Annotated in this window: 48 protein-coding genes and 1 pseudogene (2 of these 49 cut by a window edge); 37 read left to right on the top strand and 12 right to left on the bottom strand. The window is 46.9% G+C overall.

What is annotated here, in order from left to right; all coding sequences use genetic code 11:
* The 6 genes from BLV50_RS26330 to BLV50_RS26305 form a co-directional block, all read left to right on the top strand.
* Positions 1–318 carry the end of a hypothetical protein gene (locus BLV50_RS26330; RefSeq protein WP_090810735.1) on the top strand. It extends 1,908 nt beyond the left edge of the window, so only the last 318 of its 2,226 coding nucleotides appear in the window; its start codon lies off the left edge, out of view; its stop codon occupies positions 316–318.
* Positions 319–344: 26 nt separating this feature from the next.
* Positions 345–1,556: a HEAT repeat domain-containing protein gene (locus tag BLV50_RS26325; RefSeq protein WP_063565620.1), complete on the top strand. Its 1,212-nt coding sequence runs from the start codon at positions 345–347 to the stop codon at positions 1,554–1,556.
* 22 nt (positions 1,557–1,578) lie between these two features.
* A complete protein-coding gene (locus BLV50_RS26320; protein ID WP_170867934.1) occupies positions 1,579–2,976 on the top strand; it encodes a glycosyltransferase family 2 protein in 1,398 nt (465 codons plus the stop codon).
* 63 nt (positions 2,977–3,039) lie between these two features.
* Positions 3,040–3,843, top strand: a complete 804-nt coding sequence (locus tag BLV50_RS26315) for a response regulator (protein ID WP_090810733.1) — start codon at positions 3,040–3,042, stop codon at positions 3,841–3,843.
* A gap of 137 nt (positions 3,844–3,980) precedes the next feature.
* The gene (locus BLV50_RS26310) at positions 3,981–5,348 is read left to right on the top strand and encodes a nucleotide sugar dehydrogenase (protein WP_063565622.1); all 1,368 of its coding nucleotides are present in this window, start codon (positions 3,981–3,983) and stop codon (positions 5,346–5,348) included.
* Between the two features lie 32 nt (positions 5,349–5,380).
* The gene (locus tag BLV50_RS26305; protein ID WP_240321456.1) at positions 5,381–6,280 is read left to right on the top strand and encodes a hypothetical protein; all 900 of its coding nucleotides are present in this window, start codon (positions 5,381–5,383) and stop codon (positions 6,278–6,280) included.
* Positions 6,281–6,407: 127 nt separating this feature from the next.
* Here the strand turns inward: BLV50_RS26305 and BLV50_RS26300 are convergent, their stop codons facing one another.
* The gene (locus BLV50_RS26300; RefSeq protein WP_063565624.1) at positions 6,408–7,280 is read right to left on the bottom strand and encodes a helix-turn-helix transcriptional regulator; all 873 of its coding nucleotides are present in this window, start codon (positions 7,278–7,280) and stop codon (positions 6,408–6,410) included.
* A gap of 515 nt (positions 7,281–7,795) precedes the next feature.
* On the opposite strand from BLV50_RS26300, the gene BLV50_RS26295 reads away from it, so the two are divergent.
* From BLV50_RS26295 to BLV50_RS26245, 10 genes are all read left to right on the top strand, one after another.
* Positions 7,796–8,977, top strand: coding sequence for an LLM class flavin-dependent oxidoreductase (locus tag BLV50_RS26295; protein ID WP_090810815.1), 1,182 nt, complete (start codon positions 7,796–7,798; stop codon positions 8,975–8,977).
* A 212-nt stretch (positions 8,978–9,189) separates the two neighbouring features.
* On the top strand, positions 9,190–10,464 hold the full coding sequence (locus BLV50_RS26290; protein ID WP_090810729.1) for an ABC transporter substrate-binding protein: 1,275 nt from the start codon (positions 9,190–9,192) through the stop codon (positions 10,462–10,464).
* Between the two features lie 3 nt (positions 10,465–10,467).
* Complete coding sequence (locus BLV50_RS26285) at positions 10,468–11,340, top strand: carbohydrate ABC transporter permease (protein ID WP_170867933.1); 873 nt, start codon at positions 10,468–10,470, stop codon at positions 11,338–11,340.
* Between the two features lie 49 nt (positions 11,341–11,389).
* Positions 11,390–12,205 carry a carbohydrate ABC transporter permease gene (locus BLV50_RS26280; protein WP_024631084.1) on the top strand — a complete coding sequence of 272 codons (816 nt, stop codon included), beginning with the start codon at positions 11,390–11,392 and terminating at the stop codon, positions 12,203–12,205.
* Between the two features lie 114 nt (positions 12,206–12,319).
* Positions 12,320–13,537 carry an MFS transporter gene (locus tag BLV50_RS26275; protein ID WP_063565627.1) on the top strand — a complete coding sequence of 406 codons (1,218 nt, stop codon included), beginning with the start codon at positions 12,320–12,322 and terminating at the stop codon, positions 13,535–13,537.
* Positions 13,538–13,815: 278 nt separating this feature from the next.
* Entirely contained in the window at positions 13,816–14,877 is a 1,062-nt protein-coding gene (locus BLV50_RS26270; RefSeq protein WP_256338052.1) for a cell wall hydrolase, read from the top strand.
* A 439-nt stretch (positions 14,878–15,316) separates the two neighbouring features.
* Complete coding sequence (locus tag BLV50_RS26260) at positions 15,317–16,195, top strand: prohibitin family protein (RefSeq protein ID WP_083584859.1); 879 nt, start codon at positions 15,317–15,319, stop codon at positions 16,193–16,195.
* 216 nt (positions 16,196–16,411) lie between these two features.
* Positions 16,412–17,164, top strand: a complete 753-nt coding sequence (yaaA, locus tag BLV50_RS26255; protein WP_090810727.1) for a peroxide stress protein YaaA — start codon at positions 16,412–16,414, stop codon at positions 17,162–17,164.
* 634 nt (positions 17,165–17,798) lie between these two features.
* Positions 17,799–18,884 carry a DUF1648 domain-containing protein gene (locus tag BLV50_RS26250; protein ID WP_090810725.1) on the top strand — a complete coding sequence of 362 codons (1,086 nt, stop codon included), beginning with the start codon at positions 17,799–17,801 and terminating at the stop codon, positions 18,882–18,884.
* A 390-nt stretch (positions 18,885–19,274) separates the two neighbouring features.
* Entirely contained in the window at positions 19,275–19,556 is a 282-nt protein-coding gene (locus BLV50_RS26245; RefSeq protein ID WP_090810723.1) for a DUF6809 family protein, read from the top strand.
* Positions 19,557–19,776: 220 nt separating this feature from the next.
* Here BLV50_RS26245 and BLV50_RS26240 read toward each other — a convergent pair whose 3' ends face one another.
* Positions 19,777–21,132: a right-handed parallel beta-helix repeat-containing protein gene (locus tag BLV50_RS26240; RefSeq protein ID WP_090810721.1), complete on the bottom strand. Its 1,356-nt coding sequence runs from the start codon at positions 21,130–21,132 to the stop codon at positions 19,777–19,779.
* 564 nt (positions 21,133–21,696) lie between these two features.
* A pseudogene (locus BLV50_RS26235) lies at positions 21,697–23,196 on the bottom strand (catalase); the annotation flags it as partial.
* A 184-nt stretch (positions 23,197–23,380) separates the two neighbouring features.
* Between BLV50_RS26235 and BLV50_RS26230 the strand changes: the two are divergent.
* The gene (locus BLV50_RS26230; RefSeq protein WP_256338051.1) at positions 23,381–25,345 is read left to right on the top strand and encodes an ATP-dependent DNA helicase; all 1,965 of its coding nucleotides are present in this window, start codon (positions 23,381–23,383) and stop codon (positions 25,343–25,345) included.
* A gap of 140 nt (positions 25,346–25,485) precedes the next feature.
* On the opposite strand, the gene cysK is transcribed toward BLV50_RS26230, so the two are convergent.
* The 4 genes from cysK to BLV50_RS26210 all read right to left on the bottom strand — a co-directional run bounded on the left by cysK (position 25,486) and on the right by BLV50_RS26210 (position 28,778).
* A complete protein-coding gene (cysK, locus tag BLV50_RS26225; protein ID WP_217504811.1) occupies positions 25,486–26,445 on the bottom strand; it encodes a cysteine synthase A in 960 nt (319 codons plus the stop codon).
* A gap of 284 nt (positions 26,446–26,729) precedes the next feature.
* On the bottom strand, positions 26,730–27,116 hold the full coding sequence (locus BLV50_RS26220; protein ID WP_063565649.1) for a YhjD family protein: 387 nt from the start codon (positions 27,114–27,116) through the stop codon (positions 26,730–26,732).
* Between the two features lie 394 nt (positions 27,117–27,510).
* Positions 27,511–27,744 carry a hypothetical protein gene (locus tag BLV50_RS26215; protein ID WP_063565650.1) on the bottom strand — a complete coding sequence of 78 codons (234 nt, stop codon included), beginning with the start codon at positions 27,742–27,744 and terminating at the stop codon, positions 27,511–27,513.
* Positions 27,741–28,778, bottom strand: coding sequence for a nucleotide-binding protein (locus BLV50_RS26210; RefSeq protein WP_090810717.1), 1,038 nt, complete (start codon positions 28,776–28,778; stop codon positions 27,741–27,743). The genes BLV50_RS26215 and BLV50_RS26210 overlap by 4 nt, the downstream gene beginning before the upstream one ends.
* 915 nt (positions 28,779–29,693) lie before the next feature.
* Here BLV50_RS26210 and BLV50_RS26205 point away from each other — a divergent pair.
* Positions 29,694–30,416: a YitT family protein gene (locus BLV50_RS26205; RefSeq protein ID WP_063565653.1), complete on the top strand. Its 723-nt coding sequence runs from the start codon at positions 29,694–29,696 to the stop codon at positions 30,414–30,416.
* Between the two features lie 191 nt (positions 30,417–30,607).
* On the opposite strand, the gene BLV50_RS26200 is transcribed toward BLV50_RS26205, so the two are convergent.
* Positions 30,608–31,081: a DUF2188 domain-containing protein gene (locus tag BLV50_RS26200; protein ID WP_090810715.1), complete on the bottom strand. Its 474-nt coding sequence runs from the start codon at positions 31,079–31,081 to the stop codon at positions 30,608–30,610.
* A 223-nt stretch (positions 31,082–31,304) separates the two neighbouring features.
* On the opposite strand from BLV50_RS26200, the gene BLV50_RS26195 reads away from it, so the two are divergent.
* Positions 31,305–32,105 carry a lipid II flippase Amj family protein gene (locus BLV50_RS26195; protein ID WP_079694135.1) on the top strand — a complete coding sequence of 267 codons (801 nt, stop codon included), beginning with the start codon at positions 31,305–31,307 and terminating at the stop codon, positions 32,103–32,105.
* Positions 32,106–32,297: 192 nt separating this feature from the next.
* Here the strand turns inward: BLV50_RS26195 and msrA are convergent, their stop codons facing one another.
* Positions 32,298–33,260, bottom strand: coding sequence for a peptide-methionine (S)-S-oxide reductase MsrA (gene msrA, locus BLV50_RS26190; protein ID WP_063565656.1), 963 nt, complete (start codon positions 33,258–33,260; stop codon positions 32,298–32,300).
* A gap of 128 nt (positions 33,261–33,388) precedes the next feature.
* Positions 33,389–34,000, bottom strand: a complete 612-nt coding sequence (locus BLV50_RS26185; protein WP_063565657.1) for a TVP38/TMEM64 family protein — start codon at positions 33,998–34,000, stop codon at positions 33,389–33,391.
* A 200-nt stretch (positions 34,001–34,200) separates the two neighbouring features.
* On the opposite strand from BLV50_RS26185, the gene BLV50_RS26180 reads away from it, so the two are divergent.
* Together BLV50_RS26180 and BLV50_RS26175 are read left to right on the top strand one after the other, a co-directional pair.
* A complete protein-coding gene (locus BLV50_RS26180; protein WP_063565658.1) occupies positions 34,201–35,139 on the top strand; it encodes a Gfo/Idh/MocA family protein in 939 nt (312 codons plus the stop codon).
* An 83-nt stretch (positions 35,140–35,222) separates the two neighbouring features.
* Positions 35,223–35,537, top strand: coding sequence for a hypothetical protein (locus BLV50_RS26175; RefSeq protein ID WP_024631043.1), 315 nt, complete (start codon positions 35,223–35,225; stop codon positions 35,535–35,537).
* Positions 35,538–35,578: 41 nt separating this feature from the next.
* Here the strand turns inward: BLV50_RS26175 and BLV50_RS26170 are convergent, their stop codons facing one another.
* Entirely contained in the window at positions 35,579–36,397 is an 819-nt protein-coding gene (locus tag BLV50_RS26170; protein ID WP_063565659.1) for an AraC family transcriptional regulator, read from the bottom strand.
* Between the two features lie 189 nt (positions 36,398–36,586).
* On the opposite strand from BLV50_RS26170, the gene BLV50_RS26165 reads away from it, so the two are divergent.
* From BLV50_RS26165 to BLV50_RS26130, 8 genes are all read left to right on the top strand, one after another.
* Positions 36,587–37,699 (top strand): Gfo/Idh/MocA family protein, encoded by a 1,113-nt coding sequence (locus BLV50_RS26165; RefSeq protein WP_063565660.1) that lies wholly within the window; start codon positions 36,587–36,589, stop codon positions 37,697–37,699.
* Between the two features lie 27 nt (positions 37,700–37,726).
* Complete coding sequence (locus tag BLV50_RS26160) at positions 37,727–38,491, top strand: sugar phosphate isomerase/epimerase family protein (protein WP_063565661.1); 765 nt, start codon at positions 37,727–37,729, stop codon at positions 38,489–38,491.
* The gene (locus BLV50_RS26155; RefSeq protein WP_063565662.1) at positions 38,484–39,566 is read left to right on the top strand and encodes a Gfo/Idh/MocA family protein; all 1,083 of its coding nucleotides are present in this window, start codon (positions 38,484–38,486) and stop codon (positions 39,564–39,566) included. Before BLV50_RS26160 ends, BLV50_RS26155 begins: the two co-directional genes overlap by 8 nt.
* Positions 39,567–39,746: 180 nt before the next feature.
* The gene (locus BLV50_RS26150) at positions 39,747–40,715 is read left to right on the top strand and encodes a sugar phosphate isomerase/epimerase family protein (protein ID WP_024631039.1); all 969 of its coding nucleotides are present in this window, start codon (positions 39,747–39,749) and stop codon (positions 40,713–40,715) included.
* 24 nt (positions 40,716–40,739) lie between these two features.
* On the top strand, positions 40,740–41,468 hold the full coding sequence (locus BLV50_RS26145) for a ThuA domain-containing protein (RefSeq protein ID WP_090810713.1): 729 nt from the start codon (positions 40,740–40,742) through the stop codon (positions 41,466–41,468).
* Between the two features lie 322 nt (positions 41,469–41,790).
* On the top strand, positions 41,791–42,087 hold the full coding sequence (locus tag BLV50_RS26140; protein WP_148661829.1) for a winged helix-turn-helix transcriptional regulator: 297 nt from the start codon (positions 41,791–41,793) through the stop codon (positions 42,085–42,087).
* 167 nt (positions 42,088–42,254) lie between these two features.
* Positions 42,255–42,986, top strand: coding sequence for a hypothetical protein (locus BLV50_RS26135; protein WP_063565664.1), 732 nt, complete (start codon positions 42,255–42,257; stop codon positions 42,984–42,986).
* A gap of 197 nt (positions 42,987–43,183) precedes the next feature.
* Positions 43,184–43,897 (top strand): hypothetical protein, encoded by a 714-nt coding sequence (locus tag BLV50_RS26130; protein WP_063565665.1) that lies wholly within the window; start codon positions 43,184–43,186, stop codon positions 43,895–43,897.
* 82 nt (positions 43,898–43,979) lie between these two features.
* On the opposite strand, the gene BLV50_RS26125 is transcribed toward BLV50_RS26130, so the two are convergent.
* The gene (locus BLV50_RS26125; RefSeq protein WP_063565666.1) at positions 43,980–44,696 is read right to left on the bottom strand and encodes a Crp/Fnr family transcriptional regulator; all 717 of its coding nucleotides are present in this window, start codon (positions 44,694–44,696) and stop codon (positions 43,980–43,982) included.
* A 430-nt stretch (positions 44,697–45,126) separates the two neighbouring features.
* Between BLV50_RS26125 and adhE the strand changes: the two genes are divergently transcribed.
* From adhE to BLV50_RS26085, 8 genes are all read left to right on the top strand, one after another.
* The gene (gene adhE / locus BLV50_RS26120; protein ID WP_090810711.1) at positions 45,127–47,739 is read left to right on the top strand and encodes a bifunctional acetaldehyde-CoA/alcohol dehydrogenase; all 2,613 of its coding nucleotides are present in this window, start codon (positions 45,127–45,129) and stop codon (positions 47,737–47,739) included.
* Between the two features lie 575 nt (positions 47,740–48,314).
* Positions 48,315–50,573 (top strand): formate C-acetyltransferase, encoded by a 2,259-nt coding sequence (gene pflB / locus BLV50_RS26115; protein WP_090810709.1) that lies wholly within the window; start codon positions 48,315–48,317, stop codon positions 50,571–50,573.
* 85 nt (positions 50,574–50,658) lie between these two features.
* The gene (gene pflA / locus BLV50_RS26110) at positions 50,659–51,411 is read left to right on the top strand and encodes a pyruvate formate-lyase-activating protein (RefSeq protein WP_090810708.1); all 753 of its coding nucleotides are present in this window, start codon (positions 50,659–50,661) and stop codon (positions 51,409–51,411) included.
* Between the two features lie 217 nt (positions 51,412–51,628).
* On the top strand, positions 51,629–52,993 hold the full coding sequence (locus BLV50_RS26105) for an extracellular solute-binding protein (protein ID WP_063565670.1): 1,365 nt from the start codon (positions 51,629–51,631) through the stop codon (positions 52,991–52,993).
* 164 nt (positions 52,994–53,157) lie between these two features.
* Positions 53,158–54,042 (top strand): carbohydrate ABC transporter permease, encoded by an 885-nt coding sequence (locus BLV50_RS26100; RefSeq protein ID WP_063565671.1) that lies wholly within the window; start codon positions 53,158–53,160, stop codon positions 54,040–54,042.
* On the top strand, positions 54,042–54,872 hold the full coding sequence (locus tag BLV50_RS26095; RefSeq protein ID WP_063565672.1) for a carbohydrate ABC transporter permease: 831 nt from the start codon (positions 54,042–54,044) through the stop codon (positions 54,870–54,872). Before BLV50_RS26100 ends, BLV50_RS26095 begins: the two co-directional genes overlap by 1 nt.
* A 31-nt stretch (positions 54,873–54,903) precedes the next feature.
* Positions 54,904–56,745 (top strand): cache domain-containing sensor histidine kinase, encoded by a 1,842-nt coding sequence (locus BLV50_RS26090; RefSeq protein WP_079694127.1) that lies wholly within the window; start codon positions 54,904–54,906, stop codon positions 56,743–56,745.
* On the top strand, positions 56,742–57,671 hold the 5' portion of the coding sequence (locus BLV50_RS26085) for a response regulator (RefSeq protein ID WP_090810706.1). The gene runs 705 nt beyond the window's last position; only the first 930 of its 1,635 coding nucleotides appear in the window; it begins with the start codon at positions 56,742–56,744; the stop codon falls past the right edge of the window. Before BLV50_RS26090 ends, BLV50_RS26085 begins: the two co-directional genes overlap by 4 nt.

Raw genomic sequence — 57,671 nt, 5'->3', positions numbered from 1 at the left:
GAGATGCGTATTCCATGGATGCTGCTTGGATTCGGTGACCCAAGTTCACTGCAAGCGATCAAGTATGGAGCGCTGAAAGGTGGACGGCAATTCGAAACTGTCGCAGTCAAGGGTGTGACCCTGGTTCCGTGGCTAATGGATCGTTCTACTGGAAATATCTCTTGGCCTGGTGGTGACCAGAAGACACTGGATGTGAAAACATTGCCTAGATACAGCTGGCAGCCCTGGGAGCAGGTACAGTACAGTGAACGACTGAAACTGAGCTACGAGGAAATGAAGAAACGGTATGAACAAATTCCAAGTTTTCAGACCGAATAAATGAGTATAAAGGAGGACCTTTTCACATGTTTCCGAATTTGGCTTTGGCTTATTTATTTCTATACATCTGTACGGCGCTCGTCGCTGTGGGTGTAATCCTGCTGTTTGCCATGAAAATGTCCCACAACGGCAAACGGCGCAAGATTGAGTTTTATAAATTAAAGCAGCGTGACTACTTTACGTATCTGCAGACGGCGCTGACAGAGGACAGTCCCCTGAGATTGCCACCTGGGAAGTTGGCCCCACTCGAGCGTCGGGTCATCCAGAGCAAACTTATTGAATGGATTGATCAGTTCAAGGGCGAGTATCGCAACAAATTGATTGTACTCTGCCGTGAAGCCGGATTTGTAGAGCATGATCTGAAGGAACTGAGTCGTATTCGTTACGGACGCCAGATTGATGCAGCGTATCGATTGGGCGGCATGCGTTGTCCAGAGGCCGTTCCAGGCTTGATGGAATTGCTTAAGGAAGAAAAACCTGGTCCGATGGCAATTATGATTGGTCGTTCGATCGCAAGATGTACCATCCGTCAGGGTGAACTGAAAGATATGCTCGCGTTGCTGTTAACCAAAGGAAAATCGATTCATCATCTGGCAGCAGATATTTTGCTCGAAACCAGTCTGGATACAAGCAGAATTCTGATTGAGTTGCTGGAAGATCGCAATCCTGACTTTGTCAAAGTGGGATTGGTTGCGATGTGGGGACAAGCTGTACCCGAAGTGATGCCTGCACTCGACAGACTTGTTGGCGCAGAACATCAGGATGTACGGGCAGAAGCGGTGAAGCTATATCTTAGCGCAAGTCCGGCACTTCAGGACGAGACCATTCTGAAGCTCATGCAGGATTCGGACCCAGAGGTGCGTGCCGAAGTGGTGCAGGCGCTCGGTTCGAAACATGCGGCAGGCAGCATTCCACTGCTGCGCAAAGCGCTGCGTGATGAAGATTGGGGAGTACGCTATAACAGTGCTGAGAGCCTTGGCAAGCTGGGTGAACCGGGATTTGAAGCCTTGTGTCAGGCCGCTGTGGAGGGCACAGGTGCTGAACGGGAAATTGCAATGCAGCAGATTGAGAGTACGATGCAGCACTCAGGAACAGACCACAAAGCCGTTGACCAGATGATTGCACATAACAAAAAAAGGCTGCTGTATGATCGGTACTTCGGTCCCGTACGTGGGAACCGGATAACAAGCAAGAAACGTACAGGTGTGGCTGCGGTAGGAGGGGATTACACTGCTTAGAGATCTACTATTAATCTACGGCATGGTTGCAATCTATTATGTCGTTGCCGTAAATACGCTTTACTTTTCCATTCTGGCCTTATCATTCCGTAATATTTGGACGATCTTCAGGCGATCGCATTATTCCAAATACAATACGTTGTCAGGCTCGGAGCTGGTACCATCGGTTTCCTTGCTGGTGCCCGCATATAACGAGGAACTGACGATTATTGAAAATGTGAACTGCCTGATGACGCTGAATTATCCAACGTATGAAGTCATCGTGGTGAATGATGGTTCAAGCGATACCACCTTAAAGGTGTTGTTGGAAGAATATCGTCTGAAGCCGGTACCCAACACGATGATTAGGGGCAAGATTTCCTGTCAGAAAATTCGCGGGATCTACCACAATCCGGAATTCCCCGACCTGTATGTCATTGACAAGGAAAACGGCGGGAAGGCCGATTCCCTCAATGCCGGAATCAACCTGTCTCATTATCCATTGATTTCTTCCATTGATGCTGACTCTTTGCTGGAGAAGGATGCCCTGATTCGTATGGCTCGCATGTATATGGAGAATCCGGAAGAGACGGTGGCTATTGGCGGGGATGTACGGATAGCCAACGGCTGCAAAATCGAGAATGGGGCAGTGCAGGACGTTTCACTGCCTCGCAAGATTTGGCCAATGTTCCAGTCCATCGAGTATCTCAAAGCTTTTCTCGGCGGACGAATCGGTTGGAGTCACATGAATGGTCTGATTATCGTCTCGGGCGCCTTCGGCATGTTCCGCAAGGATGCGGTTATCGCAGTTGGGGGATACCGGGACGGTTATCCGGGTGAAGACATGAACATTATCATCAAACTTCACCGTTATATGTTGGAGAATAAATTGAAATACCGCGTAGCCTTCTGCCCTGAAGCCGTGTGCTGGACACAGGCGCCGGATTCCTACCGGATCTTGTCCAGTCAGCGCAAGCGCTGGGGACGTGGAAATCTGAAGAACATGATTGAGAATCGCGGCATGTTGTTCAACCCGAAATATAAAGTCATGGGCATGCTGACCATGCCGTACAACATCCTCTTTGAAGCGTTGAATCCGTATTTCCGAATTACTGGACTTCTCGCTCTCACGGGATATGTACTGATGGATATGACCCAGTGGCCGATACTTGTGTTGTTTGGATCGCTCAACATTGTGAGTGGTTATCTGCTCAGTGTGGGAGCTCTTGTGCTTGAGGAAATTGCATTCAAACGGTATAACAAGCTGTCCGATCTGGTCAAAATGCTGTTCTACTCCGCTCTGAAATTCGTCGGCTATCATCAGCTCGGCGTGCTGTGGAGATTGCAGGGGCATATCCAGTTCATGCAAAACAACAACTCATGGGGTACCATGACACGCCAGAGCTGGTCCGAGGAAGAGAAGACAAGCGAGGCGGCTTAAGCTAAGCACAGGCAATACAGCAGAAACAATATAGATAACCGAGGGAGAAGGGTGGAAAAGAACATGCCAAATACGGCGACATTGCAGCGTGAGGCTGCCGTTAATGTGTACCGCAGTGTAGAACAGGGATTGAAAGAAACGGGTGCCGAAACATGCGGCTTAATGTTCATCCATTGTGCAGGGCCGTCTCAGCCGGAGCAGCAGGTCAGGACACATCTGGAGCAGACCAGTGAGTCTGCCTACCAGGTCTGGCAGGATGGAGCCACACAGGCACTTGCTGTCCTGCTGCCAGGGTTGACACTGGATGAGGTTCATTATGAGGGGCTTCGCATCAAGCATGAATTGCAGGAGACGGTACCTGGTGCCGATCCGCAAATCACGCTGGCAAGTTTCCCGGCAGGTGAGCGTCCTTCAAAGGCAACCATTCAACATATGGCTGAGTCCGCCAAGCTGGTAGACCCGTCGGAGATTCATATCTACACGCTGGACAAGACGGCAGACGAGCCGGAACGAATTTTGATTGTGGATAACGATCCGACGGTACGCGAGTTTCTGCAATTGCGTCTGAAGATGCAGGGGTATGAAACCTATGAAGCGGTGGATGGACTGGCTGCACTGGAACTGATTGAGAAAATCACGCCTGATCTGGTGCTGACCGAATTGAACCTGTATGGCATTGATGGCCTGCCGTTCATTCAACATATCCAGAACCTGGATGTGGCTCAGCCGCCCAAAATCGTCGTATTAACGGAACAGCGTGTGGAACAAACGATCAGTCAATGCTTCCGCAGCGGAGTCGATGATTATATGACCAAACCGTTCTCACCTGTGGAGCTGGATGCCCGAATCAGGCGTTGCCTGCATTAAAAGCACCACAAGTAAAGCCAAGAGAAACAGATAGCCTTCATTAATTTTTATCAGACAAATAAGTACATCTACAGACAAACATCTATCAAATGGATTCGTCAATCAACCAAACAAATACACTGCCCGGAGGGAATATCATGGAGAATCAACAATTCCACACATTACTGAATGCGATCGAAAATAAAGAAGCGGTGCTCGGCGTGGTCGGGCTCGGTTACGTAGGATTACCACTTGCGGTGGAAATGGTCAATCAGGGTTTCACGGTAATCGGGATTGATCTGGATGCATCCAAAGTGGAGAGCATCTATCAGGGAGATTCCTATATTCACGATATTTCGTCCGAGGAATTGAAAAAAGTGATGCAAAGCGGCCGCTTCCAGCCTACAACGGATTACAGCATGCTGCGCGTGATCGATGCGTTGAGCATCTGCGTACCTACACCGCTCAGTGAAAATCAGGACCCGGATACGTCTTATATCGAGACGGTTGTGGATCAGATTAAACTGCATATGAAACCAGGCATGCTGATTACGCTGGAAAGCACGACTTATCCGGGTACTACCGAAGAACTGATCCAGGATGAGCTGGACAAAATCGGACATGAAGCAGGCAAAGACTACTTCCTGTGCTTCTCGCCTGAACGTGTGGACCCGTCCAACGGACGATTCACTACTTTTAATACACCGAAAGTAATCGGGGGCACAACTGAAGCTTGCCTCAAACTGGGAACAGCGTTGTATAGCAAATACGTTGAAACGGTTGTACCTGTATCTTCACCAAAAGTGGCTGAAATGTCCAAACTGTTGGAAAATACATTCCGCAGCGTAAACATTGCCTTTGTTAATGAAATGGCAATGATGTGTGACCGTATGGGCATCGATATCTGGGAAGTTATCGACGCAGCTGCGACGAAGCCGTTTGGATTCATGCCTTTCTATCCGGGCCCTGGCATCGGCGGTCACTGCATCCCGCTTGATCCGATGTACCTGTCCTGGAAGGCTAAAGGATTCCGTTTCTACAGCAAGTTCATTGAGCTGGCGCAATCCACCAATGACAATATGCCATATTATGTACTGAACAAAACATCAACCATTCTGAATGAGTACGCGAAATCGGTACGTAAATCCAACATTCTGTTGCTTGGTATGTCGTACAAACCGAATATTGCCGATTTGCGTGAATCTCCAGGACTGGAAATCTATGAACAGTTCAAGGAAGGTGGAGCCAATGTCAGCTATTATGATCCACATGCTGAATCGTTCCTGGACAAGCATGGCGAGACGGTATATAGCGAAGTGTTCAACTTGGAACAGTTCAAGAAGTACGACTGCATCGTGCTGATCACCAACCACAGCGATTTGCCTTACTTTGATATTGCCGAGATGGGCGTGCCGATTCTGGATACACGTAATGCGTTCAAAACGTATCCACATCCGCACATTTACAAGATTGGTCATTCGGTACAGCACCCTGTGCTTGAGCCAAGTGAAGCGTTGCTCGTCTGAGGAATATAACGAACAAGTGGGGCAAACTGTCGGTGAAGGCAAAATGGGCCATCTTGGCCCTGCTGTTCTGCCTGCTTCTTCTGCCCTGGCTACTCAAATGGTTTTCACATGAGGAACACAAAGCGACCTGGCTGTGGGACGCTTCCATTATTGCAGAGCAGACGCCTGAAATTATCTCCTTCTCCAAGGCGCAGGGCGTGAATACCATTTTCCTGCAAATTCAGGATGAGGTACCCGATGCGACATACCGCAAATTCATCGCGGCTGCGAGGCAGGCTGAGATCGAAGTACATGCCCTTAACGGTCATGCAGACTGGGCCTATACGGAGAAGCGGGAAGAGGGACTTGCGTTTATTGAAAAAGTACGGGCATATAATGCAGCTTCGGCCAAAAATGAACGCTTTGAGGGAATTCAGCTGGATGTTGAGCCTTATCAGCTAAAACGCTGGGAGAACGAGCAGAATAGCGTTATTGCGGAGTGGAGCGACAACATGAAGGCCTGGACCAAAGCTGGTAATGATGCCGGACTCTACATGAGTGCCGCAATCCCTTTCTGGCTGGATGCTCGCGAGTCGGCAGAAGGCGGAGGTACATTCAGCCGCTGGGTGATTGATCACTTTGATGCGGTAGCCATCATGGCCTATCGGGATCGTGGTCAGCAGATGTATGATCTGTCCAAGGAAGAGCTGGATGAAGCGGATGAGCTTGGCAAGAAGGTATGGGTTGGAGCCGAACTGGCTGATACGCATGAGGGCGATCATCTAACCTTTTTCAGCAAATCTATCACCAATATGGATGAAGAAATGAAGAAAGTGTTTGATCTCGGCGCTTCTCATTCATCTTTTGCAGGTGTTGCGGTGCATCATTATGAAGCATGGTATGCAAAGGAAAACGGAATTCCGCTGGCTCGAAAGAGCGAGGAGAAGAAGTAGCGGGTGTATATAATAGGTATATGTAGTTTAAGAAAGAGCACTGTAATATGTAATGAGGAAAAGGCAAGTCTCCGATCAAGGAGGCTTGCCTTTTTTTGCTATTCGTTAGCATGCGGATGGCGACAAATCAGCTTTTATTGTTCTCGGCCGTTCGATATCGGTTGGGTGGCAGACCCACCTGCTTTTTGAACGCTTTGGAGAAAGAAAACAGATCAGGGTAACCCACCGAATGCGCTACTTCAGTTAACGTTAACGGGGTCTGAACAAGCAACCGTTTGGCCTGATTCATTTTGAGACGTTGAATATACTGGACAGGAGACAGGCCGTAGGCTTTACGGAATTGTTTGGCAAAATGGGTCCGATCCACGCCAGCGTGAGAAGATACACCTTCCACGGTAATGCCGCCGGCAAAGTGAATATCCATGTACTCCTTGCCCTTTTGCAGCCAGGGTGTGGCAGAGTCTGGTTGAAGCACTCGGGTAGCAGGGGATTTGGCAATCCGGTCAAACAATCCGAGAAAACGGGTAAGTCGTCCCAGGTCGCTTGCGCCTCCCTGAGGTTTGCGAACCTCTTCCATAAAAGCACGCATGCCACTTGCCGTCTCCGGCGTGAGTACGCCTGAACGATGCGGCGCGTCTGGAGTAAGCCCGATTCGTGCCAAAAGTTCAGCTGCATGTTTTCCATCAAAGGCAATGAAAATTTTGTGCAAAGATTCCTTTGGGTCGGACCAGTACTCATGGGTAACCTGTGGATACAGGCAGAATGCATCGCGGGCACGCAGGGAATAACGATGTCCGTTCTGTATGAAAGTTCCCTCGCCCTCCAGAACAAAAATTAAATAATGAAAAGGCGTCGTTCGAGGGCCGATATGATAGTTGCTCTTGGCTATATTACGACCGATTCGAATCGGCCATGCTCCACCGGCTTTCTCGAATTCAGACGGAGTAAAAAAAATAATATCCAAAAACTCGTGGTGGTCCTCCTTCATGCTCTCGATCATCAGGAACACCTCTTTAATATAAGTATAGTTTGTAATCTCTGAAAGTTTCTCTTATAACCTATTATACAGGTGGGTTTTGTAAATATTCAAGATCGAGAAGACCTATTCCTGTGAATTCACCACAAAATGACAAAATGAAATGGCCGCGAAATGACATTGCTCACAGACAAATCAATTGTTATGATGTCCATACCTATTAAACCAAGTTAATTAATCGGCATTTGGAAGTGTACGTACTTATAAATTGATTAGAAATTAGGCGCACTTTAAAAATAAGGTTTAACGAGTGCGAACGTAGTGGAGGGGACGAAATCGATTCTGGAAGAAACGCAGTGTTCGCCTTTATCTCCGGATTTTCCCCTTGGAAAAGTGAATCAAAAAAATCTGGAGATAACAGCGATCGAAAGAACGATTCGTACCCGGAACGGCCATGTTGCACAACACCGATCTTATTTTTAACATGAGACTTTATTTATTCATAGAAGGGATTGACTTGCGTGAGCGAACAGGAAGAGATGAAGTTTGGTTGGTTTTTGCCTACAGCAGGAGACGGAAAATATGTAGGAGTTGCCCCGGAGCGGGAACCGAGTCTGGATTATTTGGTTCAAGTAGCGCAGACAGCGGAGACGGCAGGTTTTGAATTTGTATTGATTCCGACAGGGGGAGCCTGTCTGGATGCGTGGGTTGTGGGTTCGGCTGTCATGAGTCACACGAAAACACTGCGTCCACTTGTGGCCATTCGACCGGGTCTGGTCACCCCTGTATTGGCGGCGCGTATGGGAGCGGCACTGGATCAACTGTCTGGCGGTCGTGCCATGATCAATGTGGTGACAGGCAGTTCGGTTCGGGATTTGGAGGAACTGGGAGATCCACTGGCTCATGCCCATGATGAACGTTATGAACGGGCGAGCGAGTACATGGAAGTGATGAAGCGTTCATGGACACAATCGGCCGGGCTCAATCTGACCGAGTTTGCTGGAAGTGGTGCCATATCGAATCAGGAAGCATCCGAAGACAATTCGGAGTTTAACGGTAAGTATTATAATTTCAAAGGTCCGGTAGGCATGCCTGAAACGGTGCAAAATCCGTATCCGCCGTTCTACTTGGGTGGAAGTTCACCGATTGCAAAGCGGGTCGCTGTTGAACACGCAGATACATTCCTCATGTGGGGCGAGCCGCATGACTGGATTCAGGAGCAGATCGAAGAAATTGAAGTCATTCGCGAACAGATCAAAGAGGAAACCGGACAAGATCGTCAGCTCCGTTACGGTATGCGGGCACAGGTACTCATTCGGGATACGGAAGAAGAAGCATGGGCGGCGGCTTGGGAGATTATTAGCAAAGTACCACCAGAGGCCATCGAAAAAGCCAAAGCAGCCTTCGCAGAGACGGATGCAACCAACCAACGCAGACAGAATGAGCTGCGGGAACTGTCCGAGAAGCAGCAGTTTGTCGTAGGTCCCAACCTGTGGACAGGTTTGTCAGTTGTACGTTCCGGCGGAGCAATCCTCATTGTGGGTACAGCAGAACAGGTCGCAGAACGATTGATGGAATATGGAGATCTGGGCGTGACAACATTTATATTATCCGGGTACCCACATTTGGAAGAAGCCGAAATTTTCGGCCGGACTGTGATGCCCATTATTCGTGAGAAGTGGAAAATAAGACAGAAGAAGCATTCAGTTACTACCAACTAAATAAGTGAAACCTTTTTTACACGGTGACGAAGAGGACAGAAAAAATCTGGAGAAGCGTAGCGTTCGCCTTTATCCCCGGATTTCCACCTTTAATTAAGTGATTTTAAAAAAATCTGGGGATAACAGCGATTGGAAGATGGTTCTGACCGCGTAGTGGTTCAGTGTAAAATCATTGTTTAACTTATATAACATCCTTCAGGAGGTCTTCTTTCATGAGAAAAAAACAAAAATATATCCTGCCCCTTGTCAGTATGCTGGTAATGTCCATCCTGCTGTCTGCCTGCGGCGGCGGGGATAACGCGGTATCAGGAGGGAACGATTCCTCCGGTTCGGGCAAAGTAACAATCAGCTTCATGCACTGGCGTGGAGAGGATGTGGAAGCATTGAACAAGACGATTGATGCGTTTGAAAAGGAAAATCCGAACATCCATGTGGAAATGCAGACTCTTCCTTCAGATCAATATCAATCTACTGTACAATCCAAAATCAGTGATGGTTCAGTTGGGGATGTATTTGCTTCCTTCCCTGGTGCACAGTTCGAAGCCTTCACCAAAGCCGGATTGTTCACTGATCTGACTGGATCGTCGTTTCTGTCTGCATACAATCCTAAGCTAATTGAAGCAGGCCAGCACGATGGCAAGCAATATGCAATTCCTTATCAACTCGTATACAACGATCCAATCTATAATGTGAAGCTGTTCGAAAAATATGGACTGACACCACCGACGGATTGGGAAGGCTTCTTGGCACTCTGCCAGACGCTGAAAGACAACGGCATTATTCCGATTGCATTTGCTGGAGCGGATATTGGTCCGGGCCAATTCATGAATACGATGGTGATGAACAATGCACCAAGTGACGACATTTTTACCAAAGTGGAAGCCGGAGAGGCCAAACTGACGGATGAGTTTTGGGTGAAAACCTTAACTCAGATCAAAGAACTGAACGACAAAGGATACTTCCAGCAGGACGCACTGGGAACGAAAGACCCGGCAGCGGGAGCACTCTTTATCCAGGAGAAAGCAGCCATGCTGGCGAGCGGATCGTATCAGTTGGCACAGAACAAGCTTCAAAATCCGAATCTGGAGCAGAAGCTGCTTGCACCGATTACGGTGAGTGCCGATCAGGCGAAGTATGAAGGCGTTCATACGACGACATTTATGCTTGCGGTGAACAGCAAGTCCAAACACACCGAAGAAGCGAAGAAGTTCATCGAATTCCTGAGCAATCCGGAAGTGGCTGGCGAATATGCCAACCAGACAGGACAGAATGTAACGGTGAATGATGTGAAGTACGATACACCTGAGCTCCAGGTTGCCGGAGATTGGGCGAGCAAAAAAACCGTGTTCCAGCCACGGTTCACTATCCTGAACGGAGATAATCAGAAAGCAGTAACCAACTCCATTCAGGCTGTACTGAGCGGAACTTCTCCTGAAGAAGCAGCGCAGCAGGCACAGGCGATCATTGATCAGCATATCGGGAAATAAACGATGAAGAACCGTATTCAGCTATCCCTGTTTTTGTTACCCGGGTTGCTGCTGTACGTTGCACTGTTCGTATTTCCTACATTGACGGGGCTGTTCTACTCCTTTACGGATTGGGACGGGGTATCCCCGTCGTATGCATTTGTAGGGCTGGATAATTACAAGGACAGTCTCAGCAGCATCGTATTTCGCAAAGCCTTTGGCAACAACGTCGAGTTCATGTTAACGGTTGTCATTGCGCAAACCTTTATTTCACTTGTTCTGGCGCTGCTTTTGGTACGTAACACAAAGACACGCATCGCGCTCCGGGCGCTCTATTTTCTGCCTGCGATTCTGTCCTCTGTATCGGTGGGTTTGATCTGGGCTTTTATGTACGATCCTTCCATCGGGCTCATTAACTATGGTTTGAACGAGGCTGGTATGGGGAGCTTTGCCCACAACTGGATTGGTGATCCGAAGATCGCAATTTACTCGATTGCCGCGGTACAGGTCTGGGCACATGCCGGGCAGATGATGATCGTGTTTATCGCAGGTCTGCAAGGCATTCCAGCGGAGCTGTATGAAGCAGCACGTATGGATGGCGGCAGCAAATGGCAGGTATTCCGTACCGTGACATGGCCTCTGCTTGCACCTTCGGCAACGATTGTCGTGGCCTATACCACGATTCAATCCTTCAAGGCTTTTGATCTCATTTTCACGATGACAGACGGAGGCCCGAACTATGCTACTGAAATTTTGACAACTTATATCTATCACACCGCCTTTGGCAGCTACTCATTTGGCCTCGCTTCTGCGGGTTCGATGATCTTCCTGGTTCTGCTCGCTTTGCTGACGTTATTGCAGTTCAAGGCGCTGCGTGCCGACCGGGTAAGCTATTGATATTGTTGCTGGAGCATTTATCCTGCACAAGAGGCAGAAAGGAGTTCACATGTTTCTAAAGTGGTTCAACCGCCTGATTTTATTGGTGTACGCGCTGCTAATCATCGTGCCGTTGTACTTTGTATTTGTGTCATCGTTCAAAACGAGCAGCAACTTCTTCATCAGTCCATTTAGCTGGCCGGACCCGTTTACATGGGACAATCTCACTGGCATGTTCCGCAACCAGCCGATGTGGCAGTATTTCGGGAACAGTCTGGTCGTAACGCTGGGTACCGTTGCGATTGAGTTGTTGCTCAGCAGCATGATTGCTTATGCCATTGTTCGCTGGGGTGGCAGTGTGGGCAAAATTGTGTTTGCTTTGTTCGTTGCAGGTCTGATCGTTCCTTCCCAAGTGAGCATGCTGCCGATCTATTCCCTGACGCGTACGCTCGGATGGTCGGACAGTCTGACAGGACTAATTATAGTTTCAGCCGCGATGCTGATGCCGGTCTCCGTATTTATGCTGACGGGCTTCATGCGTATGCTGAATGCGGAAATACTGGAAGCGGGCAGTATGGATGGAGCAAGCGAGTGGAGGCTCTATACACGGATTGCCCTACCACTCGCCGCACCTTCTCTGGCAGCTACAGCCACGTTCCTGCTCGTTATGGTGTGGAATGATCTGCTCATTCCGATGCTGATGCTCAGCAGTAAGTCCAAGCTGACGTTACCACTCGCACTCATGCAGTTCCGCGGGGAATACGTGACCAACTATCCGATGATGCTCACCGGTGTACTGGTAACAGCCATTCCGATGATCGTGCTGTTCATTCTGCTCCAGCGTTATTTTGTAGCAGGTCTGACAGCGGGTTCACTCAAGGGGTAAGGTATAGGAAGAAGATCAACGGATATGCGTATTTTACATTGATTTCTGGATCATTCTGCATAATAATGGTTTAGTGTCAGAATGACTACATAGAGATCAAGGGAGCTATAAGACATGAGCAAACTGGAAGTATTGCGGAATCCCAAGCAGCGCAAGCTGCTGTTCAGTGCCGGCATGAGCTGGCTGTTTGATGCAATGGAAGTCGGCATGATTTCCTTCATCGTGGCTGCACTCGCCAAGGAATGGAGTCTCAGCCCTGGACAAGTCGGGGTGCTTACGAGTATCAACTCCATCGGTATGGCGCTCGGTGCATTGCTTGCGGGGGCACTTGCGGACCGTTTCGGCCGAAAGGCCATTTTGATGTGGACCCTACTGATCTTTACGATCGCGAGCGGTCTGTCAGCCTTGGCCACCGGATTCGCTGTATTGTGTGTACTGCGTCTGATTGCAGGTATCGGCCTCGGCGGAGAGCTGCCCGTGGCATCTACATTGGTATCGGAGTCGATGCCTACGGCAGAACGTGGACGTGCAGTTGTACTACTGGAGAGTTTCTGGGCAGGTGGCTGGATTGTATCGGCACTCATTGCCAACTTTGTTATCCCGGAATATGGCTGGAGAATTGCTTTTGCCATTGGTGCCGTTCCAGCGTTCTATGCGCTGTATCTGCGCCGTGCCATTCAGGACCCGCCTCGTTACAAGAACAATACCAAGATTAAGAAAATCACGTTCCGCGAAAAGGTAGCCACGGTTTGGTCGGCACCGCATCGCCGCACAACGTTGATGCTCTGGATCTTGTGGTTTACCGTCATTTTCTCTTATTATGGCATGTTCTTATGGTTGCCATCGGTTGTTATGGCAAAAGGCTTTACGTTGGTCAAAAGCTTCCAGTACGTGCTGATTATGACGATCGCACAGCTGCCAGGTTACTTCACGGCGGCGTACTTCATTGAGCGGTTTGGCCGCAAATTTGTACTTGTCGTTTATCTTACATTGACAGCAGTAAGTGCGATTGCTTTTGGACTGGCAACAACGGAAGCGACGATCCTGACCGCAGGTATCTGTCTTTCCTTCTTCAATCTGGGAGCTTGGGGCGGTCTGTACGCATACAGTCCGGAATTGTACCCCACTTCCGTTCGTTCAACAGGTGTGGGTCTTGCTACATCGGTAGGCCGGATTGGGGGCGTGCTTGCTCCATTGATGGTTGGTATGCTGGTTCAGCGTGAGGTCGCAATCAGCCTAATTTTCACGATTTTCTTCGTGACCATCCTCATTGGCGCTGCGGCTGTGCTGTTCCTGGGCCGAGAAACCAAGGGTCTGGAACTGGCCGAATAAATGTCAATAAATACAACGCAACTTTTGTGCGGGTCTGCCTGCCTACGACTATAACGGGGTGGATAAGCGGCAGAAGGTTGATACAAGAAGAGGCATGACTATGGCGTGACCATGGGCTCATGCCTCTTTTTGATGTGTTTGGAGTGGATTTTCGCCTGCGCCATCGGTCCGATAGACGTCACTTTTTCTATATCCTATAATGACACTCGGGATGTAGGGCCGTGAGGATTCAGGGGGAAGAAGTGGGATCTGGATTCAGAAAAGTGGAGGTTAATGGAATGATGAAGAACAAAATTGAAATGGATCAAACGTGTGAAATGATTGAAAAGAATATGATGAATGAGAAGAATAAAATGAATGAAAAGCATATGATGAGTGGACAGAATGGCGTGTGTGAAGTAGTACGTGTGACTGATAATGTCGGTATGAATGTAATGTACAGCTATAATGGCAACGATAAGATAAGTGAGATAAACGGGAGATATGATGTGATTGATCTTACTCCTGTTAAAGAGATGAAAGAAATGAAACAGATGAAGATGACGAGCTATATCTACAGCCTTGATGAAGAGTTTAGATTAGATAGCGGAGATGAGAGGCTTGATCTGCATGATTTGCACACAAGCACTGACCACATGGAACCTATTACCATCAGCCGGAAAATCACCCATCGCAGAGGGAGAAAGGCTGGCAAAAGAGCAGGACGAGTCAGTGTGCTTCTCGGTGCCTTCGCAATGGCTCTCGGTCTCACGATGGCAGCTCCGCCTGCCGGAGCACAGAAGCTGGAACAGGGCGTTCGCGGTGAACATGTGCTGCAATTGCAGGAGCAATTAAACGAACTGGGGTATTTTAAAGCTGGATTGACGGGGTATTATGGGTCTCTCACCAAAGGCGCTGTCCGTAAGTTCCAACAGGCTCAGGGGCTGAGTGCGGATGGGATTGCAGGCCCGGCAACACTGAACAGACTGAACAAGAAGGCTGCAGCCCAAGGTAACACGCTGCGCCAGCTCGCGAAGCTGATTCATGGGGAAGCACGCGGAGAGTCCTTTGAAGGACAGGTTGCTGTAGGCGCGGTCGTCTTGAACCGAGTCCATTCGAATGCATTCCCTTCATCAATTCCAAAAGTGATTTTCCAAAAAGGGCAGTTCACGGCCATAGACGATGGACAGTTTAATACAAAGCCAACCCAGACTTCCTATCAGGCAGCTCGTAAAGCTTTGAATGGCACTGATCCAACACACGGAGCACTTTATTATTATAATCCGAAAATTGCGACTTCGTTGTGGAGTAAGAGCAGACCAACATTACTGACGATTGGGCAGCATGATTTTACTAGGTGAGTTTAAGTAGAGATAAATAATGTATTATTTGAAATGATAATGATGAACCTCGGCTGTACGCTGCTGAATGCAGACGTGCTACCGGGGTTTCTTTTATATTTTGATTGTGCAGGCGAGGGGATTGGGGAAATCTTCCGTATTATTATGTCCCTCTTTTCAATTGACAGCAAAGAAGGATATTGGAATGGTGTCTGAATATCCTTGAAACCGAATACGATTTTACAAAGTATATATAAAGGAGGATATAATTAGTTGCTATTTATAAATTTGTACTCGGTTACATCCATAGAGGGGAGGACGAATATGCCATTTATTGGGGGGATAATTTTAATCTTTATCCTAGCATTTATTCTATGGTCATTAATGTTCCCGCTATTCAATAAAATAGGTAGTAGAGTGTTGAAGAAATACAATAAATTCAAACAAGAGGAGAATGGTGATGGAAAATTCAAAGACGTTTAAAGTAGGGGCTATTGCGGTTGCAGTAGTTATTATTGTGGGAGTGTTACTGGTGACCTTTTTTTTAACACGAATTCCTAATGGATATGTTGGGGTCGTTTATTCACCAAATGGAGGCGTAAAAGACAGTACATTGAGTCAAGGGTGGAAACTAGTTGGAGCGTTTGATAAAGTAACGAAATATCCGATCCGAATTCAAACGGTTGAATACAGAGATATTCAGATTGCTACTTCTGACGGGAAAAACATCACAATCGATTTTGCTTACAACTACCAAGTAGAACCAAGTAAAGTATCTTCTATATTCAATACATTTGGGCCAATTAGCATTCAAGAAATTGAGGATACATATCTCAAAACACGTTTCCGCGACGCAGCTCGTAAAGGTATTTCTAAGTTTACAGTCATTGATGTTTATGGTGAAAAGTCATCCGAAGCAGGAGTGGATGTTCAACAACGTTTTTCTGATGACGTTAAGGAGTTAGGCTTTATTGTATCCAACGTTACCGTAGGTGTTCCTCAACCTGATGCCAAGACTCAGGAGGCAATCGATAAGCGTGTCGAAGCTTCACAAGAACTGGAACGTAAAACAACTGAACTTGAGATCGCCAAGAAAGAAGCAGATCGTAAGCGCGTGGAAGCGCAAGGTAACGCAGACAAACTATTGATCGAAGCAGAAGGTCAAGCTAAAGCAAACAAAGAGCTTCAACAATCATTATCGAGTCAACTCGTTGAATATGAAACCATCAAGAAATGGGATGGAGCACTTCCCTATGTAAGTGGATCAAATACTCCAATGATTCAATTGCCGACTACAAAAACAGAGCAAAATAGCAGCGCGGGGAGCGTATCTCCCTAATTAGCGGTTTGAAATGCACGCCTTACTTTTTCAACAATTTAATGTGTTGAATTCTAATGAACAAGCCGGTCCAATCGTGGGCTGACTTGTTCATTTTTGAGTCATTTCAAAGGCACCATGAAGGATTTAGTTAAGCCTAGATATTGGATTCACCTAGCCAATCCTGTACAATGAATAACGACAAAAACAACGGTAGATTAAGGATGGATCAGCACGATGAGAATTATCATATCACCCGCCAAAAAGATGAAGATCGATACCGATCTTATGGCTATTGCGCAGATGCCGCAATTTATAAACGAGTCAGAACAGCTGTTGAGTCTGCTTCAAAAGTTATCCTATGACGAACTCAAAGCGATGTGGAAGTGTAACGATGCAATCGCCGAACAGAACGTGGAGCGGATTCGGAATATGAATATAAAAGCAAATCTTACGCCAGCCATCTATGCCTATGAGGGTATTCAGTATCAATATATGGCTACGGGTGTTTTCCAAAATGAGGAACTGGAGTATCTTCAGCAGCATGTACGCATATTATCCGGTTTTTATGGCATGTTACGGCCATTGGATGGGGTTACCCCTTATCGGTTGGAGATGCAGGGCAAGTTTCAAGGTCCGGGGTTCAAGTCCCTTTATCAGTTCTGGGGCAGCAAATTGGCAGATCAGCTTCAATCGGAAAGCGACTGTATCCTGAATTTGGCTTCAAAAGAGTATAGCAAAAACATCACGCCTTTTCTGAGCGAGGAAACCCGATTTATCACTTGTGTATTTGGACAAATGGTCGACGGGAAGATTGTTGAAAAGGCAACCCGGGCCAAAATGGCCAGAGGTGAAATGGTACGATATATGGCAGAGCGTAAAATTACAGATGTGAAGGATGTCAGAAGCTTTGATCGGTTGAACTTCGCTTTTTCAGAAGAGTTATCGGATAAGAGTATGTATGTCTTCTTGTATTCAGAGGGGAAATAGCCAGTTTTACAACGATGGATTTGATGTACATCTTGCAAGGGAGTTTGTTGTCACGTCTACATTGAACCAACAGGCAATTAGAAAATATTGATCTACACAGCCCTGTCATTGATGGGATGTTCGCGTGAATCAATTTATAAAACACCTGCTAATAAATATTAGTGGGAGTTTTTTTGTTTTAAAGTATAGTTAGCAATCTTAATAATCTTCCATTTGATGATACAATATTAGCTGCCAGGGGTAGATTTGTTTGAGAATCGGACTCTTGCTAAAGCTCCCAGTTCAATCAAAAAGAGGAAAAGATAAATTACAATTGTGTTGAGGTCATTCGTTTCGTGGCTAAGCATCAAAAAAATGGGATAACGAAAACCTATCCTTTACCTACACAGAATTTCAAACAGATGTACTTGCCATAATTCAGTTGTCAGATGAGTAACTCTGTGTAGCGAAAAATCCGGATAAATTGTTAATTTCACCCCTATAGTCACTAAAATCGATTATAATTAAATTTATGTTCAAGTTGATTACCTATCCTAATTTAATAGGATAATCATATGCAAAAAGGCATTATGCTATAAGGGTTATAGACTTTTCTTTTCGAATACACACTTATGTATAAGAGGAGGCGAATGATATGACGATAATGCCTGTTATGGTAATGATCTTTGTATTTGTACCTACCATTCTACTCATGGTAAGCATGCCTTATTTAACAAGAGAGACGATTAGTTTTGGGGTCACCGTCAGCGCTGCACAATTCCACAGTGAGCCTCTGCGCCAGATGCGGAAGTCATATGCTAGGATTAGTGCTACCTTACATACCATCCTATTCATTGTTTGCATCATCTGCCTAATATACGTTGAACATTCCAAGCAACAAAGTTGGATCATTGTCACTTATTCACTCGCCATGGTCGTAATCTCCCTAGTCATAAACATTAGCTATCATTTCAAAATGAAAAGTTTACTACCTATGTTGCCTATTGCTCCGGAACCATCGATCATGGCAGTGGACACTGAATTTCGGGAAAGAAACATTGGCTTGTCTAGTAATTGGTTCCTCATTCATTTTTTAATTATTGGTGTTAGTATTCTAACTGTGCTACGCAACTACGATCTTATTCCTGATCAGATTCCGATCCATTTCAACAGCAGCTGGAACGTAGACCGCTATGCAGCTAAATCTTATAGTTCTGTGTTTATGCCTACGATAATGCAAGTGTTCATAACACTTTTGTTCATATTTGAGAATTGGAGTATTCGCAGAGTGAAGCATCAGGTTCAACCCACTGATCCTAACCGTTCCATCAGACAAGACGTAACATTCCGCCGTACTTGGTCATATTTTATGATTACAGCAAGCTTCTTAATAGTTATCCTGTTTTCCGTTGTGCAACTAAACATGATATCTCTGCTTAACATCAATTTCGCTATCCCCATTATCCTAATTATAATAGCTTTTATCATCCTATACGCCTTCGCCTTATCGTTCTGGGCTGGTCAGGGCGGAAGCCGCTTGGAGCGGTCTGACGATTCCTCCAATGTCAGACCTGTCCATGATGATGATAAATGGCTATTAGGTATGATTTATTTCAATCGCAAAGATCCAAACCTAATGGTCGAGAAAAGGTTCGGAGTCGGCTGGGGATTAAATTTCGGTCACCCAGTAAGCTGGCTGACTTGTCTCGGAATTATTGTACTGTTAGTTGTGGTGCGGTAACAAGGCTTGGAGGTTAATACTCAGCGGAGTATTCTAGCTTTCAACAAATAAATATTATCGCTTCAAAATTAGACGCCATTCACATTAGACAAGAGCAGTTGAGAGGTGGGAAAACGAAAATCCACTTCCTTGATTAACAATTAAAAGGAGAATCGGCATTAGATAACATAATATTCAAGCAGCGGTTCCTTAGGGAAAATGGTCTGCTGGATGGATTTCGAAGATGATATTTCGGCAGACACATCCGACTAGATAGAGGATAATCCACTTTATTAATATAGCGGTTGGGATGTCCCACTTGTCACGTTCGCAGTTATACTAGCGGATTTCCCGCTAAATTATCATCTCACCTCATCCCCTGAGTTACAATATCCCTGAGGTGACCGTACCATGAAGGATAACATGTCAAACTTGATCGAGGATTTGTTTCACGGAAACCTGCGGTTGGACGAGTCGATTCATCCTGAGCATCCCGAGTATCAGGAGATCAATCGCCGCATATCGGACCTGATGCAGAACTATAAGACACAGCATACGGAGAACGAATATGATGCATTGGAAGAATTGGTAGACTTAATCGGGCAATCGACGTCCATGTACGTGGAAGCAGCATTTGAGCAAGGTTTCCGCACAGGCGGTAGGCTGATGATCGAGGTTTTGTGCAGAGCATGAGCGCAAACGATTAACCCAACCTATACGCGCGCAGGGCAGATGTAACCTTTCAAAACCAGCCCTAAAATATTGAAAAACATAAGCAACTAGCATTAACTGTTGGTTGCCCGATCATTCAAACCCCAAAATCCCCTTCTCCATTACCACCGATCAGGCTGGCATGGAAAGGGGGTTTTGTGTTTAATCCCGCACTTATTACCTACACCTGTCTAACTACAACCTACCGCGCACCAATATTCGTACCTGAAGGCGTACCCGACCCAATCAGATCACTGCCAGTGGCAAGCTTCAGGAAGTCGCCCAGGACAGGCGTTCCATCCGCGCTGCGTGTCACCGAAGGTACGAGGGAGACAAAGTCGGCTGCGCTGGCGAGCAGGCCTTTGTCGTTCACGCTCTTCTTGTTTTTCCACCAGACGTTGGTGCTGCTGACGTCGGTTCCGCTGGTTTTGTCGCTGGCGCCGCCTTCGAAGGACAGGTTGTTGGTGAAGATATGTGAGCCTACATCAAAGGCAAAGTTACTTTGACCATTTTGCCAGGAAGTATTGTTTTTCATCTGAATGGAACCAGGATTGCTGTTATAGGTGAAGCCGTGCTTTTTATTTTGAAAAGCAATGCTGTTCTCGACAATATGATTCACCGCGATTTTCTCGCCGCCCAGCTTGAAGCCGTTACCGTCACTATTGGAGGTGGATGTACCATCCGAAGTCTGCCCATTGTGATGGGAGATGCTGTTGCGGATCGTAACAACGCCAATGGCGCCTGTATCTGTTTTGCTGTACAGATCCCAGCCATCGTCTACATTATAGGCAGCGATACAACCATCGAACAGGTTGCCAGGACCTACCGTCAATTTGGCAGCAAAACCGTCGGCATCCTCGCCGTCATCCGGATCATAGTTATCATGGGAATAGGAGCGAATAATCTCGTTATAGGCAGGCCATTCGCTGTTTGAAGCGGTCGAAGCATAACGTCCGAGCTGGATACCGGTATCCCGGTTGTGATGAGCTTCGATCTGTTCGAGGCGGTTGTAGCTGCCCCCGATAAAGATACCGTTGTCGCCCGCACCCTTCACCTCAAGTCCTTTGACGAGCCAGTAGTCTCCGAACATTTGCAGCCCGCGATTGGTGGAGGCGAAGGCTTGGGCGGAGAAATCAAAGACAGGCTTTTCCGATCCGTACGCCACCAGATTTTTGCGCTGTCCCGATGTACCACTGTTGCCTCGCTCAATCGTAACCGTTTCCGAGAAACTGTAGGTGCCACCGCGCAGATATATCGTTTTGCCCGGTGCGATCTGGGTCAACGCGTTAGCCAGTGACGTAGGACTCGCGAGGGTTCCGGGATTGCTAGCCGAGCCGCCAGGAGCGACATATAGATTACCTGCAGCGAGTGCGATACTGGAGGCAGCCACAGAATCAGAGGGATTTTGCAGTCCGCTATCGATCAGTTCCGCCGCACCAGCCGATCCACCGCCGAGCAATAATAGTGGGAACGCGGCACTTAGGCAGATGTGAGTCATTTTCGATTTCAGCGAACGTTGAGATGATGCATGAACAGAAGTGATTGGGAATAATTTCATTAAGCAAACCTCCTTAGTAATTGGGAAATGAAGTCCTAGAGGACACAGGTTCATGGTAAATGCTGTAAACGTTATCATCAATAATCATTTGATCAGATGGACTCAACCTGCTGACAAGCCTCGTATAACTGGTCGGAAATGGAAATTCATGTGAGCAGCACATAATCCTGCGCTCAGTTCATGTCCCTCATTTAACAGGGGATCATCTGAAATTAACGTAGAAAAAGCCCCTTTTCCTAGCAAATATCATGATCCATACCTCCGATCCGCCGAAATCAACTTTATAAATATTTAAAATAGAAGGCCCTCACGTGATCAGCTCACAGGCTGCTCAGTTTGAAACGCCAAATACCCCCGATAGCAGCTGCGCAAGCAGTCTTTGCTACCAGGGGTTATGAAATGAACCTATACGTTGCTATAAAACATGTGCGTTGCCTTTAAACATGCATGCATCAGCTACATCAGCAATCCTTAATAAGGATCTGCTTCATGACTGTCTCTGGCAGCCTGTTCCACTGTAGGCTCATGCTTGGGTTGAACCGTAGCACTGTCATCCGTTGAGACGGAGGATAATCCTTCCGCTACCCTGCGTCCATAATCGGCATCCGCTTGTGTGAAATGGGAGATCATGCGCTCGCGGATATCCGGTTTGCATGTGGCTAAAGCATCTACCAGATTGCTGATCAGCTCGTCTCGCTCCCAATCTTCAAATGAACGGTAGGTATCCCCGGCTTGTCCGAAGTCATTGGTACGCTCAATTTTTTCACGAACAAGACGCCCCTCAATCAGAGGTTCATGTTCCTTGCCGCGTGGAGTCGCTTCCTTCAAGCCACCCAATGAGGAAGGTTCATAGTTGACGTGTGGATTCTGACCTGGTGCACGGTCGACCTGATATTGCATCTGCCCGGCGCTCTGATTGGTGGCAACCCGATTTTTGGGTGCATTAACTGGCAGTTGCAGATAGTTGGCACCGACCCGGTGACGCTGGGTATCCGAGTAGGAGAAGGTGCGGCCTTGCAGCAGTTTATCATCCGAGAAATCCAGTCCATCCACCAGTACACCTGTGCCAAACGCTGCTTGTTCCACTTCATTAAAGTAGTCTTCGGGATTGCGGTTTAGCGTCATTTTCCCAACCGGCAAAAACGGAAACTGCTCTGGCGGCCACAGTTTGGTCGGGTCCAGCGGATCAAAATCCAGTTCTGGATGCTCGCCGTCCTCCATAACCTGAACGCACAATTCCCATTCCGGGTAATCTCCTTGTTCAATGGCGTGATACAGGTCGAGTGTAGCGTGGTTAAAGTTCTGCCCCTGAATATCGCTAGCGTCTTTTTGGAGCAGGTTGCGTATGCCTTGATTGAGCGGTTCCCAGTGATATTTAATGAGCACGCCTGTGCCTTCCTGGTTCACCCATTTGTATGTATTGACGCCCGACCCCTGCATTTGTCGATAGTTGGCCGGAATTCCCCAAGGGGAGAAGAGAAACGTAATCATATGGGTGGCTTCAGGACTGAGCGAGACAAAATCGAAAAACCGTTCCATATCTTGTGCATTGGTCAACGGGTCTGGCTTGAAGGCATGCACCATATCCGGGAACTTGAGCGGGTCACGAATGAAAAAGATTTTCAGATTGTTGCCCACCAGATCCCAGTTGCCATCTTCCGTATAGAATTTTACAGCAAATCCGCGCGGGTCCCGCAGCGTCTCCGGTGAATGTCCACCGTGAATAACCGTAGAGAAGCGAACGAATACGGGCGTTTCTTTGCCTTTTTCCTGAAACAGACGTGCGCGTGTATACTTCGATACGGGTTCATCCCCGGCCGTTCCATACGCCTGAAATACACCATGAGCGCCAGCGCCGCGGGCATGGACAACCCTTTCCGGAATACGTTCACGGTCAAAATGAGTGATCTTTTCGAGAAAGTGATAGTTCTCCAGCGTAGTCGGTCCCCGGCTGCCGACGGTTCGAACATTTTGATTGTCCGTGATGGGATGGCCTTGCCGATCCGTTAATATCTCGGATGCCTTGTCTGAGGAATGCTCAGGTTGTGAAGACTGATGATTCATGGAGCACCGCCTTTCCTTATGATGGATTCAAATATATATTTTCCCTGCAAAGCGGTTCTATACATCGTTTCCATTAAAAAAAGCTTGTCACCCACCTCATGGCGTGGGATAATTAACTTTTGCCCTATGGACGGTTTTTAGATAAAAATGCACCACTTATAGAAGAATGGAGGCTGACTTAGGATTGTCTACACAACGTTATCCTTTTGCATATGATCCGGCAGAGCCCTTTGTATCCCGTTTAGGGGAATGGGTTGCCGATGTTTTTTACGATATTTTGCCTGAGTCCGGCTTCGAGGTACGGGATGAACAGATTTTTATGGCGTACCAGCTCGAACGGGCCTATGGAGATAAAAAGACCATTATGGCTGAGGCTGGTGTGGGAACAGGAAAGACATTAGTCTATCTGCTCTATGCGGTCTGTTATGCACGTTATACGGGGAAACCGGCGGTGATTGCCTGTGCGGATGAGTCCTTGATTGAACAGCTCGTGAAGCCGGGCGGAGATATTGCGAAGCTGGCTGCACATCTGGACTTGGAAGTAGACGCACGTCTGGGCAAGTCACCGGACCAATACGTCTGTCTGAACAAATTAAGTGCGGTGCGATTTGCGGACGAGGACGCGCAGGTGATCGAAGAGGTGCATGAGAGCCTTCCGGATTTTGTGAATACGCCGGGTACGCTTCAGGCATTCCATCCGTATGGTGACCGCAAACAGTATCCACATCTGAATGATCGCCAGTGGAATAAAATCAACTGGGACCCGTTTCAGGATTGCTTCGTTTGTCCCAAACGTCAACGCTGTGGTCTGACGCTATCGCGTGACCACTACCGCCGTTCCAAGGACATCATCATCTGTTCCCATGATTACTATATGGAGCATGTGTGGACCTATGAAGCGCGCAAACGCGAGGGACAATTGCCATTGCTGCCTGATCACAGCTCGGTTGTATTTGATGAAGGACATTTGCTGGAAGAAGCGGCCCTGAACGCACTGAGCTACAAATTGAAACACCGCATCTTCGAGGAACTGGTTACCCGTCTGCTTGAAGGGGAGATTCGTGAATCCCTCGCGGAGCGTGTGGATGAAGCGATTGAGAGCAGTGAGCGATTGTTTGCGCTGCTGGATACGTATACGGTGGCGATTCCGGGATCGGAACGGAAAGAAGTGCGGGTAGAACCGCCGTTGCTTCGTGAGATTGAACGACTGACCAGCGTATTGGATGCGATCGGCGAAGAATTGGTATTTGAGAGCGGATTGTTCTCACTGGATGGCTATCAGATGCGTGTAGTGGAAGAACATTTGGACATGATTCAGTCTGCACTTGCGTTGTTCCGTAAGGAAGATGGGTACATCTGCTGGGCTGAAGAGAGCGAAGACGAGACAACCTTATCGATCATGCCGCGTACCGTGAAGGAAATTCTGAACGAGCGTGTATTTAATACAGGCATTCCGATTGTCTTCTCGTCCGCAACGTTATCTGTGGATAATTCATTCCGTTATGTGGCAGACAGTCTGGGGATAGATGATTTTGTATCGTTCTCAGTGGCTTCTCCATATGACTATGCAGACAAAATGCAGATGAAGATTACAGATGAAACCGTACCTGGTCGCCCGGAAAACGAAAATCGGTTGCGTGACGCCGTGACGCTGCTTCAGGAGAGTGGGGGCCGTGCGCTGATTCTGTTCCGTACGATGGAAGAGCTGCGTGCATTCAAGCAGGACATCGTTCATGTACCTGAGGCTCAAGGGTTACGCTTTATGTATGAGGGAGATCGGGAGATTAGTGACCTGATTGCCGCTTTCCAGGAGGATGAGGAGAGCGTGCTGTGCTCCGTCAATCTGTGGGAAGGTCTGGATGTTCCAGGACCGTCATTATCCAATGTCATGATCTGGTCGCTCCCGTATCCACCACAGGACCCTGTATTTAATGCAAAACGTACAGCGTCTGCTGCACCTTATGAAGAGATCGATCTTCCATACATGTTGCTGCGCGTGAAGCAAGGTCTGGGACGTTTGATTCGGACCAGCAGTGATTCAGGTACCGCCGCGATTCTCGATGAATCGTTGTACAGCAAAAAGGAAGCCAAAGACCGCATTGCGGCTCTGCTTCCCGAAGGTGTAGAATGGACAACCCTGACTCACTAGTTCACATTTATATTTAGAATATTTAACTTAACTGGCTCCTTTCCAGAATAAGTACTTGTACGCTACGGATTCAACGTCCGGCTGTGATCAAGCGCTCATTTTGGAGGGGAGTCTTTAACTTGTGTAAGAGTTTTTCTTTGTTAAAAAATACCCATGCTCAAATACCGTTCCCCGGTATCGGGCGCAATGCAGAGCACTCGGTGACCCGGCCCCAGTTCCCGCGCGATGCGCAGGGAGGCCCACACCGAAGCGCCAGAGGAAGGGCCGAGTAGCAGCCCTTCCCGGGCAGCAAGCTGCCGCATCGTATCCAGTGCATCCTCATCGGACACCTGGATAATGGCATCCCACACGTCGGTATTCAGAATGTCCGGAATGAACCCCGGACTTGTACCGACGAGCTTGTGGGGTCCGGGCTCGCCGCCGGACAGCACAGGTGAACCTTTCGGCTCTACCGCATAGATACGAATGTCCGGCAGTTGCTTACGCAGTTCTTCTCCCGTTCCGGTGATCGTACCGCCTGTTCCCGCCGTGGCGATAAAGGCGTCCAGCTTGCCTTCCATCTGCTGCATAATTTCGGGAGCCGTGGTGATCCGGTGGATGTCCGGGTTCGCTTGATTCTCGAATTGCTGGGGAATGAAACTTCCCGGAATGTCGGCCTGAAGTTCTTTGGCCTTGCGAATCGCGCCAGGCATCCGTTCTGCGGCAGGGGTGAGCACGACATCTGCGCCATAGGCTTTCAGAATGTTGATGCGTTCCTTGGACATGTTGTCCGGCATGATCAGAATGGCCTTATATCCCTTGGCAGCAGCATTCATTGCAAGACCGATGCCGGTATTGCCGCTGGTTGGTTCGATAATGGTTGCGCCGGGAAGCAGTAGTCCTGCCCGTTCAGCCTGAACGATCAGGTTATAGGCGGCACGGTCTTTGACGCTGCCGCTAGGGTTGAAATATTCCAGCTTGACGTATACGTCAGCGGAATCGCTACCTGTAAGTCTGTTCAGTTTAACGGCAGGTGTCTGGCCGATCAGCTCGGTAACATCTGCGGCAATGCCTGTATGTGCGGGTGTTTGATTTTTAATTAAATGCGAATTCAAGTCCATGAAGTACAGCTCCTTGATTGATAGACGTTGAAAGCAATTCCAATGAACAAGTCTGTCTGCCGTTAATGGCTGGCAGGCTTGTTTGCTTATAGGAATTCATTTTCACTACAAGTCTGAACAGAATGTACAGACTTGTCTATTCCATCTTAATGAACGCAGCCTCACCGGGTCAACCTGTTTCGATTAGGCAGAAGGGTGAGGAGTCTAAGGAGTAAGTGAACCAAGTGGACTAAGAAAGAAATGTGAATTCAAACGATGAAGGGTACATTAAGCAGATGAATTAGCTATATCGGCTGGGTCAAATCCATATCCAGATGCCGACTAAGCTCTTTTTTGACTTCATTCCGCGCGAACGTCCACAGCATATAGAACCGCTGCAAATAGCCTCTGCACAGGTACTGGGTTTCGATTCCATCAACTTGCCGTTTCTCCTCCAGAACCTTGACGCCACGAGTTCTCATTTGTTTGCGAAGCGTAAGCATTTCCTTAAGTACATCATTCTGAATGCGGGTTAGAGACAGAATGTAGACCTCTGGCATTTTGAGCTGCAACGTATCCAGTGTGCGAATATCCCGTTCAAGCACATCCAGCAGAAGAGTGCGTACAACCATGCTTTTAATCAATCGGTGGTCTTCATCCGCAGGGGATGGGGCGGAAGGGGATGATGACATACTTTCACTTCCTTAACCTTGAATTCGGACATGTTCTTATTTACAGAACGTATGTTCTTATATTATAATCAATATATGCAATGATGATACACAATACAACCGAGAAATATTGGAAGTAGCACATATGCGATTTATGCTGAGGTTGTAGGCGGTGAAATAGGGACAAGCCTTCTCCAAAATAAGGTATAATTTTTGGGTTTTGCAGGAAACCTAAGGGCATAAAGAAAATGACTTAATGCATCAACCGAATAGGTGAAGAGCTTTTAGTCCGTTGGTACTAGCGAATGTTATGAAGGGTTGCCAAAGTGTTGCAACAAAAAAGCCCCTGCCTTGGGCGGCGGGGCCAGATGATCTACCGAACCAGACGGCAGAGTTGTATATGAGCATAAAGCGGTTAAGCCAGATACTGAGGCTTCTCGTAAAGAGCCTCTTTTTCCAGAATCACTTTGTAAGGTCTTTCCTTACCCTTCAGGGAAGGGCCAATCGTAGTCAGCGGTACGGCCGGTTTGTGGAAACGATCTTCTTCCTTGGGTTCCGGAACCGGTCGTGATGATTCGGGCGCAGAACTGAGGCGTACCTTTTTGTCGCTGCCCCAGCGCTTGCTTATTTTTTTCGTTTCCGGTTTCATTCCGGTTCGCCTCCTAACAAATCGTTGATGGCGTTGAACAGATGACGGTTCTCCAAATCCATCTGCTGAAATATCGCCTCATCCGCTTCAATATGTCCAATAATATGGACTGTGATTACATACCTCTTGGCTACAGGATAGCATAGCAGATACTCTTTCTCAAGATAATCGTCATAGAGGTTGATCTTGATTTTGTTCTCCAGGTAAGAATCAATGACCAGAATGCGCTTCGGATCATCGGGCTGCTTGTCGTCATTGGCGGACAAGTTATATTTTCTTCCCGGTTCCCCAACGTTACCACATAATTGTTCAATATGACCACTGTCATCTGTACGGTATATGGCAGTCCCACGCACGGCAAATGGAGGAAGGGATACAAATGCACTTCGAAGTGCATCGCTCATTCGCTCCAACATAACCGAATCTGCTTTGCGGGTACGCAGTAACTCCCTGAAGAATCGCAGCAGCTTGAGCAACTGTAATCGGGCTTCACCCTCAGACCTTTTGTGCTTCTCGATAATTTTTTCCACTTCGGGATCGCTCCATCGCCCCTGTTCTTCGATGCTGTCGGCGATTTTGGAACAGGCCACCGAGACGGCTGGCGCCCATTTCCCGTCTGAACGAATTTCATAAACCAGTGGATTTAACCCCAGCAGATCTGTGGGCATACGTAAACCTTCGATCTTGCTGGCGTCTTTGATGTCAGTAATATCCTCTGGAAGAATGAAAAAAATACGCTTTCGTCCTAGCCGACCCATAAACAAACCCATTTCCAGCATTGTATTATCACGGACAGAGGCATAGTACTTCCCGCGAATTTTCGATATATCATCCGGATGAAAAATAAAAATGGCAAAGTCAGTCGTACGCACTTCTGTTTCCAGATCGTCCATGGTATAACTGCTTGGATTAAAAACTCCGGAGTACCAAGGGGTAACTTCGGCCGAGAAACGCAAGTTTTCGTGTACTGCGGCTGCAATCGGCTTCGCTTCCAGCGAGCAGCCAATAAAGACTCTTGGCTTTAACGTTTTCATCAATCCGCCTCGCTTAAACGGGTAGTGGGAATCAATTGTTATATTATACCATAAACAGCAGAGTAAGTCTGGAAACGTTTAGCTGGAGCAAGATTAGCCGATTACATTTGCTATAGTGTATGTGCAAGAGGGAAATGATTCCTTTAAAATCCGCGGAAAAATAAAAAATGGACCCAAATTGTCACAGTTGGGTGACTGGACAGTTATATTTGGAAGCTTCAGTCATAGAATGAAGGAGCAGGTAGCACCATTAGGTAGAGAAGCTTGTCCTGGTGTGGCTGTTTGACGGCTCAAGCAGGCCAGAGTGTGCTTTTTGCTCATATTTGAAGGGTCTGCTGTTTCGACCCAATCACATCGGTGTTATATAATAGAAGAACAAGCAAGTTAGCTTTGGTGTTTAAACTGAATTGAACGTTACATGTGTCTATAGAAGGCGAACTAAATTTTTACACGAGAACGTAGAGTGCAGAACCCGTCTGAAGAAACGAAGTGTTCGCCTTTATCACAGGATTTTTCCCTTAGGAAAAGGGAATCAAAAAATCCGGGGATAACAGCGATCGAAAGAGGGTACTGCAATCGAAGTGGTTAAGTGTAAAGTTTATATGGTCTTATGCATGGTGTAATATTCATCAGTTTAATTAGCACAGCTAACCACCAACAGACAGAAAGGATCAGGATACCATGAGTTCCCGAAGGATAATTTCCCCAAGGACGATCTGGAAACGTTACGATCTCTCTTATACTTAGCGCCCCTTGTAGAGTACACCACCGTAAAGAAAAAAACGGCTGACTCTGCGAAAGAGGGGATTGGAATGAATAATATTCGAAGGACAAATACGATGATTTCTTCCAGGCTTGCCTTTTGCAGGGTACGGTCGGTGCAAACCAACCTTTACAAACTGCGAGGGAACCTGAATGAAGAGAACATCGTTAACCTTACAACAAGTTAAGACAGAGGCGGTAAAGTTCGCCATTATGCTGCTCGGAACATTTATTTTGGCATTTGCCTACTATCACATTAATTTTCAGAATCATTTATCGGAGGGCGGATTTGTCGGTCTGGCCCTGCTTGGAAAGTACGCGACAGGCTTATCACCTGCTATTGGCATGCTGCTGCTGGATATTCCAGTCATGATTCTGGCCTGGTTCCTCAAGGGCTGGAAGTTCATGATTCAGGCGCTGCTGGGTGTGGCCGCATTCTCATTGTTCTATGACGGGTTTGAGCGGTACTCCACCCTGGTTATTCCGTTTCACGGTAATTTGTGGATTCCGGCAGTCTTGTCCGGTGTTATCACCGGCGTGGGTGCTGGTATGGTGCTTCGATTCGGAGGAGCAACAGGTGGAGACGACATTCTGGCGGTGCTCATTAGCCGTTGGAAGGGCTGGAAGCTGGGAACGGTTTTCTTTGTCAGCGATGCGTTTGTACTCGGATTGTCGCTTTTCTTTCTACCGGTAAAAGAAACTTTATATACCATTCTGGCCGTATGGATTGCCAGTAAAGTGATTACGTATATGGTCAGTTTCCCGGCTCGCCGGACGGTTACGACCTCAGCTGTGAAGCTGCCCGTGTCGACTGCTGCCAAAGTAGTCAGCGGTGCTTCACAACGAGCTCCTGTGGCTAGAGGGGTTTCGCATTAAACGTAACGGCCACCCTATTCGAAATGAATGTTGTTCAAGTAAGGTGGGCTTGCCTCATACCAAACACAAAGCCCTTTTGCATGCTTGATGGGAATCATTCCATTAGCGGCGAAAGGGCTTTTTTGCTTGCCTTCAGTAAAAAAAATTAAAAGTAATACATTCACGATATTTCTATTTTAGAACAGATTCACTCAAGGCTTGATGGAAGAGGCAATTTGCCCATCTTCATTATGGATAATAGCCCGAATGTTTTGTTTTTCACTCTTTTCTTTGGCAGCATCCACAGCTTCGGCTTTGGTTCGGAACGTAGCCAGAGATTTGGATTGACCTTCTTCCTTGATGGCCCAGCCAGAGTCGGTAGGAACGACATGAATATTATCATGGCTTTTGGAAGAAGAGACAGGTTCGGAATGACGGCGTGGAGATGAAGATTTTCCATGCTCCGATTTGCTGTCTGATGAAGTATGTTTTGTAGCCTGCTTCGAATGCTTCGATGTGGGATGATTCTCATCCCATTCTTCCGCTTTGGCAGTCGCGATTGCAATGGAGTGTCCTTCCTCATAACCGTCATCCAGCAATGCATTGGCAATCTCAATGGCCTTATGTCTGACACGAGGCTCCAGATTTTTCATGGAAACGGGATAATCCTGTTTGTTCCACGGCATATTGATTCCCTCCTGTACAATATAAGTTATTTGTATATTACCCTGCACCCGGATGAATAAACGATTATTGTGGAGAACTTCGAAGCGTGTGCTGTATTTTTGTGCATTCTACTGTTCAACTTCTTAGTGCTTTTCTATACTTTTATGTGGATGAGGAGTATAATGCTTCCATACTTGAAATTACAATAGAAGCACATTAGGAAAAAGATAAGGAGATTTACATATGTTTAGTTTGAGCCTAGCCATTCCTATGTTATTTACCATGCTTATTCATGCGGCTGACAGCCTGTCCTATGCACTGCGCCTTGGGGGATTACGCACTCGCCGAATAGCGCTGGCCTTGTCCCTGTCCGGAATTTTGTTGCTGGTGTCGCGCACCTCCAATATGGCCCAAGGGCCGATGGTAGGCAATCTGGTGGATACTGCGGCGCATGGAGGGAACCCACACTTTGCAGCGCAACTGCACTGGCTGATGGGTGCGGCTACGATAGGAACGGCCTTGGCTATTCTAAGTTTTCCAACGATGGTCAAGCTCGCTTCCCGAATGGTCGTTCATTTTGAGGCGGCAGGATCGATTCCTTCCATGGTTCGAGGACTGATGAAACGCAGCAAGCTCAAAAACGCGATGTATTATATTACCCCGCCATCATGGAAAATGGCAAAACTATTGGTACAAAACGGAATGCCCAGACGTCTAATGACGTTGAACATAGCGGTGACAGCAATCTATACGACTGGGGTCCTGTCCAGTCTGTACGCTGCGTATCTTTATCCGGGTCAGGCTGTAGCTGCTTCGCAATCCACCGGACTCATTAATGGAGTAGCGACCATTTTGTTAACCATCCTGATTGATCCTCGTATTTCGTTACTCAGCGACAAATCTCTGCGTGGTGAAATTCGGCTGGATCGAATGAATCAGATCTATGGCTGTATGCTTGTATCCCGTTTATTTGGTACATTGTTGGCGCAGTTGTTATTGATTCCATTTGCTTACTGGATCGGCTGGATTGTGAGTATGATGTAAGCCAATTTCAATCTATATACAAAAAAAGCAAACTAAAAAGGGGCTTCCCATATGTCATAAAGATGACGGGAAGCCCCTTTTAGTCTTAATTAATGTCTAACGAACTGAGCACAAGTTAATACTCCAATTCCCTCAAGTCTGTGGATTAACGAATCGTAGAGGCATTATTTCCGTGCATCTACGAACCATTACTTAATTAAACAGTACGGCGTATTCGGCATATCCTTCTTTTTCTAGGTCTTCTTTGGGTACAAAACGAAGGGCTGCGGAATTGATGCAATAACGCATTCCACCAGCTTCGGCAGGGCCGTCATTGAACAGGTGACCCAAATGGGAATCCCCTTCACGACTTCTCACTTCGGTACGAATCATGAAATGGCTGAGATCCGTTTTTTCCTTCACATTGTAGTCCCGCAGTGGACGGGTGAAACTTGGCCAGCCGCAGCCGGAATCGTATTTGTCGGTGGAACTGAACAGTGGCTCACCGGATACGATGTCCACGTAAATTCCGTCACCATGGTGGTCCCAGAACTCGTTATGAAATGCTGGTTCGGTTGCGTTGTTCTGGGTAACTTCGAACTGCAGCGGCGTCAGACGCTCTTTCAGGCCGTCTTTATCCACTTTGCCGGACCAGTTGCTTTCGATAAAGTCTTCACGTCCAGAACCTTTACGGTACCGTTTGTAGTGCGCAGGATTTTTGTGATGGTACCCTTGGTGATGCTCCTCTGCTTCATAGAACGTTTTCGCTGGCAAAATCGGTGTGAAAATTGGTTTGTCAAAACGTCCGCTTTGTGCCAAAGCTGCTTTGGAAGCTTCTGCGATCTGGCGTTGTTCTTCACTGTGATAGAAGATGGCCGTCTGGTAAGATGATCCACGGTCATGGAATTGTCCACCCGTATCCGTTGGGTCGATCTGTTGCCAGAACAATTCAACGAGCTTCTCATATGGGAAGATGGCCGGGTCGAATGTAATTTGAACGGCCTCTACGTGACCAGTCGTTTCCGAGCAGACCTCCTCATATGTGGGGTTCTCCGTATGTCCTCCTGTATAACCCGATACAATCTTATGAATGCCGGGTAGTTCCTCGAAGGGGGATACCATACACCAGAAGCACCCGCCTGCAAAAGTTGCTTTTTCACTAGTATGTTGTTCCATGCTATAGTCACTCCATTTCTGATGAAGAATGATATTTTGGCTTACTCTTCTATTATATCCCGAATTGGCAAGCCAACCAAGCAGGATCGTAAAGAGGATGAATCTGAAATGTTTCTGACTGTTCCCACTTAGGCTTTTTTACGAGAGCGTAAGCGAAACAAGAGCAATATTATCGTCATGAACACCAGATAACCGGCAAGGATTAGCAGGCTCACCCAGATTGATGTTTCTGCTTGTGCACCTGCATAGGCAAAAACAAAAATCGCAGGCAGTTTGCCAATTGCCGTCGCAACCATGAAGACCCAGAATGGGGTATAGGTAATGCCCGCGTAGATATTAACCGCCATTTGGGGCACGATGGGCAGCAGTCGCATAGACACGATACCCATGAAGGGATGAGCCTCCATCCATGTTGTAAATCGATTCAAACCCCGAATGCGTTCGAGATAGGATCTGGCCTGATTTCGGAATATCGTCCTCGCTCCGGTGTATACCAGCAGTGCAGCAAATGTGGTCCCAAGCCAGCATATCCAGGCTGCTGTTGCAGTACCGTAACTATAGCCAAAGGCAATAATGACGATCTTGTACGGAATTACGGGTACAAGAGCAAACAATGTCGCCATGGCTAGTAAAAGTGGAATGGACTGATGCAGATCGGTCCAGGCCAGCAGTTCATATCTGTAAATAAACGTGACTCCGGCAAGTAAAACATATAAGAGGAGCCATAACCATTTTCGCAAAATCCCAAACGCTCCTTTCAGACCAGGAAGGTCTTACTGTATCCCAATCCGTATTGCTTTCTCTCTAAAGTTTACCACGTTCAACCAAAGGATGGACAATTCATGGCGGTTCTAGCTGCAATCACTGGCATGTTGCTGCCTGAAGGGTTACACTATAGGACGTAGAAATATAGAACTCATCTGAAGGTGGAATGATCATAATGGAAACAACCAAGCGAACCCGTGCTGCGATCATCGGACTCGGGGACATTGCACGTAAAGTATATTTGCCGCTGTTGACTGCCCACTCGGACGTGGAAATTGCGGGGATTATGAACCGTTCTCCCGAGCCGGTGAAGGAAATACAGCATACCTATAGATTGAACAATGGAACAACGGATATGAAAGAATTGTTGTCCTGGGATCTGGATGCGGTGTTTGTACATACAGCGACAGAAACTCATTTTGACATTGTCATGCAATGTTTGGAGCGGGGGCTGGCAGTATACGTGGACAAACCGCTGTCCTATACGTTACGGGAGTCGGAAGAAATGACCGCATTTGCGGAAGCACAGGGTCTTCTTTTGGCGGTAGGTTTTAACCGGAGATTTGCACCTTTGTATCAAAACGCGAAGGAATGGATGCAGGCTGGACAAGGCTTTGAATCGCTGACAGTTACTAAACATCGTACAGGCATTCAGGATCGTCCCGCTGCGGAAACTATCTATGATGATCTGATTCATATTCTTGACCTGATGTTATGGTATTCAGATCACAATGTGCAGCTGCTCCATCAGTGGATACGTAAAAATGACTTGGACCGCCTGCTGCACGCCGCAGGATCAGCCAAGTTGGGTAGAACGGCATATGGCAGATTCGATATGATACGCCAAGCAGGAGCGGATCTGGAGAAGCTTGAGCTGTATGGCGGGGGAAGATCGGTAGAAGTGCTGAACATGGAAATAGCGAAGTATGAGGAACGCGGTGCACAGGAACGCAAGGAAACCTTTGGCAGCTGGGAAAGTATTTTGACCCGAAGAGGATTTACGGGAGCGATTGATCAATTTTTGGCAAATCTTGAAACCCCGGATGACTGTGCCATCAGTGCAAGTCACGTTATGGACAGTCATGACCTGGCTGAACAGCTTATCCGCGGTTAATCTTGCAGAAGGTCGTGCGGGAGTATAAATGAAGCCTTCCGCACCAATGATTCATTAAACGATAATGGAGGAAGAATAACACCATGGATGAATATGAAAAAGAACGCAACAAACAGATTGAGGAAGCTGTAATTGAGACGTATAAACAGGAAGAGGAAATGATGATTCTTGTATTTGCCCAGTGGTGTGTCAATCAGGGACTGGATCCGGAAGAGATGTACCGGCAAGCCTACCCGGAACAACTGAGCAACGAGCGTTTGCAGCAGGTGCTGAAGCTAGTTGTATCCAAGGAGGAAGCCGGTGACATTCCGGACGACACCGTATTGGGCGTGCTATCCATGTTTGGCAATGAAGATCTGGCTATGGTTGTATCCGAGGCGATTGCCGCGCGCAAATAAGTTTCGGTTACGGATAATACGTATACGTATTAATGAAGCGATTACATCTGTTCCCGGTGAATGACGCGGAATTCTTTGGGCGACATGCCAAACCGGGAGCGGAATACCCGGTGGAAATACGTATAATTGTTAAAGCCGGAAGATTCGGCTACATGTTCGAGTGTCATTGGACTAAAAATGATCCGTTCCCTGGCCATGTTCAGTCGTACATCCAGTGTATATTGCATAATACTTTTACCAAACGCTTCTTTGAAGAGATGAACTCCCCTTGAAACACTGATTCCAATATGGGTAGCTATATCTTCAAGCTTGAATAGAGAAGAAGCGTTCTCCTCGATGTAACTTTTAATCTCATATGCCACATAGTTGGTGTTGGTAATCGTCGGATGCTCCGAGAGCATACGATCCACTTCAAGACAAAGAATTCGCATATAATAACTGGCGATTTCAGGGTACGGATTGGAAATACGGCGCTGCTCCAATACGAGCTGTCGAAACAGGGTAAGCAGGCTTTCGGTCAGCTGCACCTTGATCCGGTTCGGCCGCTTGTGATGTTTCCACCACTCATCCACCCAGTCCCCATTGAAGAAAATATGGTAATCACCACTCTCCACAAGTCGTTCACCCATCGGATTTTGTTCTTTGTCTATTCTCAGTTCATACGGCTCATCTGGACTAAACAGAAGCAGATCACCCGCATCAACAAGCGACATGGTGCCGTCTACACGTGCTCGGCAACGTCCGTCCGTCTGGAGTCTCAACAAGTAATTCTTTACTCCCTCAGGATGCAAGCCTATATAAGGTTTGCGATGAAACGAGAAGCCTGCTGTAAGAACCTGGCAGGAATAATCAGTCGGCATTGGCATACTCCTTGCAATTTGAAAATTATGACCAGATAGTTCATGTTTCGATCATATTATTCATTTTAATTGAAGCCGAAACGGAATACCATAGTATTAAATTCAAGTGCAACACTTAAGCGTAAAACCTTCAATTCCAAATATGCAAATTTACAGGTTCTCACCATTCATAAGGAGATGAACATCACTGTGGAGAAAATGAAAGCGGGTATTATTGGTTGCGGTAACATTAGCGCCATTTATCTTGAAAATTTTAAAGATAATCCTCTCATTGAAGTGGTGGCTGTTGCGGATTTGATCCGTGAACGGGCACAAGAACGAGCTGATGAATTCAATATCGCAAACGTTTACAATGTAGATGAGTTGCTGCAAGATAATGAAATTGAGCTTGTACTAAACCTCACGGTTCCTGGCAGTCATGCCATGACTGATCTGGCTGTGCTTGAAGCAGGCAAACATGTGTATGCCGAGAAACCACTGGCAATCTCTCTTGAGGATGGTCGCAAGGTAATCGAACTGGCTGAGGAAAAAGGATTGTATGTTGGTTCAGCACCGGATACGTTCCTTGGCTCAGGTATTCAGACTGCCCGCAAGGCTATTGAAGAAGGACTGATCGGTAAACCGATTGCGGCAACATCATTCTTCATGGGTGGAGGGCCGGAGGCTTGGCATCCGAATCCGGAGTTCTTTTATGTCGCTGGTGGCGGACCGATGTTCGATATGGGACCTTACTATTTGACCGCTCTGATTACTCTCCTTGGACCGATTCGCAGAATCAGTTCATCGGCAGGTGTACAGATCACGGACCGCGTTATTGGTTCCGGTCCGAAGGAAGGTACATCTCTTGAGGTACAGACGCCAACACACTTGGCAGGAACGATTGATTTTGAGGAAGGTGCCATTGCAACAATGATCACCAGCTTCGATATCCGGGGTGCTTCGGATTTGCCACGGATTGAAATCTACGGTACCGAAGGTACGATGAGCATACCGGATCCTAACTTTTTTAACGGGGAAGTGAAGCTCCGCAGATTCGGTCAGGACACATGGGAGACTGTGACGCCTGCTTTTGAGAGCAGACAGAACGAGCGTGGAATCGGCGTTACCGAAATGGTTGAATCCATTCGAGCCGGACGCGAACACAAGGCCAGTGGTAAGCTTGCCTATCATGTTCTTGAAGCTATGCATGCGTTCCAACGCTCCTCGTTTGAGGGCAAACACATCCAGCTGGAGAGCACTTATCAAGCAGGAGCAGAAAACAATACAGATGAAAATCAGTCAGAGGCTGTACAGTCACACTAATTGATCTCGGATGAGGTGAACCGGTAAATGTTGAAGGTTGGATTACAGCTATATACGGTACGGGATGAACTGGAGCAAGATTTCAAAGGTACACTCGCCAAGGTTGCAGAGCTTGGATATCAAGGCGTAGAGTTTCACAACTTTTACGGGCATAGCCCGGAAGAAGTAAAGGCCATTTTGGATGAATTCGGTCTGGAGATCGTGGGTACCCATGTTCAGTACAATAGTCTGATTGAGGATCTTGATGGCGTGATCGCTTATCACAAAGCCATCGGAAACAAAAACCTGATTGTCCCTTATCTGTCGGAAGAACAACGGCAATGGGATAACGTATTTGCTTCCCTGAATGAGATTGGTGAGAAATGTGCAGCGCAGGACATGGTGTTAATGTATCACAATCATGATTTTGAATTTACAGAGCAGGTTGAGGGTCAGCCGGCGTTATACGCGATGTATGATACCGTAACCGCTTCCCACCTGCAAGTGGAGCTGGATTCGTGTTGGGCTCACGCCGCAGGATACCCGCCAACGGAAGTCATCGCGAAGTATGCGGGACGTCTGCCACTTGTCCACTGGAAAGACATGCGCCGTTCAGAAGGCCAAGTCCTGACAGTGGAATTCGGCCAAGGTGAGGTAGATCTGGGAGCTGTAGCTACAGCGTCAGATCAGGCGGGAGCCGAGTGGCTTGTTGTGGAACAGGATGTATGTCAGAATCCTCCACTGCAAAGCATCGAGAGCAGTATGAACTGGATTAGAAAATATGCCGCTAATGGAGGACTTGTTCATGTCTAAAGTACTTAATATCGCCATCGTAGGTTGTGGCGGAATCGCCAAAGGTAAACATATGCCCAGCCTGTCCAAACAATCTCAGGGCCGTATGGTCGCTTTCTGTGACATTGTGAAAGAACGTGCGGAGGAGGCAGCAGCCGAATTCGGTGCTGAGGGAGCTAAAGTATATACGGATTATCACGAGATGCTGAAGGATGAGAGTATTGATGTGGTACATGTGTGTACACCAAACGACTCCCACTCCGTTATCACGGTCGCTTCCCTTGAGGCGGGCAAACATGTAATGTGTGAAAAGCCAATGGCGAAAACGTCTGCACAAGCGCAGGCTATGCTGGAAGCCGCACAACGTACAGGCAAAAAGTTGTCCATTGCGTATCAGAACCGATTCCGCAATGACAGCCAATATCTGAAACAAATGTGTGAAGAAGGCGAGCTGGGCGATATTTATTTCGGTAAGGCGATTGCACTTCGCCGCCGTGCTGTACCTACCTGGGGTGTGTTCCTTGATGAGGAAAAGCAGGGTGGAGGACCGCTAATTGATATCGGTACGCATGCATTGGACCTGACTCTTTGGCTGATGGATAATTACAAGCCGAAGAGTGTTATGGGCTCAACTTTCCACAAGCTGGGTCAACGTGAGAATGCGGCCAATGCTTTTGGTCCGTGGGACCCGGAACAATTTAAGGTAGAGGATTCTGCATTCGGCTTTGTGACGATGGAGAATGGGGCTACAATTATCGTCGAGTCCAGCTGGGCGCTGAACGTAGCTGAGTTCGGCGAAGCGAAATCACTGCTTTGCGGAACAGAAGGTGGCGCGGATATGAAAGATGGTCTGCGTATCAATGGCGAGAAACGCAGCCGTCTGTTTGAAACTAAGGTAGATCTGGATGCAGGCGGGGTTGCTTTTTATTCCGGTAGTGCAGAAAATGAAGCGGATCGTGAAGCTAGAATGTGGCTTGAAGCGATCATAGAAGACAAAGATCCAGTTGTAAAACCTGAACAAGCCATCGTGGTTACTCAGATTCTTGAAGCGATCTACGAGTCTGCTCAGACAGGCAGAGCGGTTTATTTCGACTAAACCGACCGGATGTCATTTCCAATGAAATAACCAGTATTCTTACGTTTATTTTCAGGATAGAAAAGCTCTTGATTTTCCACAATAACGATACAATCATGTGATCTGAACGGTATATTTATGCAGTTCATGGTTCATAAAACCAGCAATTAATATGATATTTAATCTAGGGAGGAATCGCACTTGAAACTCGGCGTATTTTTGGTACTATTCGGAGGACGTAAATTGGAGGATGCACTTGACTATGTTGCATCCAAAGGCTTGAAAGCAGTAGAAATCGGAACTGGTGGACATCCAGGGAATGCTCATTGTAAACCGGATGAGCTTCTGAGCAACCCGACAGCATTGAAAAACTTCAAAAATGCAGTAGAATCTCGCGGTCTGACCATCAGCGCACTGAGCTGTCACGGTAACCCACTTCATCCACAAAAGGATATTGCGAAAGGATTCCACGATGATTTCGTTAAGACGGTAGAACTGGCTGAGAAACTGGAAGTGCCTGTTGTAAACACATTCTCCGGTTGTCCGGGAGACCATGAGGATGCCAAATATCCGAACTGGCCTGTTGCACCATGGCCGAATGACTTCCAGGAAGTTCTTAAATGGCAATGGGACAACAAAGTTATCCCTTACTGGACAGAGTGGGGCAAATTCGCTGCAGATCACAATGTGAAAGTGGGACTGGAACTGCACGGTGGATTCTCTGTGCATACACCAGCTACCTTGCTGAGATTGCGTGAAGCAGCAGGCGAAGTGATTGGCGCTAACTTGGACCCGAGCCACATGTGGTGGCAAGGTATTGATCCGGTGCAAGCGATCCACATTCTGGGACGTGAAGGCGCGATTCATCACTTCCATGCGAAAGATACAACTATTGATCCAATTAACGTGAACAAATATGGTGTAACGGATATGCAGGATTATACAAACATGCTTGATCGTGCTTGGCAATTCCGCTCGGTCGGTTATGGTCACGATAACAAGACTTGGGCTGATATTATTAGTGCTCTGCGTCTGGTTGGATATGATTATGTCGTAAGTATTGAACACGAAGATGGTCTGATGTCGGTAGAAGAAGGATTCTCTAAAGCTGTGCAAAATCTCCAACAAGTATTGATTGAAGAGCCGCTGGGAGATATGTGGTGGGTTTAGAGTTACACTAGGGGGAAATTGAATATGATTAACGTCACCATTTGGAATGAATTTGTCCATGAGAAAATTCATGATGAAGTAAAAGAAGTCTACCCTGACGGTTTGCACATGGCGTTGGCAAACGGGCTGGGAGGCGAAGGCTTTGCCATTCGCACTGCAACACTGGATCAGCCTGAGCATGGATTAAGTGATGAGGTGCTGAATTCGACAGATGTGCTTATATGGTGGGGACATATGGCGCATGAGCGTGTGAGCGACGAGATTACACAGAAGGTTGCACAGCGAGTCCTGGATGGTATGGGGTTGATTGTGCTGCACTCTGGTCACTTCTCCAAGCCATTCAAAGCGCTGATGGGCACAAGTTGTGATCTGAAATGGCGTGAAGCTAATGAGCAGGAGATTATCTGGTGTGTGAATCCGTCCCATCCGATTGCCGAGGGAATCAATAGCAAGATCATTCTGGAAAAAGAAGAAATGTACGGAGAATTCTTCGATATTCCAGTACCGGATGAACTGGTGTTTGTAAGTAATTTCCAAGGCGGAGAGGTATTCCGAAGCGGATGCACGTTCCTCCGCGGTTCAGGAAAAATCTTCTATTTCCGTCCAGGTCATGAAACATACCCGACCTTCTACAATCCGGAAATTTTAAAAGTGATCAGCAATGGAGTGAAGTGGGCATATCCTACGCGCAACGTTAAGCGGGAATTTGGCTTCAGCGAGCCTGTAAGATCACTTGGTAACGTGCTGGTTTAAGCTGCAAATTGGCTGTATGAACGGATAAAATAAACGATATACCAAAGAACCCTTCTCCAAGTCAAGTATGACTGTGGCAGCTGGGTTCTTTTTGGGTAAGATAGCTACATGGGAGTTAGACGATATTTTCCCATGGTTCCGTTGTCCCATGTGATGTATACTGAGTTGTATCATCGAAGTTGAGTTATGCCCTTAAAATTTTAACTTTTTAGCGGCAGACGTTTTCTTTGAGACTTAAATATGTTATTATGAAATATACTAACTAAACGTAAGTTGAGTGATCTCTAAAGAGGTGATTAATGTGGAAGGCCAAGATCTGCGGATGTGTCCGCGCTTTGAGACGGCGTTTTCTTTCTTGGGTAAGCGCTGGAACGGTTTGATTATTCAAACGTTGATGAGTGGTTCGAAGCGGTTCAAGGATATCTCCAACCTGATTCCATCGATGAGTGATAAGATGTTGTCAGAACGGATGAAAGATCTGGAAAGCGAAGGAATTCTGATCCGTCATGTCTATCCGGAGACGCCAGTTCGTATTGAATATGAACTGACAGAGAAAGGCAAGGCGCTACAGCCCGTTATGAATCAAATTCAAGACTGGGCAGAGCAGTGGGTTGAGTAGTAACAGCTTCCCCGGCTCAAACTAAGTGAACTGATGGGATAAAGGCTCTTGATTTCCAGTGGAAATCAGGAGTTTTTGTCTTAAGGGTCCTGCACATGTTGTCGCGAGTTGTAGTATAATTGTAAATAAAATGGCCGCAGGCGGCCGGAGCGAGGAGGCCACTTGTCATGAGAGAAGAAAGCTTATCCCGTGAAGTACGCTACGGCAAGCAAGATATTGCAGAACTTGAGAGCGCATCCATCCAGGTACATTTAATCTACAAAAAAGCTGCGGAGCTATTTAAACGAACCTCATATTCCCCGTCGGTTAAGGATGATGTTGCAGGAGAGAAGACTCATTCCACGAATAGCAATGGTCAGGTAATGGCTCCGGCGGTACTGCAAAAATGGATTCAGACAGCAAGAGGCTGGAAATGTATTGGATGTGAACTGAGACAACCCGATTCCATCGGGGTTCAGGCCGAAGCCAACGTTCATGAAGAACGTGTGTATCTGGATGTGGGCGAAGGGCGTTTTGTTAAAGCGGAGATGCTGATTCAGGCGATTGTATGGTCACAATATGAGAAGATCCGCATGCTTGCGCCTTGGCTGGGTGATGACACCTTCTACACTGTACAAGAGCTGGATGTGATTGCCCGTTATATTGTACCTACCTATTTCTCTGAACGGCCGCTGCACGAGCAAGGCAAGGTATCCAAGGTACACCAATCATCGGGTCAGATTCCGCTCTACCAGGAATATGTGGATGCACCTTCGTTCTGTGTACAGGTGGATGGTGGATTACTTGAAGGGCGTTTGCTGACAGGCGTCTATGTGTCGGAGGAACAGTTCTTTGGGCTCAACCCGTATCTGAAGGATGGAGACGGAGGCCGTACCTACATGCAGGCTTGTGTTCAGTAAACATGCTACTTAATAGACCTTAATAATAATTAGGAGCCAAAGGGCCTGCTTGCAGGCTCTTTGTGTTGTACAAACCAGTTATGGACGCTGCTGGATGAAAAGTAACGGCATTGACACTTTTTTTGCATGAATTTTGTGCCATAATAGAGGTTATGGACAACAGGGTGAATGATTTTACGCAGGGTGGTGTTACCTACATGAAGAAGAGAATCCCCGGTTACATAGGTATATGTCTGCTTATTCTGGTTATATTAGCCGGGTGTAGCGAGACACAGCCTTCCGAACAGCCAATCGTCAAAGAGACCGAATCGCAGAATACTATTACTGTGGCAGTGGATGGCAGTACTTTTTTGCCTGACGCAACGAAGTCCATTAAGAGAGATTTTAGTGAAGGTCTGACGCTCAAGAAAGCACTATTGAACAGTGGACTTGTCGATTTTACAGCAGATGGCAAGCGGATCCAATCCGTGGGGGAAGTTTCTCTGGACTCCTCACTTAGCTGGGCGGTCAAACTGAATGGCAAGGATATTGACCCGGAAAATTGGGACATGGAGCTTCATGTCAAAGATGAAGTGATCATATATGTAAAAGCCGCTGACAGTGGGGGAGACGATGTTGTTTACCAAACAACATTACTCAAGGTGAGCGGTGGAAATATTATGCCAAATCTCAATCGTCAATATGCCGGGGTGTATGTTCAGGAATGTACTGTGCGTGATGTATTGAAGTCCAGTGGGATTGTAAGAATGTCGGAGAACAACAAATTCGTTGTTTCCGTTGAAAATGTAATTCCCCGGATGAACCAACGCTGGATGATCATGGTGAATGATAAGGAACTGATGGAAAACGGTTTGGACATGAAATTGAATCCACGTGATGCAGTAAAGCTCGAGTTGACTACTGTATCTTAAGCATAACAAAAGCCCAATCTTCGTTATAGAAGATGGGCTTTTTTCATTTGCGTATCAAAAGTTTTACAAGATGGGAAAAGCGTCAGATTCGGCAAATCTCGTTAGGACATAATTCACAGTGACAGATGCCCTGGAGCATGTGCAGATCCTTGATGACAATCATGCCGTTATCGTATTCAATGGCGTCTTTTTTACGCAAATCGCTTAACATGCGGTTGACACTTTCACGGGTCGCTCCAATCATATTGGACAGATCCGTGTGTGTTATTTTTTTATGAATCATGACATGCTCTCCATGGGGCTCGCCGTAGGAATTGGACAATCGAATCAGCGTGGAGCAGAGTGCGCCCGGTTTGCCATATAACATCAGATCACGGAATTTGGTTTGGGTTAACCGGTGATGGATACCCATCCATTTCATAAAGTCGATCGCAAAGTCACAGTGTTGGCAGATCAGCATTTCCAGGTCTTTATGCTCCAGTACGCCGATCTCACTATCCTCCAGCACTTCCGCCGAAAAGCTGTGTTTCGATCCGAAGAACGGATCAGCCTGCCCAATCATATCACCGGCTTGATACATGTACATAATCAATTCCTTGCCTTCATCCGTGGATTTGGTGATCTGAGCACGGCCTCGTTTCATATAATAAAGTTTGTCAGAGACATCTCCCTCCCAATACAGATGGGTTCCTTCCGGATAGGTTCTGTCCTTCATCGTTACGAGCAGATGGTTGAAATTCGCTTCCGAGAAACAGTTGGTATTTCCGCGTTTTTCCAGTACACTCAGTTGTTCTCTCATAAGTCTATCTCCCCTTTGTGTCCATCGGACGGCCTTCTGCAGCTTGGACTGGCCCCCGTGGTTCGCCGCAAACCGTTGCCGTCCTGATCAGGGTCATCTCTCGGCCGGGAAGGACGGTACAAATTGCGGTGGTTCAATTTTTAAGTTCAGTATATACCTTATCTTGCCGTTTGAGGGGCGTGGAAAGGGGGCAAAAATGGCGAAATTTCAAACATTGTGATTAAATTCACTTTCGAAAGGAGAGGATGAATCTGACAGCCCTATAGTTTAAATAGGAAGTGTAAATGGCTAAGTGAGAGACACTAAAAAACTTAAATTAAATTTGTTATACTTTGTGAAAAAAATCACATAATTAACTCTTTCCCCATGGTACGATGTGAATGTAAAGAAGAGAGACAAACCAATACGAACCTTTAGGAGGATGAGGGAGATGGCTGTAAAGAACGAAGTCGCCCCAGTAAAAGAACCGACAGCAGGTCAGTATATTCAAACGTTAATTGACAAAGCGAATAAAGCACATGCAGCATTCATGTCCATGGATCAGAAACAGATTGACCGCATCGTGCAAGCGATGGCGCTGGCAGGTCTGGACAAACATATGATGCTCGCCAAAATGGCCGTGGAAGAAACAGGTCGGGGTGTGTATGAGGATAAAATCACCAAAAATATATTTGCAACAGAATATGTGTATCATAGCATAAAATATGACAAAACAGTAGGGGTTATCGAAGATAACGAGTACGAAAGCTTCCAGAAAATTGCGGAGCCTGTCGGCATCATCATGGGGATTACCCCGGTAACGAATCCGACATCCACCACGATGTTCAAAGCACTGATTTCCATCAAAACGCGTAACCCAATCATCTTCGGTTTCCACCCATCTGCACAGAACTGTAGCCGGGAAGCCGCCAAAATCCTGCTTGATGCTGCAGTGAAGCATGGTGCTCCAGCGGATTGTATCCAGTGGATTGATGATCCTTCCATGGATCGCACAAACGCACTGATGAATCATAATGATGTGGCGCTCATTCTGGCAACAGGCGGATCAGGTATGGTACGGGCGGCATACAGCTGTGGTAAACCAGCACTGGGCGTAGGGCCAGGGAACGTACCTTGCTTTATTGAGAAAAGCGCAGATATCAATCAAGCAGTAACGGATCTGATTTTGTCCAAATCGTTCGATAACGGCATGATTTGTGCTTCCGAGCAAGCAGTCATCATCGAAGAACCGATCTTCGATCAGGTGAAAAAGAAAATGATCGCGAACGGCTGTTACTTCGTCAACAAGGATGAGGCAGCGAAACTGACCGCAGGTGCGATTAATGCTGAGAAATGTGCGGTGAACCCGGCGATTGTTGGTCAATCTGCAGTCAGCATTGCGCAAATGTGCGGTATCGAGGTCCCTGCTAACACCAAAATTCTCGTAGCCGAGATTGAAGGGGTAGGTACAAAATTCCCGTTGTCGGCTGAAAAACTAAGCCCGGTACTGGCTTGTTACAAAGTGAAAACGGCAGCTGAAGGGATTGAGCGTGCAGCAGAAGTGGTTGCTTTTGGCGGCATGGGTCACTCCTCTGTTATTCATTCGACAAACGAAGAAGTCATTAGCAAATTCGCAGATCGCCTGCAAACCGGACGGATTATCGTGAATTCGCCATCCACACACGGCGCCATCGGTGACATCTATAACACCAACATGCCGTCACTGACATTGGGCTGCGGATCGTATGGACGTAACTCGACTTCTTCCAACGTAACCGCTGTAAACTTAATCAACGTGAAAAGGGTGGCTCGCCGTACCGTGAATATGCAGTGGTTCAAAGTGCCGAACAAAGTCTACTTCGAAAAAGGTGCAACACAGTATCTTGCCAAAATGCCGGACATCACACGCGTAGCCATTATTACGGATGCCATGATGGTCAAACTCGGTTATGTGGAAAAAGTAGAGCACTATCTGCGTCAGCGTCAAATGCCAGTAGCCATTGAAGTGTTCTCTGATGTCGAACCTGATCCATCCACAACAACGGTAGACCGCGGTACGGAAATGATGCGCCGCTTCCAGCCAGACTGCATTATCGCTCTCGGCGGGGGATCACCGATGGATGCTGCCAAAGCGATGTGGCTGTTCTATGAATATCCTGACACGGATTTCAATGATTTGAAGCAAAAATTCATGGATATCCGCAAACGGATCTACAAATATCCACGTCTTGGCGTGAAAGCGAAATTCGTAGCGATCCCGACAACTTCGGGCACAGGTTCGGAAGTAACATCGTTCGCAGTTATTACAGATAAAAATCAAGGCAATACGAAATATCCACTGGCAGACTACGAGTTAACACCAGATGTAGCCATTGTAGACCCGGAATTCGTATACTCTCTGCCTAAAACCGCTGTTGCGGATACAGGTATGGACGTATTGACTCACGCCATTGAAGCATATGTATCCGTCATGGCGAATGATTTCACGGATGGACTCGCGATCAAAGCGATTCAACTGGTATTCCAATACCTCGAGCAATCTGCGCTGCAAGGTGACAAATTGGCTCGTGAGAAAATGCATAACGCTTCGACGATTGCCGGTATGGCTTTTGCCAACGCATTCCTGGGCATTAACCACAGCTTGGCACACAAATGGGGCGGTCAGTACCACACCGCACATGGACGTACCAATGCGATCCTGATGCCGCACGTCATTCGTTACAATGCGAAAAAACCGACGAAGTTTGCATCGTTCCCGAAATATTCGCACTTTGTTGCAGATGAGCGTTATGCCGAAATTGCCCGTATTCTGGGATTGCCTGCACGTACAACAGAAGAAGGGGTTACCAGCCTCATCAATGCGATTCGCAAACTCAACAAAACATTGGGTATTGAAGAATCGTTCCAGGAAATTGGATTCGACGCCAAAGACTTTGAAGCACATGTGGATTATCTGGCAGACCGCGCATTCGAGGACCAATGTACCACAGCTAATCCAAAACTGCCGTTAGTGACTGAACTGGCTGATGTATATCGCAACGCATTCTACGGCAAGTTTGAGTAATAACTAAAGCAACAGCAGGATTCAGGCAGATAGTCAGGGTTCCCCGAAAGGGGAGCCCCGATTGCCGTCTTTCCAGTAAAAAAAGGTAAAACGTAATCTTTGCAGTTGTCTTTTTTAAAAGAGGTTACACGGAATCCGTGATGTTACTTTTTGAACCAGGTATTCATACCATAACGGAGAGGGCAGAAAAAACTGAAGAAGCGAAGCGTTCGCCTTTATCCCCGTATTTTACCCTTTGAAAAATAAAATCAAAAAAATCCGGGGATAACAGCAATCGGAAGTTGTTCTGTCCGCGCAGTGGCTAAGTGTGAATTTGCAGGGTTCACCATGGCACAGCACAGGTGGAGTGAGGATGGTCACAAACTTTGTGATAAAAATCACAGATGATGAAAGAACGAAGACGTATACTGAAAATGTAAGAAAAACATTCATCCGCGGTTCCGGTTCCCAAGTAGAGAGAACATGTTCCGGCTCACATGTGAAATTTATCACATTAATCGCGGTTCTGGGCACAGATGAGACGAGTGAAGCATCCTGTCATGTGTCCGGAAATCCAAATTTGTGGAGGGATTACTATGTCGGTGATCGAAAAAGATGTCAAACAACAAACAGGCTGGAGAAACTTTACCAAAGGAACATGGACGAAATCCGTAGATGTGAATGATTTTCTGGCACGCAACTTATCACCTTACTATGGCGACGAAGCATTTCTTGCAGGTGCAACTCAGAATACGAAAGAGTTATGGGATATCGTATCCGATTTGACCAAAAAAGAGCGCGATAACGGCGGCGTACTTGATGTTGACGTAAACACGCCAGCAACGATTGTTTCTCACCAACCAGGTTATCTGGATAAATCCAAAGAACAGATTGTTGGTGTTCAAACGGATGCTCCATTCAAACGTTCCATTCAGCCATTCGGTGGAATTCGCATGATGATTGATGCTTGTGAAGCTTATGGTTTTGAAATGTCTCAAGGCGTCATAGATATATTTACGAACATCCGTAAAACACATAACCAGGGCGTATTTGATGCTTATACATCTGAAATGCGTGCAGCACGTAAAGCAGGGATTATTACCGGTCTGCCTGATGCTTACGGCCGTGGCCGGATCATCGGTGACTATCGCCGGGTAGCTCTGTACGGCGTGGACTTCCTGATTCGAAATAAAAAAGGTGAGCTGAATGCACTTGAAGTCGATGTGATTGATGAAGATGTCATTCGCCTCCGCGAAGAACTGTCCGAACAGATTCGTGCATTGCAAGAGTTGAAACAACTGGGTGAAATGCATGGTTTCGATATTTCTTTGCCAGCCACAACCGCAAAAGAAGCGTTCCAATGGCTCTACTTCGGTTACCTGGCTGCGATTAAAGAGCAAAATGGTGCGGCGATGTCGCTCGGACGTGTTTCTTCGTTCCTTGATATTTACATTGAACGTGACTTGCAAGAAGGCTTGCTAACTGAAGAACAGGCTCAAGAACTGGTTGACCATTTTGTTATGAAACTGCGGATCGTCAAATTCCTGCGTACGCCGGATTATAATGAATTGTTCAGTGGAGACCCAACATGGGTAACTGAATCCATCGGTGGCATGTCCGTAAATGGAGAAACCCGTGTTACGAAAAGCAGCTTCCGTTTCCTGCACACTTTGAACAACCTTGGTCCTGCACCTGAGCCGAATCTTACTGTACTTTGGTCCACCAAGCTTCCGGAAGCGTTCAAACAATACTGTACGAAAGTATCCATCGAAACGAGCTCCATCCAGTATGAAAATGATGATCTGATGCGTCCGATCTATGGAGAAGATTATGGTATTGCTTGCTGTGTATCTGCGATGAAGATCGGGAAACAAATGCAGTTCTTCGGTGCTCGTGCGAACCTGGCAAAAGCATTGCTGTATGCAATCAACGGCGGTCGTGATGAGAAATCGGGAGCACAAGTTGGACCTGAATATCCGGCGATCACAAGCGAAGTGCTGGAGTACAATGAAGTTATGAAACGTTTCAAACCGATGATGGAATGGCTCGCCAAACTGTATATGAACTCACTCAACGTCATTCACTACATGCATGACAAATACAGCTATGAGCGTATTGAAATGGCCCTGCATGACCGCGACATCGTACGTACGATGGCTTGTGGTATTGCTGGACTCTCGGTTGCAGCAGACTCTCTGAGTGCCATCAAGTATGCGAAAGTCAAACCGATCCGCAACGAACAAGGCATCGCAATTGATTTTGAAATTGAAGGCGACTTCCCTTGTTACGGTAACAATGAAGACAGTGTCGATAGCATCGCAGTTGAACTGGTGGAAAGCTTCATGGGCATGATTCGCAAACACAAAGCGTATCGTAATGCGATCCCAACACAGTCTGTACTGACGATCACATCGAACGTAGTGTACGGCAAGAAAACAGGTACAACACCGGATGGCCGTAAAGCAGGCGAACCGTTTGCACCAGGAGCGAATCCAATGCATGGTCGGGACAAAAAAGGTGCACTGGCATCCCTTGGCTCAGTAGCCAAATTGCCGTACGAACACAGCCTTGACGGGATCTCTAACACATTCTCCATCGTGCCTAAAGCACTCGGAAAAGAGTCAGATACACGTAAATCCAATCTGGTTGCCATGATGGACGGTTATTTTGGTCAAGGGGCACACCATCTGAACGTGAACGTATTTGATCGCCAGCAGTTGATTGACGCGATGGATCACCCGGAAAACTATCCGCAGCTGACAGTACGGGTATCCGGTTACGCGGTTAACTTCATCAAACTGACACGTGAGCAACAACTCGATGTCATTAACCGGACCTTCCACGGTTCGATGTAACTTGGGCTTAACTCAACGGTTCAAAGGAATAGAACCTCTATATTAAAGACGCACAGCGGATGCGATAAAGAAAGGAAGAGGCAGCATGGTTAATGGACATATTCATTCACTCGAAACTTTCGGGACGGTTGACGGCCCAGGCATCCGCTTCGTGCTTTTTATGCAGGGATGTCTGCTCAAATGCCAGTATTGTCACAATCCGGATACATGGGCACTGGATGGTGGCAGGGAAATGAGCGTGGAGGAGGTACTGGCTGAAATCGAGCCATACCTGTCCTACTATCGTAGTTCCGGCGGAGGACTTACGGTATCCGGCGGAGAGCCAACATTACAGGCTCATTTTGTAGCCGAAGTTTTCAAAGAAGCAAAACGCCGCTGGGGATTGCATACTACGCTGGACAGCAACGGTTTCAATGAACCGGATCGAATTCATGATTTGTTAGATAACACGGACCTGGTTTTGTTGGATCTGAAGCACATCAATGATGAGAAACATATCAAGCTGACAGGCAAATCCAACGAGAGAACATTGCGCACCGCACAATGGTTATCGGACAATGGACGAAAAATGTGGATTCGCCACGTGTATGTGCCAGGGATTCACAATGAGGAAGAAGACTTGCTCAATCTGGGGCGGTTTATTGGAACGCTAAATGGAGTCCAGAAGTTCGAAATTCTGCCTTATCATCAGATGGGTATTTACAAATGGCAGGCGCTGGGGAAAGTCTATCCGCTCGATGGAGTTCCTTCTCCAAGTGATGAGGAAGTAGAGCGGGCGTATCGTTTGATTGAACAAGGTCGTACGGAAACAGCGGGCATGACTTGCTCCAATAAGTAACAACAGTTATATACAGATCTTCCAACCAAGCAGTCTTTGCGAACATGTTTCGCAGGGGCTGTTTTTTTGCTGTTATCAATTGTAAATGCAAGATTATTTGTCCAGTGAAGGATTTTATCCCTCCATTGATGAATTGTCATCCTTACGATGTAAGCTACAACTTTTTATAATCAGAGTGTAAAGCCAAATGCTCAATATCTTGAGGGGGGTCATACGAATGAAAAAAGGAATGACATTACTGCTTTCATTATTGCTTATCACATCATGGACATTGGCAGGTTGTTCGAGCTCAACTAACGAACCACAACAGGGAGCAGGCAATACGCCTGCGGAGCCAAGCAAGGAACCGGTTGAGATGCTTCTCCGTCACACTCAGGTGGGTGCCGACAAACAAAAAAGGCTGGCCATTCTGCAGGACGTTGTGGCCAAAGTGGAGAGCGAAGTACCCAACCTGACCTTTACACTGGACGGAGTTGAATCCGATGTAAACCGTAAGGAGAAACTTCGTGGTGAGATGGCAGCAGGCAATCCGCCGGATATCTTCGAATTGTTCGGTAGTCCAGACTCCAAAGTATATGCTAAAGAAGGCATGTTGTTGGATCTCACGCCGATCTTGCAAGAGCTGGGCATTCAGGACCAATTTTCATCGCTTGAACCATTCACCTATGAAGGCAAAGTGTACGGACTGCCTATTGGGGGATCGGGTGAAGGATTCTTCTACAATAAAGAGTATTTTACGCAAAAAGGTTGGAAAGCGCCTTCAACAATGGCTGAGCTGGATAATATGCTCGCTGAGATCAAGGCTGATGGCAAGGTGCCACTTGCTTCTGCTTCCAAAGCAGGCTGGGTTCCACTCATGTTAACGAACCATCTGTGGTCCCGTTACGCTGGACCTGATATTACGGCGAAGTTTGCTACAGGCGAAGCCAAGTGGACTGATCCAGGCGTTGTCGCAGGATTCGCGAAGCATAAGGAATGGGTGGATAAAGGTTACTTCAAAAAAGGCGAGCTTGGTTATGAATATGCTGAATATACAACTCAATTTACGAGCGGTGAAGCGATTCTGATGTATGACGGAACGTGGAAATCGTCTGTATTCAAGGAAGGACAGAGCGGGGAGTCGCTCATTGGCAAAGTTGGTTTCTTCAATATGCCTCCGGTAGAGAACGGTGTAGGAGATCAGACAGCCCTGATGCGTGATGTCAATAATGGATACGGTTTCTCTGCAGCGGCTGCGGATGACCCGCAGAAGTTGGCGGCTGTTAAAGCCTTTATCAAAAACTTCTACAACGAAGATATGCAAGTACGTGGGCTCGTAGAAGACGGTGTGTTACCAGCGATGAAACTGGATGAAAAAGTGCTGACTGACAGCATCACCGACGATTTAATGAAAGAAATCGTAGCTGTTCTGAATGCATCGCAGACTTCTTTCCCGGCGTTTGATGCACTCGTTCAAGCTGATGTTACGACAGAGATCGGCAACCTGCAAATTCAGAAGCTGGTTGGTGGACAGACTACGCCAGAGAAAATGGCCGAAGAATTGCAAAAGGTTCAGGAAGAGGCTAATGCTTCAGTAGAATAAGCGATCTATCAAGCAAAGAAACGTACCTGCTAACACCATGCTGGTTTACCCCGGTTGGAACACTGCCGGGGTAAAACCCTTGGTCCTATCTAAAGAATTACACTGCTGAGGAATCTGCTCTATATATGAGCATAAGAAGTTGAAGTCACTGAAGGAGGTAGATCATGAATACTTCACTCCGCAGCCCGCTGATCTATACGTTGTTTGTGTTGCCGGCACTGATCTTGTTTATCATGTTTTTCCTGTATCCTATCGGCAGTTCACTCTATTACAGTCTGACCAGTTGGAACGGTGTATCCGCAGAGCCGCGTTTTGTGGGACTGTCCAACTATGCAAAAGCATTGACAGATGAACGTTTTTGGATTTCAACTCGCAATAACGGTTTCTTTATCGCATTTTCTGTTTTGATCCAGGTGCCTCTCATTGTGCTGTTTTCCCTGCTCATTGCGAATGTAAAGAAATTGAAGGGATTGTACAAAACAGCCGTCTTTTTGCCGTCCATTATGTCAACGGCAGTCATCGGTATTCTGTGGGGATTCATCTATGAGCCTAACATCGGCCTGTTGAATCAGTTACTTGAAACCGTAGGTATTTCGCCGGTCTATTGGCTATCCGATAATCGGTTCGCAATGATATCCATTCTCGTAACCAATGCTTGGCAGTGGACGGGATTCTATATTGTCATGGTTTTGGCGGCCATTCTGGCTATTCCCAAGGATCTGGATGAAGCGGCAGCCATCGATGGAGCAACAGCCGTACAAAGAGCATTCAAAATTACATTGCCACTTATCAGACCTATCATTTCCGTCGTCATCATGTTATCCATTGCCGGGGCGATGAAAGCAGCTGATATTGTTCTGGTTATGACCAAAGGTGGACCTGCAGGCTCTACCGAAGTGCTTGCCACGTATATGATCAAATACGCGATTACCAATTTTAAATACGGTTATGGCAATACGATTGCGGTTCTGATCTTTGCTCTGACGCTTGTGCTCACCGCGGTATATCAGTTGCTGGTGGCGAGACGCAACGAAAGGGTGGAATATTGATGGTAAAGAACATAAAAGGCAGTATACCTCATGTTTTGTTAATGTTGTATCTACTTGCGATTCTGTTTCCCTTTTTATTCGTAATCTTTTCTTCATTCAAGCAGGATAACAACGAAATTGCATTGAATCCGTTCGGTCTGCCCTCCACTTGGGTGTTTAATAACTACGTGGAGGCTTGGGTAAATGCCAAGATTGGTACGTATTTCTGGAACAGTATGTACATTTCTGTCTTGTCCTCAGTCGGAACGATTGTGCTTGGTGCCATGTTTGCTTTTGCTATAACGCGGATGAGACACCGCAAATGGAGCATGTTACTGTACAGCCTCATTCTGGCGGGCATGCTGATTCCAAACAATGCGCTCATGCTGCCGATTTATTTGCTTGTCCGCAAGCTCGGCATTTTGGATACTCATTTGGCGCTGATCATTCCTTATGTTGCGAATGCAATTCCGTTCACGATTATTATTTTGGCTGCTTTTATGCGGTCGCTCCCTGGAGAAATTGAGGAAGCCGCGGTTATGGATGGGTTGAGGGCTCCGGGTATCTTTGCTAGAATAGTGATACCCCTTACAGTTCCAGCCATTGTTACGGTGTTTATCGTGAATTTCCTCGGCAACTGGAACGAATTTTTACTCGCCAACTATTTCTTATCCACCGATAAACTGCGTACACTGCCTGTCGGCATGGTCCAGTTTCGTGATCAGTATCAAATGAACTATGCCCAGATGTCAGCAGGCATTGTATACAGTGTTGTACCGGTTGTTGTAATCTACGCCATATTGCAGGAGAAAATCATTGAAGGCGTAACGGCAGGTAGTGTTAAAGGTTAATTAACGATGCGTTATATAGGGAGAACGGGAAATGAACTTGCGGATGAAGCTGGCCATGGCCTTTCTGTTGCTCATCATTGTACCGATGTGCACGCTTGGAATCGGCATGTTCTTGGTCACATCACATACGATTGAGAAAAAATACAATCAGCAGTCTGAATATGCACTCCAGGCGATTAGCTATAATATCGAGAATGTTTTTCAGCAGATCAACAATGTCACGGACAATGGCATTGCCACTTCGGTATTCCAGATGGCTTTGAACGCCAAAGATCCGAGCAAACAGGATCTTGGAATCGGTAATCAATTGTCGCTGAATGCCAGCCAGCGTAATTTCCGTTCCCTTTTATACAACTACCCGTTCATTAGTTATGCCTTCTTGTATGATTTGCGTCCGCGTTCGTCTCAGGATAACCAGATAGTTTCTATATTTACGAAAGAAAATTTTCAAGCGCTTCCTTTTCAACAATTTAAAGTTCATCCAATATTCAAAGAAATCCAGGAACTCAACGGAGTGCCCAAATGGCTGGCCCCTTTGGAATATCCTGAACTAACGGGCGTAGAGCCTGTCTTTACTCAGATTCGGTTAGTCAAGGAACTCAGTTATTTTCAGAATATCGGGGTCCTTGTGGTTCAGATTAAAAAAGGGGAGATGGACCGCATCTTCCGTCACTTGCAAGTAAGTGATCCTGCACAGGAAACTTCGTTCCTACTGATCAATGAAGAGGGGCTGATCGTATACGATCCTTCCGGACGTTACAGCGGAGAGAAGATGGAAAATCTGGGTGTGCGATCTGGAATTTACGGACCGGGGTTCAGCAGCACCAGAGCAGTGTTCGATGGCAGTGAAAGCATCATTTCACAATATCATCTGAAAAACTATAACTGGAGCCTGGTCAGTGTCGCTTCATGGGAAGCATTATCGGCAGAGACGAATGTGTTCGCAGGCTGGTCGATTATTATCATTCTGCTGTGTCTGCTTGCTGCGATGGTTTTCAATGTGTTCTTCATGAACCGGATTACCGGCAATATTGCGGTACTCGTGCGCTTCATGAGGCGTGTAGATGACGGGGATTTTAATGCCCGGGTCGAAGGAAGTGGCTTTGACGAGATGCAATTACTCGCCCAAGGGTTCAATGAATTGCTGGATCGGATCGGAGGTCTGTTCCGACGTGTGCGTGCTGAGCAGGAACAGAAGGCCAAGGCAGAACTGCGTGTGCTTCAAGCCCAGATCAAACCTCATTTTCTATTTAATACGCTGGAATCCATTAACGGACTAGCCATGAGGGGAGAAGGGCGTAAAGTAAGTGAAATGGTGACACGTCTTGGCAATATGCTGCGCATCAGTATTCAGGATCAGGAGGAGATTTCGCTCAGTGAGGAGTTAAGGCACTTGCAGAGTTATCTTGAGATCCAGCATTACAGGTTCAGTGATTTGTTCCGGTATGAGATCGATATTCCATCTCATCTATACACCTCATCTGTGCTCAAACTTACCCTCCAACCTCTTGTGGAAAATAGTATTCAGCACGGGTTCGAGGGAATTGAATATCAGGGTGTACTTCGGATCAGTGCATTTGTGGAACGAAATAACCTGGTGCTGCGAGTTGAGGATAATGGGATCGGTATTCCCCAGGAAATGTTGGCCCGATTCGAATACATGGCAGAAGACCCACCTGAATACATCATGGCTGAGGGAACGAAGCCACTGTCTTCAATGGCAGAGCGTCGAGGGCTGGGTTTAAGAAGTGTTGCAGATCGGATAAGGATTCAATATGGGGCCGGATACGGGGTGTTTATATGTTCATCTCCGGGACATGGTACCATCATTCAATGTATTATTCCACAATATGAGCAGGGGGAAGATGAATGAATCTAACCGCGTTGCTGGTTGACGATGAGCTGCCGATTTTGGAGAATTTGAGTTTTATTTTGCCATGGGAAGACATGGGCATTGAAATTGTGGGTACGGCTAGAAGCGGGTCAGAAGCACTGGACAAAGTTGCAGAATGCCACCCTGACATCATGTTATGTGATATTCGTATGCCCTCCATGGATGGTCTGGAACTGATTCGAATATTGAGGGAACAAGGTGAAACTTGTGAGATTATTTTGCTGACAGGATATCAGCAGTTCGAGTATGCCCGTACGGCCATCCGTTACAATGTCCATGAATACATATGCAAGCCAATCGATTACCTGGATCTGGAACATAAATTGCGTGAGCTTGCTAGTCAGATTCAGAAGAAACGGTTGGAAGTGGAGGCTGAACGCCACCGCAAATCGGAGATGGAAGTATGGGTGAAGCACAAACATATCATTGACCTGATGCGAAAAGAGGAAGATTCGTTATTTTCTTTTCCTCCTTCTTCCCCGGAACAACATGCATCCTCGTTACGGTATATCCTGCTGCTTATCGATGTTTCGGGGTATTTTAAGCATTCGATCGGATGGTCTGGGACCCGGCACCAAAGCTGGCATGGAATGTTCCGTTCTAGGCTTAGGGAAATTACAGACCGGATCTGTGAAGGAACTCTGCTGATTTCGGCCCGTAAGGGAGAATGGTGCATGTTGGTGGAGGCATCAGATGAATGGAGACTGCGGGCAGATGCATTGGCTCAACAGGTTCAGATGGAATTAGATGCGACATTTGAGCCCGGTTCAGGTATGAAGACAAGGGTCATTCAGGATGTTATGCCTGTGAAACTGGATGATCAGATGGCTGAGCGATACCGGCACTGTCAGCGTTTGCTGATCATGAATGATTCTAATCAGCGCAGCGATGAGTTGGGAAAAGAT

This window comes from Paenibacillus sp. 276b, from assembly GCF_900107875.1.
In the GTDB taxonomy this organism is placed as follows: Bacteria; Bacillota; Bacilli; order Paenibacillales; family Paenibacillaceae; genus Paenibacillus; species Paenibacillus marchantiae.
This window is presented reverse-complemented; position numbering and strand designations above follow the sequence as displayed.

Excerpts from the sequence above, each read along its gene's own strand:
- BLV50_RS26180 (WP_063565658.1), top strand. The coding sequence starts at position 34,201 with ATGGAAACAACCAAGCGAACCCGTGCTGCGATCATCGGACTCGGGGAC.
- pflA (WP_090810708.1), top strand. The coding sequence starts at position 50,659 with ATGGTTAATGGACATATTCATTCACTCGAAACTTTCGGGACGGTTGAC.
- BLV50_RS26195 (WP_079694135.1), top strand. The coding sequence starts at position 31,305 with ATGTTTAGTTTGAGCCTAGCCATTCCTATGTTATTTACCATGCTTATT.
- BLV50_RS26145 (WP_090810713.1), top strand. The coding sequence starts at position 40,740 with ATGATTAACGTCACCATTTGGAATGAATTTGTCCATGAGAAAATTCAT.
- cysK (WP_217504811.1), bottom strand. The coding sequence starts at position 26,445 with ATGGACTTGAATTCGCATTTAATTAAAAATCAAACACCCGCACATACA.
- BLV50_RS26140 (WP_148661829.1), top strand. The coding sequence starts at position 41,791 with ATGTGTCCGCGCTTTGAGACGGCGTTTTCTTTCTTGGGTAAGCGCTGG.
- BLV50_RS26290 (WP_090810729.1), top strand. The coding sequence starts at position 9,190 with ATGAGAAAAAAACAAAAATATATCCTGCCCCTTGTCAGTATGCTGGTA.
- BLV50_RS26325 (WP_063565620.1), top strand. The coding sequence starts at position 345 with ATGTTTCCGAATTTGGCTTTGGCTTATTTATTTCTATACATCTGTACG.
- BLV50_RS26105 (WP_063565670.1), top strand. The coding sequence starts at position 51,629 with ATGAAAAAAGGAATGACATTACTGCTTTCATTATTGCTTATCACATCA.
- BLV50_RS26135 (WP_063565664.1), top strand. The coding sequence starts at position 42,255 with ATGAGAGAAGAAAGCTTATCCCGTGAAGTACGCTACGGCAAGCAAGAT.
- msrA (WP_063565656.1), bottom strand. The coding sequence starts at position 33,260 with ATGGAACAACATACTAGTGAAAAAGCAACTTTTGCAGGCGGGTGCTTC.
- BLV50_RS26250 (WP_090810725.1), top strand. The coding sequence starts at position 17,799 with ATGACGATAATGCCTGTTATGGTAATGATCTTTGTATTTGTACCTACC.
- BLV50_RS26095 (WP_063565672.1), top strand. The coding sequence starts at position 54,042 with ATGGTAAAGAACATAAAAGGCAGTATACCTCATGTTTTGTTAATGTTG.
- BLV50_RS26220 (WP_063565649.1), bottom strand. The coding sequence starts at position 27,116 with ATGTCATCATCCCCTTCCGCCCCATCCCCTGCGGATGAAGACCACCGA.
- BLV50_RS26275 (WP_063565627.1), top strand. The coding sequence starts at position 12,320 with ATGAGCAAACTGGAAGTATTGCGGAATCCCAAGCAGCGCAAGCTGCTG.
- BLV50_RS26155 (WP_063565662.1), top strand. The coding sequence starts at position 38,484 with ATGTCTAAAGTACTTAATATCGCCATCGTAGGTTGTGGCGGAATCGCC.
- BLV50_RS26175 (WP_024631043.1), top strand. The coding sequence starts at position 35,223 with ATGGATGAATATGAAAAAGAACGCAACAAACAGATTGAGGAAGCTGTA.
- BLV50_RS26100 (WP_063565671.1), top strand. The coding sequence starts at position 53,158 with ATGAATACTTCACTCCGCAGCCCGCTGATCTATACGTTGTTTGTGTTG.
- pflB (WP_090810709.1), top strand. The coding sequence starts at position 48,315 with ATGTCGGTGATCGAAAAAGATGTCAAACAACAAACAGGCTGGAGAAAC.
- adhE (WP_090810711.1), top strand. The coding sequence starts at position 45,127 with ATGGCTGTAAAGAACGAAGTCGCCCCAGTAAAAGAACCGACAGCAGGT.
- BLV50_RS26210 (WP_090810717.1), bottom strand. The coding sequence starts at position 28,778 with ATGAAAACGTTAAAGCCAAGAGTCTTTATTGGCTGCTCGCTGGAAGCG.
- BLV50_RS26270 (WP_256338052.1), top strand. The coding sequence starts at position 13,816 with ATGATGAAGAACAAAATTGAAATGGATCAAACGTGTGAAATGATTGAA.
- BLV50_RS26240 (WP_090810721.1), bottom strand. The coding sequence starts at position 21,132 with ATGAAATTATTCCCAATCACTTCTGTTCATGCATCATCTCAACGTTCG.
- BLV50_RS26285 (WP_170867933.1), top strand. The coding sequence starts at position 10,468 with ATGAAGAACCGTATTCAGCTATCCCTGTTTTTGTTACCCGGGTTGCTG.
- BLV50_RS26260 (WP_083584859.1), top strand. The coding sequence starts at position 15,317 with ATGGAAAATTCAAAGACGTTTAAAGTAGGGGCTATTGCGGTTGCAGTA.
- BLV50_RS26320 (WP_170867934.1), top strand. The coding sequence starts at position 1,579 with ATGGTTGCAATCTATTATGTCGTTGCCGTAAATACGCTTTACTTTTCC.
- BLV50_RS26280 (WP_024631084.1), top strand. The coding sequence starts at position 11,390 with ATGTTTCTAAAGTGGTTCAACCGCCTGATTTTATTGGTGTACGCGCTG.
- BLV50_RS26090 (WP_079694127.1), top strand. The coding sequence starts at position 54,904 with ATGAACTTGCGGATGAAGCTGGCCATGGCCTTTCTGTTGCTCATCATT.
- BLV50_RS26200 (WP_090810715.1), bottom strand. The coding sequence starts at position 31,081 with ATGCCGTGGAACAAACAGGATTATCCCGTTTCCATGAAAAATCTGGAG.
- BLV50_RS26295 (WP_090810815.1), top strand. The coding sequence starts at position 7,796 with ATGAAGTTTGGTTGGTTTTTGCCTACAGCAGGAGACGGAAAATATGTA.
- BLV50_RS26170 (WP_063565659.1), bottom strand. The coding sequence starts at position 36,397 with ATGCCGACTGATTATTCCTGCCAGGTTCTTACAGCAGGCTTCTCGTTT.
- BLV50_RS26130 (WP_063565665.1), top strand. The coding sequence starts at position 43,184 with ATGAAGAAGAGAATCCCCGGTTACATAGGTATATGTCTGCTTATTCTG.
- BLV50_RS26315 (WP_090810733.1), top strand. The coding sequence starts at position 3,040 with ATGCCAAATACGGCGACATTGCAGCGTGAGGCTGCCGTTAATGTGTAC.
- BLV50_RS26160 (WP_063565661.1), top strand. The coding sequence starts at position 37,727 with ATGTTGAAGGTTGGATTACAGCTATATACGGTACGGGATGAACTGGAG.
- yaaA (WP_090810727.1), top strand. The coding sequence starts at position 16,412 with ATGAGAATTATCATATCACCCGCCAAAAAGATGAAGATCGATACCGAT.
- BLV50_RS26205 (WP_063565653.1), top strand. The coding sequence starts at position 29,694 with ATGAAGAGAACATCGTTAACCTTACAACAAGTTAAGACAGAGGCGGTA.
- BLV50_RS26215 (WP_063565650.1), bottom strand. The coding sequence starts at position 27,744 with ATGAAACCGGAAACGAAAAAAATAAGCAAGCGCTGGGGCAGCGACAAA.
- BLV50_RS26245 (WP_090810723.1), top strand. The coding sequence starts at position 19,275 with ATGAAGGATAACATGTCAAACTTGATCGAGGATTTGTTTCACGGAAAC.
- BLV50_RS26125 (WP_063565666.1), bottom strand. The coding sequence starts at position 44,696 with ATGAGAGAACAACTGAGTGTACTGGAAAAACGCGGAAATACCAACTGT.
- BLV50_RS26310 (WP_063565622.1), top strand. The coding sequence starts at position 3,981 with ATGGAGAATCAACAATTCCACACATTACTGAATGCGATCGAAAATAAA.
- BLV50_RS26300 (WP_063565624.1), bottom strand. The coding sequence starts at position 7,280 with ATGATCGAGAGCATGAAGGAGGACCACCACGAGTTTTTGGATATTATT.